Annotated in this window: 39 protein-coding genes; 5 read left to right on the top strand and 34 right to left on the bottom strand. The window is 60.7% G+C overall.

Going from position 1 to position 41,154, the window contains the following annotated elements; translation table 11 throughout:
- Positions 1-170: 170 nt before the first annotated feature.
- The 4 genes from ACUVTU_RS07590 to ACUVTU_RS07575 form a co-directional block, all read right to left on the bottom strand.
- Positions 171-1,142, bottom strand: a complete 972-nt coding sequence (locus tag ACUVTU_RS07590) for an AAA family ATPase (protein WP_445889358.1) — start codon at positions 1,140-1,142, stop codon at positions 171-173.
- A gap of 148 nt (positions 1,143-1,290) precedes the next feature.
- The gene (trmL, locus tag ACUVTU_RS07585) at positions 1,291-1,749 is read right to left on the bottom strand and encodes a tRNA (uridine(34)/cytosine(34)/5-carboxymethylaminomethyluridine(34)-2'-O)-methyltransferase TrmL (protein WP_445889357.1); all 459 of its coding nucleotides are present in this window, start codon (positions 1,747-1,749) and stop codon (positions 1,291-1,293) included.
- Between the two features lie 125 nt (positions 1,750-1,874).
- Entirely contained in the window at positions 1,875-2,561 is a 687-nt protein-coding gene (gene nth, locus ACUVTU_RS07580) for an endonuclease III (RefSeq protein ID WP_445889356.1), read from the bottom strand.
- A 97-nt stretch (positions 2,562-2,658) separates the two neighbouring features.
- A complete protein-coding gene (locus tag ACUVTU_RS07575; protein ID WP_445889355.1) occupies positions 2,659-3,063 on the bottom strand; it encodes a CoA-binding protein in 405 nt (134 codons plus the stop codon).
- Between the two features lie 263 nt (positions 3,064-3,326).
- Between ACUVTU_RS07575 and ACUVTU_RS07570 the strand changes: the two genes are divergently transcribed.
- Both ACUVTU_RS07570 and ACUVTU_RS07565 read left to right on the top strand, forming a co-directional pair.
- The gene (locus ACUVTU_RS07570) at positions 3,327-4,049 is read left to right on the top strand and encodes a DUF4912 domain-containing protein (protein ID WP_445889354.1); all 723 of its coding nucleotides are present in this window, start codon (positions 3,327-3,329) and stop codon (positions 4,047-4,049) included.
- 15 nt (positions 4,050-4,064) lie between these two features.
- Positions 4,065-5,651, top strand: a complete 1,587-nt coding sequence (locus ACUVTU_RS07565) for a glycoside hydrolase family 57 protein (protein WP_445889353.1) — start codon at positions 4,065-4,067, stop codon at positions 5,649-5,651.
- Positions 5,652-5,703: 52 nt separating this feature from the next.
- Here ACUVTU_RS07565 and ACUVTU_RS07560 read toward each other — a convergent pair whose 3' ends face one another.
- Complete coding sequence (locus tag ACUVTU_RS07560; RefSeq protein WP_445889352.1) at positions 5,704-5,898, bottom strand: hypothetical protein; 195 nt, start codon at positions 5,896-5,898, stop codon at positions 5,704-5,706.
- Positions 5,899-6,099: 201 nt separating this feature from the next.
- Between ACUVTU_RS07560 and ACUVTU_RS07555 the strand changes: the two genes are divergently transcribed.
- Positions 6,100-7,359: a hypothetical protein gene (locus ACUVTU_RS07555; RefSeq protein ID WP_445889351.1), complete on the top strand. Its 1,260-nt coding sequence runs from the start codon at positions 6,100-6,102 to the stop codon at positions 7,357-7,359.
- A 322-nt stretch (positions 7,360-7,681) separates the two neighbouring features.
- Here the strand turns inward: ACUVTU_RS07555 and ACUVTU_RS07550 are convergent, their stop codons facing one another.
- The 7 genes from ACUVTU_RS07550 to nifV all read right to left on the bottom strand — a co-directional run bounded on the left by ACUVTU_RS07550 (position 7,682) and on the right by nifV (position 16,091).
- The gene (locus ACUVTU_RS07550; protein ID WP_445889350.1) at positions 7,682-10,168 is read right to left on the bottom strand and encodes a sugar phosphate nucleotidyltransferase; all 2,487 of its coding nucleotides are present in this window, start codon (positions 10,166-10,168) and stop codon (positions 7,682-7,684) included.
- An 18-nt stretch (positions 10,169-10,186) separates the two neighbouring features.
- Positions 10,187-11,440: a glycosyltransferase family 4 protein gene (locus ACUVTU_RS07545; RefSeq protein WP_445889349.1), complete on the bottom strand. Its 1,254-nt coding sequence runs from the start codon at positions 11,438-11,440 to the stop codon at positions 10,187-10,189.
- A gap of 61 nt (positions 11,441-11,501) precedes the next feature.
- Complete coding sequence (locus tag ACUVTU_RS07540; protein ID WP_445889348.1) at positions 11,502-11,879, bottom strand: carbohydrate-binding protein; 378 nt, start codon at positions 11,877-11,879, stop codon at positions 11,502-11,504.
- Positions 11,880-12,062: 183 nt separating this feature from the next.
- A complete protein-coding gene (locus ACUVTU_RS07535) occupies positions 12,063-13,064 on the bottom strand; it encodes an isocitrate/isopropylmalate dehydrogenase family protein (protein ID WP_445889347.1) in 1,002 nt (333 codons plus the stop codon).
- 34 nt (positions 13,065-13,098) lie between these two features.
- On the bottom strand, positions 13,099-13,596 hold the full coding sequence (locus ACUVTU_RS07530; RefSeq protein WP_445889346.1) for a 3-isopropylmalate dehydratase small subunit: 498 nt from the start codon (positions 13,594-13,596) through the stop codon (positions 13,099-13,101).
- Entirely contained in the window at positions 13,593-14,861 is a 1,269-nt protein-coding gene (locus ACUVTU_RS07525; RefSeq protein WP_445889345.1) for a 3-isopropylmalate dehydratase large subunit, read from the bottom strand. Before ACUVTU_RS07525 ends, ACUVTU_RS07530 begins: the two co-directional genes overlap by 4 nt.
- An 81-nt stretch (positions 14,862-14,942) precedes the next feature.
- Positions 14,943-16,091 carry a homocitrate synthase gene (gene nifV, locus ACUVTU_RS07520; protein WP_445889344.1) on the bottom strand — a complete coding sequence of 383 codons (1,149 nt, stop codon included), beginning with the start codon at positions 16,089-16,091 and terminating at the stop codon, positions 14,943-14,945.
- Positions 16,092-16,442: 351 nt separating this feature from the next.
- Between nifV and ACUVTU_RS07515 the strand changes: the two genes are divergently transcribed.
- Positions 16,443-16,928, top strand: coding sequence for a ferritin family protein (locus tag ACUVTU_RS07515; protein ID WP_445889343.1), 486 nt, complete (start codon positions 16,443-16,445; stop codon positions 16,926-16,928).
- A gap of 102 nt (positions 16,929-17,030) precedes the next feature.
- On the opposite strand, the gene gatB is transcribed toward ACUVTU_RS07515, so the two are convergent.
- The 22 genes from gatB to purE all read right to left on the bottom strand — a co-directional run bounded on the left by gatB (position 17,031) and on the right by purE (position 40,478).
- Positions 17,031-18,467: an Asp-tRNA(Asn)/Glu-tRNA(Gln) amidotransferase subunit GatB gene (gene gatB / locus ACUVTU_RS07510; RefSeq protein ID WP_445889360.1), complete on the bottom strand. Its 1,437-nt coding sequence runs from the start codon at positions 18,465-18,467 to the stop codon at positions 17,031-17,033.
- A 25-nt stretch (positions 18,468-18,492) separates the two neighbouring features.
- Positions 18,493-19,950 carry an Asp-tRNA(Asn)/Glu-tRNA(Gln) amidotransferase subunit GatA gene (gatA, locus tag ACUVTU_RS07505; protein WP_445889342.1) on the bottom strand — a complete coding sequence of 486 codons (1,458 nt, stop codon included), beginning with the start codon at positions 19,948-19,950 and terminating at the stop codon, positions 18,493-18,495.
- 12 nt (positions 19,951-19,962) lie between these two features.
- Positions 19,963-20,244: an Asp-tRNA(Asn)/Glu-tRNA(Gln) amidotransferase subunit GatC gene (gene gatC, locus ACUVTU_RS07500; protein ID WP_445889341.1), complete on the bottom strand. Its 282-nt coding sequence runs from the start codon at positions 20,242-20,244 to the stop codon at positions 19,963-19,965.
- Positions 20,245-20,306: 62 nt separating this feature from the next.
- Positions 20,307-22,316 carry an NAD-dependent DNA ligase LigA gene (gene ligA, locus ACUVTU_RS07495; protein ID WP_445889340.1) on the bottom strand — a complete coding sequence of 670 codons (2,010 nt, stop codon included), beginning with the start codon at positions 22,314-22,316 and terminating at the stop codon, positions 20,307-20,309.
- Positions 22,317-22,370: 54 nt separating this feature from the next.
- On the bottom strand, positions 22,371-23,204 hold the full coding sequence (locus ACUVTU_RS07490; protein ID WP_445889339.1) for a lipid II flippase Amj family protein: 834 nt from the start codon (positions 23,202-23,204) through the stop codon (positions 22,371-22,373).
- Between the two features lie 114 nt (positions 23,205-23,318).
- Entirely contained in the window at positions 23,319-25,538 is a 2,220-nt protein-coding gene (gene pcrA, locus ACUVTU_RS07485; protein ID WP_445889359.1) for a DNA helicase PcrA, read from the bottom strand.
- A gap of 97 nt (positions 25,539-25,635) precedes the next feature.
- On the bottom strand, positions 25,636-26,025 hold the full coding sequence (gene hisI / locus ACUVTU_RS07480; protein ID WP_445889338.1) for a phosphoribosyl-AMP cyclohydrolase: 390 nt from the start codon (positions 26,023-26,025) through the stop codon (positions 25,636-25,638).
- A 37-nt stretch (positions 26,026-26,062) separates the two neighbouring features.
- On the bottom strand, positions 26,063-26,824 hold the full coding sequence (gene hisF, locus ACUVTU_RS07475) for an imidazole glycerol phosphate synthase subunit HisF (protein ID WP_445889337.1): 762 nt from the start codon (positions 26,822-26,824) through the stop codon (positions 26,063-26,065).
- A 4-nt stretch (positions 26,825-26,828) separates the two neighbouring features.
- On the bottom strand, positions 26,829-27,563 hold the full coding sequence (gene hisA / locus ACUVTU_RS07470) for a 1-(5-phosphoribosyl)-5-[(5-phosphoribosylamino)methylideneamino]imidazole-4-carboxamide isomerase (RefSeq protein ID WP_445889336.1): 735 nt from the start codon (positions 27,561-27,563) through the stop codon (positions 26,829-26,831).
- On the bottom strand, positions 27,557-28,168 hold the full coding sequence (gene hisH / locus ACUVTU_RS07465; RefSeq protein WP_445889335.1) for an imidazole glycerol phosphate synthase subunit HisH: 612 nt from the start codon (positions 28,166-28,168) through the stop codon (positions 27,557-27,559). The genes hisA and hisH overlap by 7 nt, the downstream gene beginning before the upstream one ends.
- A gap of 33 nt (positions 28,169-28,201) precedes the next feature.
- Positions 28,202-28,792, bottom strand: a complete 591-nt coding sequence (gene hisB, locus ACUVTU_RS07460) for an imidazoleglycerol-phosphate dehydratase HisB (RefSeq protein WP_445889334.1) — start codon at positions 28,790-28,792, stop codon at positions 28,202-28,204.
- Positions 28,792-29,871: a histidinol-phosphate transaminase gene (hisC, locus tag ACUVTU_RS07455; RefSeq protein WP_445889333.1), complete on the bottom strand. Its 1,080-nt coding sequence runs from the start codon at positions 29,869-29,871 to the stop codon at positions 28,792-28,794. The genes hisB and hisC overlap by 1 nt, the downstream gene beginning before the upstream one ends.
- Before the next feature lie 51 nt (positions 29,872-29,922).
- Positions 29,923-31,200 (bottom strand): histidinol dehydrogenase, encoded by a 1,278-nt coding sequence (gene hisD / locus ACUVTU_RS07450; protein WP_445889332.1) that lies wholly within the window; start codon positions 31,198-31,200, stop codon positions 29,923-29,925.
- Between the two features lie 87 nt (positions 31,201-31,287).
- Positions 31,288-31,578, bottom strand: a complete 291-nt coding sequence (locus ACUVTU_RS07445; protein WP_445889331.1) for a YerC/YecD family TrpR-related protein — start codon at positions 31,576-31,578, stop codon at positions 31,288-31,290.
- A gap of 138 nt (positions 31,579-31,716) precedes the next feature.
- The gene (gene purD / locus ACUVTU_RS07440) at positions 31,717-32,976 is read right to left on the bottom strand and encodes a phosphoribosylamine--glycine ligase (protein ID WP_445889330.1); all 1,260 of its coding nucleotides are present in this window, start codon (positions 32,974-32,976) and stop codon (positions 31,717-31,719) included.
- Positions 32,977-33,042: 66 nt separating this feature from the next.
- Complete coding sequence (gene purH, locus ACUVTU_RS07435; protein ID WP_445889329.1) at positions 33,043-34,581, bottom strand: bifunctional phosphoribosylaminoimidazolecarboxamide formyltransferase/IMP cyclohydrolase; 1,539 nt, start codon at positions 34,579-34,581, stop codon at positions 33,043-33,045.
- A gap of 98 nt (positions 34,582-34,679) precedes the next feature.
- Positions 34,680-35,291 (bottom strand): phosphoribosylglycinamide formyltransferase, encoded by a 612-nt coding sequence (gene purN, locus ACUVTU_RS07430; RefSeq protein WP_445889328.1) that lies wholly within the window; start codon positions 35,289-35,291, stop codon positions 34,680-34,682.
- A gap of 38 nt (positions 35,292-35,329) precedes the next feature.
- Positions 35,330-36,376: a phosphoribosylformylglycinamidine cyclo-ligase gene (purM, locus tag ACUVTU_RS07425; RefSeq protein WP_445889327.1), complete on the bottom strand. Its 1,047-nt coding sequence runs from the start codon at positions 36,374-36,376 to the stop codon at positions 35,330-35,332.
- Between the two features lie 12 nt (positions 36,377-36,388).
- A complete protein-coding gene (gene purF / locus ACUVTU_RS07420; RefSeq protein ID WP_445889326.1) occupies positions 36,389-37,852 on the bottom strand; it encodes an amidophosphoribosyltransferase in 1,464 nt (487 codons plus the stop codon).
- Positions 37,853-37,916: 64 nt separating this feature from the next.
- A complete protein-coding gene (gene purC / locus ACUVTU_RS07415) occupies positions 37,917-38,627 on the bottom strand; it encodes a phosphoribosylaminoimidazolesuccinocarboxamide synthase (RefSeq protein WP_445889325.1) in 711 nt (236 codons plus the stop codon).
- A 14-nt stretch (positions 38,628-38,641) separates the two neighbouring features.
- Complete coding sequence (gene purB, locus ACUVTU_RS07410; RefSeq protein WP_445889324.1) at positions 38,642-39,934, bottom strand: adenylosuccinate lyase; 1,293 nt, start codon at positions 39,932-39,934, stop codon at positions 38,642-38,644.
- 16 nt (positions 39,935-39,950) lie between these two features.
- Positions 39,951-40,478 (bottom strand): 5-(carboxyamino)imidazole ribonucleotide mutase, encoded by a 528-nt coding sequence (gene purE / locus ACUVTU_RS07405; protein ID WP_445889323.1) that lies wholly within the window; start codon positions 40,476-40,478, stop codon positions 39,951-39,953.
- Between the two features lie 478 nt (positions 40,479-40,956).
- Here purE and ACUVTU_RS07400 point away from each other — a divergent pair.
- The coding region (locus ACUVTU_RS07400; RefSeq protein ID WP_445889322.1) for a hypothetical protein at positions 40,957-41,154 on the top strand (198 nt) is incomplete at its 3' end.

Here is a 41,154-nt window from a genome sequence, read left to right as displayed (position 1 = left end):
GGGGGGCGCGGCCCGGACGGCCGCGCCCCCCCCTGTGGCGACAGGATGTCGAATCAGGGGCGGCCCGGCCCGCCCGCGACCGAGCCGCTGGTGCTGCCCGGCGCGCAGTTCGGGCGAGCACGGGATGCGCGCATGTCACCAGCCATGATCCAACTAGGTATCACATAGAGTTACAACTTCCCGTGCCCTCCGCAGCCGCAGCCGCAGCCCGGCTCGCCCGCACTGGTGCCGGTTGCCGCCGCGCCCTGGGGCGGGCGGCCGGTCACGGCATACTGCCACACCTGCTGCAGCTGCTCGGGCTGGCGCAGTTTGTCCTGGTCGGCCTTGTTCTTGAGGAGCACGGGCGCGGTCTGCTGGATCAGGTCCTGCTGCAGACCGTCGGCGTGCAGGGCCACCAGGGCGCGGGCCCAGTCAATGGTCTCGGCAATGGAGGGCTGTTTTTGCATGGCCAGGCTGGCCCGGATGTAATGCACGGCGCGGGCTATCTCCAGGCTCAGTTTGTGCCCGGCCTCGGGCACTTTCACCTGCAAAATGGCCACTTCTTTTTCAATGGTGGGAAAGTCGATGTAAAGGTAGACACAGCGGCGCTTTAATCCATCGGACAGTTCCCGCTCCCCGTTGCTGGTGAGCACCACCAGGGGGATGTGGCTGGCCCGCACGGTGCCCAGTTCGGGAATAGAAACCTGAAATTCGGACAAAAGTTCAAACAGAAAGGCCTCAAAGGGAGCGTCCACTTTGTCCACTTCGTCAATCAGCAGCACCACCCGGCGGGGGGCGGTGATGGCCTGCAGCAGCGGCCGGGGCAGCAGGTATTCCCGGGAGAAAAGGTCTTTTTCCACTTCCTCCTGCCGGCAGGCCTGATCTTTCAGAATCTGGATTTTCAAAAGCTGGCGCTGGTAGTTCCACTCATAAAGGGCCTTGTTTTCATCCAGCCCTTCGTAGCACTGCAGGCGGATCAGGTCGGTGTCGAAAACCGCGGCCAGGGCGCGGGCGATTTCGGTCTTGCCCACACCGGGGGCGCCTTCCACCAGCAGGGGCTTTTGCAGCACCACGGCCAGGTAGATGCTCACGGCCAGTTCGTCCTCGCTGATGTAGCCGGCCTGCTGCAGTCTTTTTTGCAGTTCGGAAACGCTAAAATTCATCGGCCCGTTCTCCTCGTATAAGTTTATCTAAAGTCAATTAATTCGCCCGCCGGCAAAGCCTCTCCTGCCCCGCCGCCAAGCATTTTTACCATTCAAGGCCGGCAGGGGCCGTGAACCGGCCGGAGCGCGGCAATTCCCGGTGCGCGGGTTAAACCATTCCGGCAAAGCCCTGCTGGCGCAGCGCTTCATAGAGCACAATGGCCACGGCGTTAGACAGATTGAGCGAGCGCACGCCAGGCCGCATGGGGATGCGGATGCACTGTTCCGGACGGGCGGCCAGCAGTTCCCGGGGCAGCCCCTGGGTCTCTTTGCCAAAAACCAGAAAGTCGTCCGGCCCGTAGGGCACATTGGTGTACCAGCGGCCGCCCCGGGTGGTGGCCAGGTGCAGGCGAGCGGTGGAGTGGCTTTCCAGAAACTGCTCCAGGCTGTCATAATAGGTGATGTCTAAAAGGTGCCAGTAATCCAGGCCGGCTCTTTTCAGGTATTTGTCCTCGGTGGAAAAGCCCAGTTTGCCCACCAGGTGCAGGCGGGCGCCGGTGACGGCACAGGTGCGGGCGATATTGCCGGTGTTGGCCGGTATTTCCGGCTCAACCAGCACGATGTGCAATGTGGGGTCACTCCTTCTTGCCGCTATAGTTCAAAACGGACAAATTGTCAGACGCGGTTGTGCTTCCTGCGCTCGTCCCAACTGCACACGGGAAGGGCACACCCGCTTAATTTACGCTGTGATTGTTAGACAACTGACATACCAGGAATATTAAGGCCCTTCTCCTGATAATACCGGCAGCAGCCCCGCAGGTCGCAGGCGGCGCAGCGGGGGCGGCGGGCCAGGCAAACCGCCCGGCCGTGCTTGATCAGAGCGTGGTGAAAAAAGCGGCGCTGCCCGGGCGGCACAATGGCCAGCAGTTGCTCTTCCACGACCCGGGGGGTGCGGCCCGCGGCCAGGCCCAGCCGGCGGGCCAGCCGGAAGACATGAGTGTCTACAGGCAGGGTGGCCTGTCCGAAGGCGGCCATCAGCACCACGCTGGCCGTCTTGCGCCCCACGCCGGGCAGTTTTTCCAGCTCCTCCCGGCTGCTGGGCACCTGTCCGCCGTGTTTTTCCACCAGGGTACGGCAGGTCTCTATGATATGTTTGCTTTTGTTGCGGTATAGTCCGCAGCCCTGGATCAGGGGGGCCAGTTCTTCCGGGGTCAGCCGGGCGATCTCTTCCGGTGTCCGGTACCGGGCAAAGAGGCGGGCGGTTACCTTGTTCACCTGTTTATCGGTGGACTGGGCTGAAAGCATAACGGCAATGAGCAGTTGAAAGGGGTTTTCATAGATCAGGTCGGTGGTGGCTCCCGGATACAGCCGCTGCAGGGTAGCGGTAATCTGGTCGATACCGGCAGTTGCCGCCAGGTTTACCGGTTGCTGTTTATTCATTTACGCAATCTCGCCTTCGCTGAATACTCCAGGGTTATTTCCATATTTTCACAGGCGGGCGCTCCTCTGCGCTCGCCCGGAATCCGCAGCGGGCAGCCTACCCCAAAAGCCGCCCGTGCTCCACCTTCAGGCAGCGGTCCATGACCAGGGGCACGCCGGCCGCCGCCGCCAGTTCGGCCGCCTGAGGGCTGACCACACCCCGCTGCAGCCAGATTAGCCGCGGCTTTTTCTCCAGGGCTTCGGCCACCACGGGCGGCACCTCCTCACTGCGGCGAAAGATGTCCACAATGTCCACCGGCCCGGGCACGGCGGCCAGCGAGGGATAGGAACGCTCCCCCAGTACGCATTCTATGGTCGGGTTGACCGGGATGATCCGGTAGCCCTGCCTTTGCAGGTACTCGGCCACCCGGTAGCTATCCCGCTGCGGTTTGTCGGACAGGCCTACCACGGCAATGGTGCGGGCTTCCTGCAGGATAGCTTTGATTTGCTGGTCTGCGAACATTTTTTCACTCACTTTCCGGTTGATTATGCAGATGCATAGGGGACCAAACTGCTGTCAGGTGACGGTTTTGGCCCGATTTTTTCACATTACTGTTATTATACCTCAAAAAAAGCCCCGGTTGATTCATGGAAATTGGCACAGATCGAAAATAAAAAGAATCCAGGATTATAAAGCAAAGGCCGGACGGTAATAATAAAAAAAGCCTTTGATAAGCAGGTTCTCCAGCAAGGCTTTTATTTTTTGCGCAAAGGAGGTAATTATACATGGCCAGCATGCTCCTGTGGCTGATCATCCTGCTGTTTGCCGTGGCGGCCGCGCTGCTCTGGCACACGGTAGCCCGCGCCGGCCGGCCGCGCCTTAAGCCCGCCACCCCGCTGCGCCGGGACTGGTCGGAAGAATACGCTGGCGAAATATCCATCCCTCATCTCAAACCACGCCCCGGTCTGGCCAATCCCGATTTGCCCGAGCAATACCAGCGCGACCGGCTGGTGCTCCTGGCCCGAGATCCATACTGGCTCTATGCCTACTGGGAGGTCACCGCTGCCCGCCAGGAAGAATTTGTTGCCACATACGGCAGCTCGACCTGGCAAAAATCACGCCCCGTACTGCGCGTTTACGATGTCACCGGCATTGGCCACTTCAATGGATCCAATGCCCGCAGCTTCACTGATATTGAAATTGCCGACTACACCAGCAACTGGTACATCAATGTGGGCCTGCCCGAACACGATTACTGTGTGGAACTGGGCCGCCTTTTGCCGGACGGCCGTTTTGTCATGCTGCTGCGCAGCAACATCGTAACCACACCGCGGGCCGCGGTTTCCAGTCTGACTGATGAAGAATGGCCGCCGCTGCTGGAAGTGTACAAACACATCCAGGTGCAAACCGGTCTGGGCTCCCCCCTGCTGGCGGAGGAAATGCTGGCCCGCCTGGTGGAAATGCAGGTTTCCTCGCCGCAGCTGCAGCAAAAGCCGGCCCCCCATTAGGAGGTATACCCGTTCATGCCCAAAGGATTCCTCTGTCTGGTCCTGCATGCCCACCTGCCCTACGTGCGGCACACCGAACACGAACATTTTCTGGAAGAGCGCTGGCTGTTTGAAGCCATCACCGAAACCTACATCCCCCTCCTGAGCACCCTGGAGTCGCTGCAGCGGGACGGTATACCCGCCCGGCTGACCCTGTCCATCTCCCCGCCCCTGGCGGCCATGCTGGCCGATCCGCTGCTGCAGCAGCGTTATATCAGCCACCTGGACCTGCTGCTGGAGCTGGCCGAAAAGGAAGTGGAAAGAACCCGGGATACCTGCTTCGCTCCCACCGCCCGCATGTACCTGGACCGGTTCCGCCAGGCCCGGATCCTGTTCAGCCACCACTACCAGCGCAATCTGCTGCAGGGATTCAAGGGTTTTCAGGAGGCCGGTTATCTGGAAATTATTACCTGCGCCGCCACCCACGGCTACCTGCCGCTGCTGGCCACCCAGCAAAGCGCCGTGCGGGCCCAGATTGGCACGGCCGTGCAGGCGCATACCCATCATTTTGGACAGCCGCCGGCCGGCATCTGGCTGCCCGAGTGCGCCTACAGCGAAGGGATCGACGAAGTGCTGGCCGAGTTCGGGATCAAGTTCTTTTTTGTGGATACCCACGGCCTGCTCTTCGCCTCCCGGCGGCCCCGTTACGGCATTTTCGCTCCCTTGCGCTGCCCTTCCGGCGTGCACGCCTTTGGCCGCGATGTGGAGTCCTCCAAACAGGTGTGGAGCGCCAGTGAAGGTTACCCGGGGGACTTCGACTACCGGGAGTATTACCGGGACATCGGTTTCGATCTGGATATAGAGTATATCAAGCCTTACATTCACCCGGACGGCATCCGGGTGAACACGGGAATAAAATACTACCGCATTACGGGCCGCACCAACCACAAGGAACCCTATGTGCCCGAAACGGCCCGGGAAAAGGCGGCCGTCCACGCCGGCAACTTCCTGTTCAACCGCCAGCTGCAGATTGACTACCTGGCCGGGATCATGGACCGCCGGCCCATTGTGGTGGCTCCCTACGATGCCGAGTTGTTTGGCCACTGGTGGTACGAGGGGCCGCTCTTCCTGGAATATCTTTGCCGCAAGGTGGCCTGCGACCAGGATACTTTCCGGCTGATCACCCCGTCCCAGTACCTGCAGCTTTACCCGGTAAACCAGACGGCCACGCCCTGCACCTCCAGCTGGGGCAACAAGGGCTATCACGAGGTCTGGCTCTGCCAGTCCAATGACTGGGTCTACCGCCACCTGCACATGGCCGCCACCTACATGCAAGAGCTGGCCGATAGCCGCCCGCAGGCCGCCGGCACCGAGCGGCGCGCCCTCACCCAGGCCGCCCGGGAACTACTGCTGGCCCAGAGCAGCGACTGGGCCTTCATCATGAGCACGGGCACCATGGTGGACTATGCCGTGCGCCGCACCCGCTGCCATCTGGACAACTTTCTGCGCCTTTGCCGCCAGATCCGGGAAGGGAATATTGATGAGCAGTGGCTGAACGTTCTGGAAGAAAAGCACAACATTTTCCCCCATCTGGATTACACCCTCTTCCGCACGGCCGGCTAGCCGCTGGCCCGGCCCCCCCCACCATTAATTTACATGTTGCTGCTGTTAACATTTAAAAGCAGGCCGGTTGGTTTGCCTGCTTTTTTTTATTTTTACCCACAGCATGATTACTATGGTTTACATTTAACACAGCACGCCCCAAAAAAGCAAGGCCTGTACCGCCTGCCGGCAGGCCCAAAAATGGATATTTGAGCAGCGAAAAAATATTTTTTATAAAATTTTCAGACTTTTGCCACGCTTTTTGCATTTTGTTACGCCAGCATTCATAAAATTCACAGTAATATCAGGAAGGGGAGGTGATACGTGGCTGCCACCGGCACCGCCGGGCAGGAGCGGCAGACAGGCCACCGCACCGGCCAGGCCTGCACGGACAGCCCAAAAACCGGTTAAATAATTGCTCGCCTCATGGGTCAACCAACCAATTTACTCATTTCAAAGGAGGTATTGTATGGCGGCGCACGGTATCCGCCCCCGCTGGGGTCAACCTTTAACCGGCATTATCGCATCGGTTGTGTTTACTCTGATTGCTCTCGTCCTGTGGTGGATCTTCGCCGATCCCCGGGGACCTTTCGCCAAGTATGAACAACCCTTCCTGGCCTTCCTGGCCTGGATGATTCTGGTGGGTGTATGGCAGCACATCCTTTTTGGCGACTGGCCATTTCAGAAGCTGCCGCCGCTGCAGCGTTTGATTGTGGAAACCGCGGTCAACATCTTTATGACCTGGTTTATCATTTATGTAATTTTGGATAAGTTCCTGGGCAAGATCATGATGCCCATCTGGAGCGTCACCCAGATGGAACACATCACCCACAAGCACGCCCACATCCTCTGGGAGTCGCCGGTGGGGGCGGCCATCACCCTGATCGTGCTGATCGGCTTTTTCACCTTCCCCTTCTGGACCATCCTGTTCAAGAAGTGGCCCTGGGGCGGCCAGCTCTCCCAGCCGGCCCTGGGTATGGCCGAGTGGGGCTGGACGGCCATTATCACGGCCCTGGCCTACGGCCTGCTCATCTTCCCCTTCTTCGCCCTGGCCCTCAAGCAGACCATGCTCACGGGCAGCATCTGGTGGGAGGGCATTGCCGGCACCAAGAGTGTCAACTTCATCATCGGCGTGTATGAGTGGATGATTGTCTACCTGTTCATGACCGCCAACGTGTGGGCGGGCAAGCCCTGGGATCTGGTGAAAAAACAGCCCTGGTCCGGCTTCTTCGGCCTGATCTCCATCATCATCCTGGCCTTTATTACGGTAAAAGTGCTCATGGCCGCCATGGCCGCCATTTACGGCCCGGCCGATCCCACTTTAAAGGACGGCATTATGAGCCTGGATTACCGCTATTATCACTGCGCCACCATTGCCGGCTTCACCCTGTTCCCCTTCCTGGCCTGGAATCACTGGTTTGACAACTGGCCGCAGCACATGGGCGTGGCCACGGGCTGGATTATCCGCACCATCGGCGTGTTTGTCTGCGCCGCCATCATCGGCAAGCTCTACTACCTGCTCTGCGAGCCGGTGCTGGGCCTGCCCTCCCAGTTTGTCAACAATCCGGTGGAGTTCAACGGACACCATCTGAACAACAAGCCGCTGGTGTGGCTGTTCTGGTGGATCATCCCCATGCTCTTCTTTGACTGGTTCGCCCACAAGTGGCCCTTCTATGTAGAGGACAAAGCCGACCACTCCGCCGGCCACGGCACCGGCCTCAAAGCATAGGGGACATTTCCCGGGCAAGATGCTGCAGCAAAGGCAGGCTCCGCCGGAGCCTGCCTTTATCTATTGTACTCAGCATGAGGTGGCGGGTGTGGTCTTCCTGAGCAAGCCCGTCTGGAGTACCGGTTGCAGCACCCGGCGAGGGCGCGGCAGCGGGCCGGGAGGCGCGGACAGGACGTCCGCGCCAGCCTCGGTTGAGACAGGATGTCGAATCAGAGGCGGCCCGGACCGCCCGCGACCGAGCCGCCGGTGCTGCCCGGTACGAAATTCGGGCGAGCGAAGGATGCACACCCGTAAATAGCAGTTTATAAATTACGCTGCAGTATTAGCCCGATTTGCGCATACCGGCGATCTGCCGGATTTTTTCTTCATAGAAGTCGGTCAGGGCCTCGGCCACCTCCATGGACACCCCTTCGCTAAAAATGCGGCAGACCGGCTCCTCGGGATCGGGCAGCACCAGGGCCCAGCCCTGGGGATGCAGCACTTTCACCCCGTCCAGCAGTTCCAGTTCCCCGCCCTCCGGTTCTTCAATCATGCGCCGCATCACTGTGCCCCTGGCCTCCCAGGGTACAAAGACGCTGCGCTTGTGCAGGTAAAAGGCGGGAATCTCCTCCACCAGCTGCCCCAGGGTCAAACCCCGGCTCAAGGCAAACTCCAGCACGGCCAGACAGGCCCCCAGCGCATCAAAATTGAGCAGCATCTGGTTGATGCGGCCGTCCTGGTTTTCCGTCTGGCGCAATATCTGCTCCAGCAGATCGGGCAGGGCGGTCTTGGTGCGAATGACCCGGGCGGCATACTGCCGGGCCAGGTCTTCCACCGTGCGCGGCGCGGTGACCGGCACCACCACCGGCCCGCCCCGCAGCTTGAAGATAACCAGAGCCATGAGCAGCACCAGCATTTCATCGCTGATCACCCGGCCGGTTTCATCCACCAGCACCAGCCGGTCCCCCGAAGGGGCCAGGATCGCCCCGGCCAGGGCCTTTTGCTGGCGCACATTTTCCGCCACCCGGCCCAGCATTTCCTGATAACCGGCCCAGCTGCGGGGCAGCTGTCCGGGCAGGCTGTGATCCAGGTTGTGGATACTCAGGTTGAACTGCCGGGCCAGGGCTTCCACCGCCCATTCCAGGTTCAGGCGGTCGAAGGCCATGACCAGGCGCGGCCGTTGCCGCTTGAGGTGACTGCCCCCGATGGTGGCCGCCAGATAGGAGAGGTAACTTTCCCGCAGGCCGGGCGGCACATCCCCGGGCAGCACCTGCCCGGCGGCCGCCCGGGGGAAGTCCTCCCGCCAGAGCAAATTTTCCACCTTGCGCTCACTGGACCGGCTGATGTTGCCCCCCTGCCGGTCCAGAAAAAGCAGACCCAGGCGCTCGGGCTGATCCGGATGGACCCGCACATGCACGCCGCCGGCCAGTTCCAGCGAGCGCACGGCAAAGCGAGCCAGCGGCACGGTGGCGGCACCCAGATCGCAGGCCCGTCCCCCCGCGCCCATGATGCCGGCCAGTACGGCATGGCGCAGGGCCTGGGCGGCCGGCCAGGCGTCAGCGGAAACGCCAACCGGACGCCCGGCGGCACCCTGGGCCGCCACAAAGGCCGCTGCCAGCTTGAGAGCAGTTTCAGGGGTGAGCTCCACATTGAACTGGCCGGTCACCCCTTCCAGGCCGAAAAGCCGGCGGGCCTGCCTGGTTCCCCAGATCAGGCTGCTGCTCACCTGGCAGCGGGCCTCCACCTGCTTGCCGGGCCAGAGCTTGACATCGGGCTTAATCACAGACTGCTCACCCAGCAAACAGCCGGTACCGATCACCGCTCCCTCATAGGCCGCCGCCCCTTTGAGCACCTGCACCCGGTCGCCCAGCACGGCTCCCCGCAGGGCGGCATCGCTGCCCAGCTGGACATGGCGCCAGAGCACGCTGCGCTTGACACTGGCCCCCGCTCCCACCTGGCAGCCATCCCCCAGCACGCTGCCGTCTTCCAGCCGGGCTCCCGCCTCCACTGTGCAGCGTTCTCCCAACAGCAGCGGTCCGCGCAGCAGGGCCCGCGGGCTGATCTGGCAGTCGGCGCCTGCCCAGATGTTTTCCGCCAGCTGCCGGCCCCGGATGCGCACCCGGGCCTGCCCGGCCAGCACCGCCCGGTGGGCCTGGACATACTGGGTCAGATTGCCGATATCGCACCAGTATCCCTCCAGCACCACACCCAGCACGGGCTGCCTTTTCTGCAGCAGCAGGGGAAAGAGATCCTTGCTGAAATCAAAGGGCCGGTCTTCCGGCACATAACGCAGCACTTCGGGCTCCAGAATGTAAATGCCCGTGTTTACGGTGTCGCTGAACACTTCGCTCCAGGCCGGTTTTTCCAGAAACTGCTGCACCCGGCCGTCATCCGAGGCGATCACCACGCCGTACTCCAGGGGGCAGTCCACCCGGGTCAGCACCAGCGTAGCCAGCGCTCCCCGCCGGCGGTGGAAGTCGATGGCCTGCGGCAGGGGAAAGTCGGTCAGGGCGTCGCCGCTAATCACCAGAAAGGTTTCATCCAGGAAAGAGGCGGCATTTTTCACACTGCCGGCCGTACCCAGCGGGCTATCCTCAATGAAATACTGCATATCCACCCCGAAAGATCGCCCGTTGCCGAAATACTCCTGGATGACCTGGGGCATGTACTGCAGAGTGACACCGATGCGGGTCAGGCCGCTCTGTTTGAGCAGTTCCACAATGTGTTCCATCATGGGCACATTGGCCACCGGAACCATGGGTTTGGGCCGGTCGCAGGTGAGAGGCCGCAGCCGCGACCCTTCCCCGCCGGCCATAATGATTGCTTTCAACTACATTCCTCCCTGTGATTAAATTGCCGGCCGGCTCCAGAAGCGGGTCACCTTTTCCAGGAAACCGCTGCTGCGCTCGGCAAAGGCGTACCAGGCCGAGCGGCGCCCCGCCTCCACCACCTGGCGGTAAACATCTGCCGTACGGGCGGCAATCTGTGACCAGCTGAAGTGTTCCACCACCCGCCGGTAGGCGGTCTGCCGGAGGCTTTCCGCCAGCTGCGGGTTGTGCAGGAGCTGCAAAATCATATCGGCCAGGGAAGACGGATTGCCGGTGTACGCTTTCAGCCCGTCCACCCCGTGGCGGACAATTTCCGCCAGACCACCGGTATCCGACACCACCACCGGCGTACCGGCGGCCATGGCCTCCAGAGCCACGATACCGAAAGGCTCGTACAGGCTGGGAAACACGGCCACACTGGCCCATTTGTACAGGCTGTTGCGCAGGGCGTCGTCAATGTAACCGGTGAAGTAAATGCGGTGGGCGATGCCCATTTGCTCGGCCTGATAACGCAGCGTGCCCTCGTACGGGCCCCGCCCGGCGATGACCAGCTTGGCCTGCGGATAGTGGCGCAGGATCTGAGGTGCCGCATCCAGCAGCACCTGCACGCCTTTTTCCCGCACCAGCCGGCCCACATAAAAAACTATTTTTTCATCGGGAGCGGCATAGTGCTCCCGCCGGGCCTGAGCGCTCACCGTGCTGAAACTGCTCACATCCACACCGTTGGGAATGACCATGACCTTGTCTTCGGGCAATTGAAAAACGTGCCGCACTTCGCCGCGCATGTAATGGCTGCAGCAGATCACCTTCCAGGCCTCGAAGCACAGCCACCATTCAATGTCGCTGATCTGGCGCTGCATATCGGTATGCAGGCCGTAGTTGCGCCCGTACTCGGTGGCGTGGATGGTGGCCAGCAGGGGGATGCGCAGGGCGTGTTTGACCGCCCGGGCGGCAAAGGCCACCAGCCAGTCGTGGGCGTGCACCAGGGCAAAACCGCCCATTTTTTGCTGCAAATATATTATTTTTTCCAGCAGGGCAATATTCATCTGGGTGGCCCAGTGGGCAAAATTGTGGGCCGACAGGTGATACGGCTCCACCCGGTAAACATGCACCCCGTGCACCACTTCCTCCGCCGGTGCCCCGGCGGCGGCCAGGGTCACCAGGTGCACTTCTACGCCCTGTTTGACCAGCGCCCGGGTCAGATCGTAGACATGCTGGGCCAGGCCGCCCACGCTCTTGGGCGGATATTCCCAGGAAAGCATCAAGACACGCAAAAGATTCCGCCTCCTTAAAGCTCAAAAAATCCCTACCGGCTACTCCGGTAGGGAAGGGAGACTAGTGGATCGGTCGATTCCCGTTGTGGATGACAAAGCTCCAGTTGTGGCCGTTGTTGTTGTCCCAGTTATTGGCGCTGTCCTTGAAGCAGAAATTAAAGCGTCTGGCATCGGGCATCTCCAGGGTCTTGACCCATCCCCAGCCGGTTTTGGACATCTTGTGGTCGTACACCGCCTGCCAGTTGTCGGCATCCCCGTAACCCACATGCAGGTAGACCTGGTCGGCCCCGTTTTTAGCCAGCAGGCCGTTGTACAACACCGTAACCTCGTCGCCCGCCGTAATCGGGGTGGGCTCTACCGCTACGCCGGAGGGATAATCCGCCTGGTACATTTTTTCCAGCTTGCTCCTGGGTTCCGTGGAGTACCCGGTGTAGTACAAAATTCCACCTCCCCTTCTTTTGGATATGAGAATTCACAGCGTTATTCTGGCCCGCCCGGTAATTTTTTATGCATAAAAAACAGCCGGCTGTAACATAACAGCCGACTGCTGTATTCTTGAACACCAAATTATCTGCAAAAAAACTAGTTGTCCGGGCTGGAAGCCCGCCAATGTTCCCCCGGGTCAATCCAGCCTGTCAATAATGGCCCGGGCCATTTCCAGCGTGGAGGCGCTGCCGCCCAGGTCGTAGGTGAGGTGTTTTTGCTCCCGCAGCACGGCTTCCACCGCCCGGGTGATGCGCTGCGCCGCCGCCGTCTCGCCCAGATGCTGCAACATGAGCACACCGGAGAGCAGCATGGCCAGCGGGTTGACCCGGTTTTGCCCGGCATGTTTGGGAGCACTGCCGTGCACCGGTTCAAAAACCGCGGCCTCCAGACCGATGTTGGCCCCGGGAGCCACCCCCAGGCCGCCCACCAGACCGGCGCACAAATCGCTGACAATATCGCCGTACAAATTGGGCATGACCAGCACATCGTAGTTTTCCGGCGCCTGCACCAGCTTCATGCACATGGCGTCCACAATCATATCCTCGAACTGGATGTCGGGATATTCTCCGGCCACCTGGCGGGCACACTCTAGAAACAGGCCGTCGGTCAGCTTCATGATGTTGGCCTTGTGCACCGCGGTCACCTTGCGCCGCCCCTGGCGGCGGGCCAGCTCGAAAGCATGGCGGACAATACGCAGGCTGGCCTCCCGGGTGATAATCTTGATGCTCTCGGCCGCATCCCGGCCTACCCGGTGCTCTATGCCGGCGTAGAGATCTTCGGTGTTTTCCCGCACCACAATCAAATCCACGTTTTCATAGCGGGTTTTGATGCCGGGCAGGGTGCGGGCCGGCCGCACATTGGCATAAAGGTCCAGCTCCTGGCGCAGGGTGACGTTGACACTGCGGAAGCCCTTGCCCACCGGCGTGGTCAAGGGACCCTTCCAGGCCACTTTGTTGCGCCGCACGCTCTCCAGCACGTAATCGGGCAGGGGGGTACCATAGCGGGGTATGACCGCCTCCCCGGCCTCCACCACTTCCCATGCGATGGGCACACCGGTTGCTTCCACCACCCGGCGGGAAGCCTCGGCAATTTCCGGGCCGATGCCGTCGCCGGGAATGAGGGTGACTTGATAAGCCATGAATTGCCTCTCCTGTTCTGTGGTTTCTGGTTACTTACAGATTAAAGCCGCCGTACTTGCGAAAATGCAGCGCCAGACCGCCGTCGGAAAGGATTTTCAACATCACGGGCGGCAGGGGTTTCACCGGAATGTCCAGGCCGCGGCTTAAATTGCGCAGCACGCCGCCGGCCAGATCCAGCTCCAGTTGATCGCCCGGCTGGATCTGGTCGGTGTCGCATTCCACCACGGGCAGGCCGGTGTTGATGGCATTGCGGTAGAAAATGCGGGCAAAGGATTTGGCCAGCACGGCGCTGATGCTGGCGTGCTTGATGGCCAGGGGCGCCTGCTCCCGGGAGGAACCGCAGCCGAAGTTGCTGCCGGCCACGATAAAGTCGCCAGGCGCGATCTTGCTGTAAAACTCCGGATCCAGATCCTCCATGACATGTTTGGCCAGTTCATTCATGTCCAGAGTCTTGAATTTGTATTTTCCCGAGATGATATAATCGGTATTCACGTCGTTGCCAAATTTGTGCGCTCTGCCTTTTAAAATCATGCCTTCACCTGCTTTACAAATTCTCTGGGGTCGGCAATGCAGCCGGCCAGGGCCGACGCGGCCACGGTGGCCGGCGAGGCCAGGTAAATGAAGGCGTTGCTGTTGCCCATGCGCCCCTTGAAGTTGCGGTTGGCCGTGGAAATTACATTCTCACCGTCCGAGGGCACGCCGTTGTGGGTGCCCACGCAGGGACCGCAGCCCGGTGTGACCACCGCCGCCCCGGCCTCCACCAGTGTGGCCAGGGTGCCGTCGCGCATGGCGGCCAGGTAGATGGCTTTGGAAGCCGGGGCCACAATCAGGCGCACATCGGGGTGCACCCGGCGCCCGGCCAGGATGGCCGCGGCGATGTGCAAATCTTCCAGGCGGCCGTTGGTGCAGGTGCCGATGACCGCCTGCTGGATGGGCGTACCGGCCACCTCGCTTACCGGACAGACATTGTCCACGCGATGGGGACGGGCCACCTGGGGCGGCAGCTCCGCAACGTCGTACTCCTTCACCCGGGCATACACGGCATCGGGGTCGGGATCCACGGCGCTGAAGCGGCGGTCGGTGTAGCGGGCCAGCCAGGCGAAGGTTTTCTCATCGGCCCGCATGATCCCGGCCTTGGCTCCCATCTCAATGGCCATGTTGCACACAGTGAAGCGACCGTCCATGGACAGGGCCTCCACCGCCTCGCCGGTATATTCGGCGCTCATATAAGTGGCCCCGTCGGCCGTGACATCACCGATCAGGTAGAGGATCAAATCCTTGGCGTATACGCCCGCCGGCAGGCGGCCGTGGCAGACAAACTTGCAGGTTTCGGGTACCTTGAACCACATTTTGCCAGAAATAATCGCTCCGGCCAGATCGGTGGAACCCACACCCGTGGAAAAGGCGTTCAGCGCCCCGTAGGTGCAGGTATGGGAGTCGGCGCCAATCACCAAACTGCCCGGCCCCACCCGGCCGCTTTCGGGCATCAGCTGGTGGCAGACCCCCTCGCCGATATCGTAGAGGCGCACTCCCTTGGCCCGGGCGAAATTGCGCATCAGCTGGTGCAGGGCGGAAACCCCTTCATTGGGGCTGGGAGCGCTGTGGTCGATAACCAGGGCCACTTTTTCCGGGTCAAAAACCTTCTCCCCGCCCATGTTTTCAAAAGCCTTGATGGCCAGGGGCGTGGTGCCGTCCTGCCCCATGATCAAATCCACATCGGCCACCACCAGATCACCGGCGTGCACGGTCTGGCCGCTGTGAGCGGAAAGGATTTTTTCAATAATGGTCTGTCCCAAAATTATCCCTGCTTTCTGACTGGAATTACCGGGCCGGCAGCCGGCTGCCGCCGCAGCCGGCCCGCCCTCCGGGGAGCAAAATCAGAATTTGGGTTTGCCGAAGTAGTCCTCGTACAGGTACATCAGCTCTTTGTCAAAGAGGGGCCGCTTGAGCTGCACGCAGTAGGAACGCACCTTGGGCAGCAGCTCGCTGGCCTTGTGGTCGCTCAGGTGAATGCCGTATTCGGCAAACTTGGCCTTGAGGGCCGCGGTGCCCGAGTGCTTGCCCACCAGGATCTGGCGCTCCAGGCCCACCTCTTCGGGCGCAAAGGCCTCGTAGGTTTTGGGGTTCTTCAGAGCGCCGTCGGCGTGAATGCCCGATTCGTGGGCAAACATGTTGGAGCCCACAATAGCTTTCCAGGCCGGCAGCTCGCGCCCGGAAGCGCGGGAGACATACTCGGCCACTTCCCGGAACAGCTCGGTTTTGTAGCCCAGGTCGATGCCCTGCAGGTGCTTTAAGGCCATCACTACTTCCTCCAGGGCGGCGTTACCGGCCCGCTCGCCCAGGCCGATTACAGTCACCCCCACCCAGCTGGCGCCCGCCCGCACGCCGGCCAGGGCGTTGGCCGTGGCCATGCCGAAGTCGTTGTGGGTGTGCATTTCAATGTCAATATCCACGTTCTCGCGGATGTATTTGATTTTTTCATAGGTAACAAAGGGCTCCAGAATGCCCACCGTGTCGCAGTAACGCAGGCGGTCGGCTCCGGCTTCTTTGGCCGCCCGGGCGAACTGGATCAGGAATTCCGGATCGCTGCGAGAAGCGTCTTCCGCGTTGACTGAGATGTACATGCCTTCTTTTTTGGCAAACTCCACCGCTTTGACCATGTTTTCCAGCACCCATTCCCGGCTGGTCTGCAGTTTATATTTGATGTGGATGTCGGAAGTGGAGATGGATATGGCCACCGCATCCACTCCGCAGGAGAGTGATTCTTCAATATCCTTGATCACCGGCCGGTTCCAGCCCATAATGCTGGCTTTCAGCCCGGACCGGCAGATGGCCGTGATGGCTTCCTTTTCGTCGCCTCCCATCACCGGGATGCCGGCCTCGATTTGATCCACACCCAGTTCGTCCAGAAATTTGGCAATGCGCACCTTTTCCCGGTTGGCAAAAACCACCCCGGCGGTCTGCTCGCCGTCGCGCAGTGTGGTGTCCACAATGTAAATCTGCTTGCCCGGTACCAGTTTGCTCACTTGCTCCACTCACCCCTTCGGTAAATTTATGCATCAATGCATCATGCACAATTGCGGATCAAGGCTTCCCGCCAAACTTTTTCATATGATAACATAAAAGGACCAAAGCGGGAACTTGTCCGGAAAACTTATACTGTATACAGTTGTTTTAACAATTTTGCCAAAATTGTCTGGCGCCTGCCCCGGGCCGACATGTGAATATTTATTCATGACCATAAATAATTATTCACCTTGCGGTACCGGCACCCGCCCCAGGCAAAATATTACCCCGGGTATTTCCTGGCGACACCATCAACTGCGTTTCCACATATTATAGAAACACAGGTTTATTTTAGTAAGGAGAGGGTTAGCATGAGCTGCACCCACCACAATCTGGCAGAAATGCTGCTGGAAGCCTATCAGGATGAGCGCAAGGCCGATGCCTTTTACAGCAATCTGCTGGCCATGGCCGGCAACGACTTTGAAGCGGTGGACGCCCTGGCGGAAGCCCGGCGGGACGAGCGGCGCCATGCCGGCCAGATTGCCCATCTGTACAAGGAAATGACCGGTCAATTGCCGCCACCGGCCAGCCCCTACCCACCCCAGGTAGACAGCCTTGTAGAAGGTATTCGCCTGGCCATTGCCGATGAGGAACACGCTATCGAGTTTTACAAGAAAATCGCCGACTGCAGTTCCAACCCGTCGGTAGTGACCACCATGCTGGGCATCCGGGAGGACGAAACGGTTCACGCCCTCAAATTCCGCGCCCTGCTGGCTGAACTGGAAGAAGAGACGAGCGGAGCGACCGAACCCGCCGTCAACAATCCCGATCCCGGCGATCCGCCGGTGATCATTTGACGCCCGGCCAGGTCAGCATGGGAAAGACTGCCGGCACTGCCTTTGCCCAACCCGCCGCCAGAAAAAACGCCCGGCATGGAGCCTTGCCGGGCGCTGCTTTTTCTACTGTATTTTTTCTTTGAGCAGTTTGTTCACCAGTTCCGGGTTGGCCTTGCCCCGCGTTTGTTTCATCACCTGACCCACCAGAAAGCCCAGGGCCTTTTCCTTGCCGCCCCGGTAGTCCTCCACCACTTTGGGGTTGGCGGCAATGACCTGATCCACCACCGCGGCAATGGCCCCGGTGTCCGAGATCTGCACCAGGCCCTTTTCCTGCACAATCCGCTCCGGGTCCTGGCCGGTGCGATACATTTCCTCAAAAACCGTCTTGGCGATCTTGCCGCTGATGGTACCTTCGTCCAGCAGCCGGAGCATGCGGGCCAGTTGGACGGGCTTAATCAAACATTGTTCAATCTCCTTGTTTTCAGCATTGAGCAGACGGGTGAGATCACCCATCAGCCAGTTGGCCACGGCCTTGGCCCCGGGATAGTGCTGCAGGCACTCCTCGAAGAAATCGGCCATTTGCTTGCTGGCGGTGATGATACCGGCATCATAGGCGGACAGGCCCAGCTGCTCGATGTACCGGCTGCGGCGCTGGTCGGGCAGCTCGGGCAGGCTGCGGCGAATTTGTTCCACCCATTCCGGATCGATTTCCAGCGGCACCAGATCGGGGTCGGGGAAATAGCGGTAGTCGTGGGCTTCTTCCTTGCTGCGCATGGACAGGGTGATGCCCCGGTTTTCATCCCAGGTGCGGGTTTCCTGAACAATGCGCCCCCCATCTTCCAGCACCTGGATCTGGCGCTCGATTTCATACTCCAGGGCCCGCTGCAGGGCCTTAAAGGAGTTCAGGTTCTTGATCTCGGTTTTGGTACCCAGTGCGCTGCTGCCCGCCGGCCGCACCGAAACGTTGGCGTCACAGCGCAGCGAGCCCTCCTCCATCTTGCAGTCCGAAACGCCGGTGTACTGGATGATGGCCCGCAGCTTCTCCATATAACGGCGGGCCTCTTCGGGCGTGCGCAAATCGGGTTGGGAGACAATTTCAATCAGCGGCACGCCAGTGCGGTTGTAGTCCACCAGCGAATAGGGACTGGTGGATATGGTGCCCTGGTGCACCAGCTTGCCGGCATCTTCCTCCATGTGCACACGGATGATGCCAATGCGCTTCACGCCCTGCACTGTTTCTATATCCAGATAGCCATCCCGGGCGATGGGCAGATCATACTGGGAGATCTGATAATTTTTGGGCAGGTCGGGATAGTAGTAATTTTTCCGGTCAAACTTGGAAAAGGAGGCTATCTGGCAGTTCAGCGCCAGGGAGGCCCGCACAGCATACTCCACCACTTTCTGGTTGAGCACGGGCAGCACGCCGGGCAAACCCAGACAAACCGGACAGACATGGGTATTGGGCTCGCCGCCGAACTGCGTGCTGCAGCTGCAGAAGATCTTGCTGCCGGTTTTCAGTTCCACATGCACTTCCAGTCCAATTACTGCTTCGTAGGCCAATGTTTCCTCTCCCCTTTCGCCCCGGCTAGAGCTGCGGGCGCAGCTTGTGGTGGGATGTGCTCTGCTCAAAGGCGTAGGCCACCCCCAATAGCAGATCCTCGCCAAAGGGGCGACCCACCAGCTGGATGCCCACCGGCAGTCCGCCGGCCTGCCCAGCCGGCAGGGCCACCCCCGGCAAACCGGCCAGATTGACCGGTATGGTGGTGATATCGGCCAGATACATCTGCAAAGGATCGGCCACCTTTTCACCCTGTCTGAAAGCAGGGGCAACCGTGGCCGGGCAGAGCAGACAGTCGAACTGTTCCAGGGCACGCAGCAGGTCCTGCCGGATCAGGGTGCGCACCTTCATGGCCCGCAGGTAATAGGCATCGTAATAGCCGGCTGAAAGCGCGTAAGTGCCCAGCATAATCCGCCGCTTCACCTCGGCCCCAAACCCCTGGCTGCGGGTGTGCATGAACATGTCCACCACATCGGCCGGCTGCGGGCTGCGCAGCCCGTAGCGCACCCCGTCGTAACGGGCCAGGTTGGAACTGGCCTCGGCCGTGGCGATTAAATAATAGGCCGGTACGGCATACTCAATGTGGGGCAGGGTGGTTTCCTCCAGCATGGCGCCCAGATCGGCCAGCTGGCGGGCGGCCTGCTCCACCACCTGCCGCACCGCCGGATCGATGCCCTGCCCCATGTACTCCCGGGGCAGACCGATTTTTATACCCTTCAACTCGCGCCGCAGGGCGGCCTGGTAGTCGGGCACCGGCCCGGGAGCCGAGGTGGAGTCCTGGGGATCGTGTCCGGCTATGGCCTGCAGCAGCAGGGCACAGTCGGTGACATCGCGGGCCAGGGGACCAATCTGATCCAGGGAGGAAGCAAAGGCCACCAGGCCGAAGCGCGACACCGCCCCGTAGGTGGGCTTGAGCCCCACCACGCCGCAGAAGGCGGCTGGCTGGCGAATCGAGCCCCCGGTATCCGAGCCCAGGGCCAGCACCGCCTCCCCGCTGGCCACAGCGGCCGCCGAGCCACCGCTGGAACCGCCCGGCACGCGGGAAGTGTCCCAGGGGTTGGCGGTGGGGTAAAAGCCCGAGTTTTCGGTGGAAGAGCCCATGGCAAACTCGTCCATATTGGTTTTGCCAATGATTACCACATCATGGGCCAGCAGTTTTTCCACCACGGTGGCATTGTAAGGCGGGATGTAATTGTACAGCATCTTTGAGGCGCAGGTGGTGCGCAAACCCCGGGTGCAGATATTGTCCTTAATGGCTACCGGAATGCCGGCCAGCGGCGGTAGCTCCTCGCCCCGGGCCAGCTTCTCATCCACCTCCCGGGCTTTGGCCAGCGCCTGTTCCTTGTTCAAGGTGATGTAGGCGTGCAACCGGTCTTCCAGTTCTTCAATGCGGCTGAACACGGCCACGGTCATTTCACTGGCGCTCAGCTCTCGCCGCCGGTACAGCCGGGCGATTTCGTGGGCCGTTAAATAATGAAAGTCCAAACCCCTCACCCCCTAGACAATGCGCGGTACCTTGAAATAGTTGTCTTCCCGCTCGGGCGCGTTGGCCAGGGCGGCAGCCGGCGGCAGGTGTTCCCCCACCCGGTCCTGGCGCAGGACGTTGCGCAGGGGCAAAACGTGGGCCGTGGGCGGCACGTCGCTCACGTCCAGTTCTTCCAGCTTGCGGGCGTATTCCAGAATGGCCGACAGCTGGCGGCTGTACAGCTCGGTTTCCTCCGGCTTCAGAGCCAGCCGGGCCAGCAGGGCCACATGCTCCACTTGCTCTTTGGTCAGCACGGACAGCACCTTCCTTGCGTTTTTTCAGCACAAACTGACAACATTATAACAAACGGTAAAATTTACCGCAATAAAGCCAGAAACTCCTGCTCGCCAATCACCGGCACGCCCAGCTGGCGGGCTTTGTCCAGCTTGCTGCCGGGATCGGTGCCGGCCACCACCAGGTCGGTCTTTTTGCTCACGCTGTTGCTGACCTCGCCGCCCAGCTTTTCCACGGCTTCTTTGGCCTGCTGGCGGGTCATGCTGCTGAGCGTTCCCGTCAGCACCACCTTCTTGCCCGCCAGGGGGCTGCCGGGAACTGCAGCGGCGGGTGGTTCCTCCTGCATGTTCAAACCGGCCTTTTGCAAGCGCTGGATCAGCTGCCGGTTGGCCGGATTGGCCAGGTATTCCACAATGCTGCCCGCTATTTTGGGACCAATTTCGGGCAGGGCGGTCAGCTCCTCCGCCCCGGCCTTAAGCAGACGCTCCATACTGCCGAAGTGCCGGGCCAGGGTGCGGGCCGCCTTTTCCCCCACGTGGCGGATGCCCAGGGCGAAAATCAGGCGGTGCAGAGGATTTTGCTTGCTGTCCTGGATGGCCTGCAGCAGGTTGGCCGTGGATTTGTCGCCCATGCGCTCCAGCCGGCGCACCTGCTCAAAGGTGAGGCTGAACAAATCGGCGGCATCGCGTACCAAACCGGCCTCAATCAGCTGGCGCAGCACGGCCGGCCCCAAACCAGCGATGTCGTAGGCCGGGCGGGAGACAAAATGCACCAGCGCCTCGTAAAGACGGGCCGGACAGCTCTGATTGGTGCAGCGCCAGGCCGCTTCACCGGCCGGGCGCACCGCTGGCTGGCCGCATTCGGGACAGCGCTCGGGCATGACAAAGGGCCGCTCCTCCCCCCGCCGGGCTTCCTTGACCACTTCCAGCACCTCGGGAATGATCTCCCCCGCCTTGTGCACCAGCACGGTATCCCCGATGCGAATATCTTTTTCTTTGATGTAGTCCTCATTGTGCAGGCTGGCCCGCGTCACCGTGGTGCCGGCCAGGCGCACCGGTTCCAGCACGGCTGTGGGCGTGATTACCCCGGTCCGCCCCACCCGCACGATGATCTCGCGCAGCACGGTACGGGCCTGTTCGGGCGGATACTTGAAGGCCGTGGCCCAGCGGGGGCTTTTAGCCGTGGCCCCCAGGGCAGCCTGCTGGGCCAGGCTGTTCACCTTGATCACAATGCCGTCGGTGACATAGGGCAGGTCAAAGCGGGCCTGCTGCCACTCCTGGATATACTCCCAGACCTGGTCGATGTCCGCACAGAGCCGCCAGTGGGGATTGACCTTGAAACCCAGCCGGCCGAGATATTCCAGCACTCCGGCCTGGGTTTCCCCTGCTACCGGCTGACTGCTCCGGGCCAGGGTGTAGACGAATATATTCAGCTGGCGCCCCGCAGTAACCGCCGGATCCAGCTGGCGCAGCGACCCGGCCGCCGCATTGCGGGGATTGGCAAAGAGGGGCTCGCCGGCCTCCTCCCGCTCACTGTTCAGCCGGGCAAAGGCCGGTTTGCTCATGTACACCTCGCCCCGCACCTCCAGCAGGGTCGGAGCTGCCGACAGCAGCAGGGGAACCGCGCGGATGGTTTTGATATTGGGGGTGATGTCCTCTCCGGTCTCCCCGTCGCCGCGCGTTGCCCCCACGGCCAGCAACCCCTCCCGGTAGGTGAGGGATACGGCCAGGCCGTCGATTTTCAGCTCGGCCACATATTCCACCTTTTGTCCAGGCAGGGCCTGACGCACCCGGCGGTCGAAGTCCTGCAGTTCCCCGTAACTGAACACGTTGCCCAGGCTGAGCATGGGCACCTCGTGCCGCACCGTGACAAAGCCCTCCCGCGGCTGGCCGCCCACCCGCTGGCTGGGCGAGTGGGGGCTGGCCAGTCCGGGATAATCTTTTTCCAGCTGAATCAGCCGGCGCATCAGCCGGTCATATTCGGCATCGCTCACCAGCGGGCTGTCCAGCACATAATAGTGGTAGTCGTATCTGTGCAGCAGGCGGCGCAGCTCTTCCACCTGCTGCCGCACTTCTTCCGGCACCTGATTCATGGCAGATCCACCCCGGTATTGGAATGTGATATTGATTTCCGGGCCGGGCCATGCTCAAGTAATCAGCAGAGCCACCGCCCGGATGAGGTAGGCCGCGGGCAGAAAAACCGCCTGGGCCAGCACGGTGCCGGCCAGCCGGGTGGCCGCCAGGTACAGGGCCAGGCGCTGCACATCGGCAAAGGGACGCTGGCCCTGCAGGGCCTGGTCAGTCAGGCGGGCGGCCGTGGGATCCACCACCGTGGCAAAGAGCACCTGGGCCACGCCGTTGACCAGCGAAGCCAGCATGGTGGCCGAAGCCCGGTAGTCGGGATAGAGCGCACCAGCGTAAAGAGCGGACAGCACCCCGGTGGTAAAAATCCCCGTCACCAGCACATTGAGCACCAGAAAACCCCGCGGCAGCCGTCCGGCCGGCTCGCGGAAGCGTACAGCCGGCGGAAAGGGCAGGGCATGGCGGCGGGCCAGCCCGGCTGCCTGCCGGGGCCAGCAGAGCAGCAGTCCCAGCAGGCGGGGCACCGAGCCGCCCACATACTCAAAAAGGGCCACTCCGGCGGCAAAAATCCGGGCAAAAGAGCGCTGGCCCAGAAAACCCAGCAGGGTGCCCAGGGTGGCCGCCGCCAGCACCAGGCGGATCTGCCCCGCCAGGGAAGCCAGGGCCTGCTCCCGCACCGCCAGCGTGGCGGCGTTCAAGATAGCCCCCTCCACAATGGTGGCCATGAGCGGACCCTGGATCATATTGGCCGTGCTGGACAATAAAAAGACCACATTGAAAATGGACATGGCTGTGGCCGGCCGGCCGGTGCGCACCCCGGCCACCCGCACGGCGTAAATCACTGTATTGATTAAATGGATCAGCGCGGTCAGCCCGGCTACCAGCAGCAAGCGTTCCATATTCATTCCCCCACCCGCTCCGTGCAGTTCGCTCCTCTGGCCTGTTCACCAGCGCCCGGCCTGCCGCTGCCGGGAGACGGCTCCCTCCAGGCCCGGGATGCGGCCAATTAAACCTCACAGCTTTTCCAGGGGGGCATACATGGCCAGCAGGTTTTTTACACCCAATCCGGGAAACTCCACCTGGTATTCCAGTTTTTCGCCCCGCCCCTTAACCAGTATAACCTTTCCCACGCCCCATTTTTTATGCCGTACCGCATCACCGGCCTTAAGGGCCAGCGCTGCTCCGCCGGCCTCTCCACCGGACAGTGGGGGCCGGGAAACGGCGATGTTATTCACCAGTGTCCCCCCTGGTCGGGCTGATTGACCGGCTGTCCGGCTTACAGGGGCCCTGGCCGGTGCATCCAGCGGATCCACTTCCACCAGCAGAGCGGGCGGTATTTCCTGTAAAAAGCGGGACGGCTTATTGATTTTGGTCAGTCCGTAGAGCGTGCGCTGCCAGCAGCGGGTCATATAGAGCTTTTGCCGGGCCCGGGTAATGCCTACATAGGCCAGGCGGCGTTCCTCCTGCATCGCCACGCCGCTCTCCAGGGCCTTGAAGTGCGGGAATACCCCCTCTTCCATCCCCACCAGGAAAACCACGGGAAATTCCAGACCCTTGGCGCTGTGCAGGGTCATCAGCACCACACTGTCCTGGTCCTGATCGTACCTGTCCACATCGGCGACCAGCGAAAGGCCGGAAAGAAAGTCGGCCAGGTTGCCCTGCGGATTTTCCACATCGTACTGCCGGGTGACAGTTAAGAATTCTTGCAGGTTCTCCAGCCGGGTACGCGCTTCCACGGTGTTCTCCAGCTCCAGTTCCTGCCGGTATCCGGTATCCTCCAGCACCTGCCGGGTAATCCGGGTTACCGTGCCCGGCTGCGCTGCCTGTTCTGCCAGGGCGGCCAGAGTTTCCCCCAGCGCCAGACAGGCGTTTTTGATTTTGGCGCCCAGCCCGGCGATCTGCCCGGCCCGCAGCAGCACCTGCAGAGCGTCCAGCCGGTTTTCCTGCCCGTACTGGATGATTTTCTGCAGCGAAGCCTCACCGATGCCCCGCCGGGGTACATTGATGATGCGGGCCAGAGCCAGCCAGTCGGCCGGGTTGATCAGCAGGCGCAGATAGGCCAGTAGATCTTTAATTTCCTTGCGCTCGTAAAACTTGAGCCCCCCCACCATGGTGTAGGGGATGCCCCGGCGCACCAGCGCTTCCTCCAGCACGCGGGACATAGCGTGGGTGCGATACAGTACGGCCATGTGCCGGTAAGGTAATCCTTTCAGATACCTGAGCCGCTCAATGCGGTTGACCACATATTCGGCCTCGTCCCGTTCATTGTCCCCCACAAAAACCACTACGGGATCACCCCGGTCGGCCGTGGTCCAGAGGTTTTTCTCCTTGCGGTCGATGTTGTGGGTGATGACCTGGTTGGCCGCCTCCAAAATGGTTTGCGTGGAGCGGTAGTTTTGCTCCAGCTTGATCACCCTGGCTTCGGGATAGTCCTGCTCAAAGCTGAGGATGTTTTGAATGTCGGCACCGCGGAAATGATAAATGCTCTGGTCGGGGTCGCCCACCACACACAGGTTGCGGTGCTCCCGGGCCAGCAGGTTCACCAGCACATACTGGGCATGGTTGGTATCCTGATACTCGTCCACCAGAATATAGCGAAAACGCTGGCGGTAGTAGTCCAGTACTTCGGGCTGCTGTTCAAACAGGCGCACCGTAACCATGAGCAGATCGTCAAAGTCCAGGGCATTGTTGCGCCGCAGCCTTTCCTGATACCGCTCATAAACCGTGCCCACCACCCGGGTAAAATAGTCTTTGGCCTGCCCGGCAAAGGCAGCGGCATCCTGCAAGCGGTTTTTGGCCTGGGAGATCAGGGCGGCCACTGTGCGGGGCGGATAACGCTTTTCATCCAGATTGAGTTCTTTCAAACAATCCTTGAGCACGGTCTGCTGGTCGGCCTGATCGTAGATGACAAAGCCTTCCCGGTAACCGGCAAACACGGCCTGGCGGCGCAATATGCGCAAACAGGCGGCGTGAAAGGTCATCACCCACAGATCCTGGACATTTTCCGGCACTATGGCCGCCACCCTCTCCTTCATTTCCCGGGCCGCCTTGTTGGTAAAGGTGATGGCCAGAATCTGCCAGGGTTTGACTCCATATTCTTTAATTAAATAGGCAATCCGCGTGGTCAACACTCTGGTCTTGCCACTGCCCGCCCCGGCCAGCACCAGCAGCGGGCCATCCTTGTGGCACACCGCCTCGGCCTGGACGGGGTTGAGATTGGCCAGCAGGTCCATATCGACATCATTCCTCTGTTGAATGGAGTTGGCAAACAAAAAGCCGGTGCGTACACGCCGGCTCATGCATTGGCTCAGGACAGATTATACCATAAAATTACTTTTTATACACCTGATCCGGATCAAACATTTTCTCGCCCTCTACTGCAACGCTTCCATCGGGCTGCAGCACATAGTGAAAACAGCTGAAATAGCCCTCGTGGCAGGCCGCCCCCACCTGCTGAACCCGCACCAGCAGCGTGTCCCGGTCGCAGTCGTAGGCCATCCGGGTGACCTTCTGCACATGACCCGAGGTTTCGCCCTTGTGCCAGAACTGCTGGCGGCTGCGGCTCCAGAACCAGGTCTCCCCACTCTCCAGCGTCCGCTTGACCGCCTCGGCGTTCATATAGGCCAGCATGAGCACCTCCCGGCTCTCCTCGTCCTGAACAATTACGGGAATCAGGCCGTCACTGTTGTAGCGTAGAGTTTGCACATCGAAAGCTGCCATTGTTTTCCTCCTTGTTAGATAATCCCAAATAGGAGTTTTAAACCGGGCGCACCGGTATGCCGCGCCGGGCCAGATACTGCTTCACTTCAGCTATGGTATACTCCCCAAAGTGGAAAATGGAGGCCGCCAGAGCGGCATCGGCCTCGCCCTCGGTTAGCCCCTGGGCGATGTGTTCTACCTGGCCTACGCCCCCCGAGGCGATGACGGGAATGCGCACGGCCCGGGCCACGGCCCGGGTCAATTCCAGGTCGTAGCCGTCTTTGGTGCCGTCCCGGTCCATACTGGTGAGCAAAATTTCCCCCGCTCCCAGCTCCTCCACCTGTTTGGCCCACTCAACGGCATCAATGCCCGTGGGGCGGCGCCCGCCGTGGGTATACAATTCCCACCGATCCGGCCCCACCCGGCGGGCGTCGATGGCCACCACAATACACTGGCTGCCAAACTTCTCCGCCCCGGCGGCCACCAGCGCCGGATTCTTGATGGCGGCAGTGTTGATGGAAACCTTGTCCGCTCCGGCGGTGAGCATGAGCCGGATGTCCTCCAGACTGCTGATACCGCCCCCCACGGTAAAGGGAATGAACACCTCGCCGGCCGTGCGGTAAACCACTTCCACCATAGTCTTGCGCCCGTCCGATGAAGCGGTGATATCCAGAAAGACCAGTTCGTCGGCTCCGGACCGGTCGTACAGCGCAGCCAGCTCCACCGGGTCGCCGGCGTCGCGCAAATTAACAAAATTGGTTCCCTTGACCACCCGCCCGCCGGTCACATCCAGGCAGGGGATGATGCGCCTGGTCAGCACTTTGCTACGCCTCCTGTCCGGCCGCCGCGGCCAGGGCCTGGGCCAGGGTTACGGTACCGGCATACAGGGCCTTGCCCACAATGACGGCCTCCACGCCCAGAGGGGCCAGACCCTTTACCGCTACTATGTCTTCCAGGGTGGAAACCCCGCCCGAGGCGATTATTTTCAAACCGCTGGCGCGGGCCAGGTCGGCAATGGCCTGCAGGTTGGGCCCGACCAGTTTGCCATCCCGCCAGATATCGGTGAAGACAATGCGGCTGACGCCAATCTTCTTCATTTCCAGGGCCAGTTCCAGCGCGTCCTTCTGGGCCGTGACCCCCCAGCCTTCAATGGCCACCTTGCCGTCGCGGGCGTCAATACCCACCAGCACCCTTTCACCGAAGCGCCGGCAGGCCTCCTGCACCAGCTCCGGACGGTAGATGGCCACTGTACCCAGAATCACCCGTCCGGCTCCCAGGGCCAGCAGTTCTTCAATGGCGCCCATTTCCCGGATTCCGCCGCCCACCTGCACCGGAATCTGCACCGAACAGATAATCTCGCGGATTACCTCCAGGTTCTTGGGCTTTCCAGCAAAAGCGCCGTCCAGATCCACCACATGCAGCCAGCGCGCGCCCTGGGCCTGCCAGGCAGCGGCCATAGCCACCGGGTCGTCCGAGTACACTGTTTCCGCATCCAGTCTGCCTTCTACCAGGCGGACACAGCGGCCTTCCCGCAAATCGATGGCCGGAATGACTAACATTTTTCCACCAGCCTCCCAAAGTTTTCTAATACCCGCAGCCCCAGGCGACTGCTCTTTTCCGGGTGAAACTGAATGGCCATGATATTGTCGCGCCAGACTGCCGAAGCAAATTCCACGCCGTATGTTGTGCGGCCGGCCACCAGGGCGGCATCGGCCGGAGCACAGTAATAGGAGTGGACAAAGTAAAAGTGGCTGCCGGCCGGTATGCCGGCAAAAAGAGGACATTCCCCGGAGAAATCCACCTGGTTCCAGCCCATGTGGGGTACCTTGACCAGATCGGGCAGTCTTTTCACCCGGCCCGGCAAAATACCCAGGCCGGGGCTGCCGCCCCATTCCTCGCTGTGTTCAAAAAGCAGCTGCAGCCCCAGACAGATGCCCAGATAGGGCTTCCCCGCAGCAATGGCCCGGCAAACCGCCTGATCCAGACCGGTTTTCTGCAGGTTGTGCATGGCATCGGCAAAGGCCCCCACCCCGGGCAGCACCACACCGGAGGCATCGGCCACCCGGGCCGGCGAGCTTACCACCTGAACGGGCAACCCCACTTTTTCCAGGCTCTTTTGTACACTGCGCAGGTTACCCATCCCGTAATCAATAATGGCCAGCAAAATTAAACCTCTCCCTCTTCCCGCAAATCATGACTAGAGCACGCCCTTGGTGGAAGGTATGCCCTCCCCCGACCGGGCTACCGCCTGGCGCAGCGCCCGCCCCAGTCCCTTGAACACCGCCTCAATGACATGGTGGGTGTTGGTGCCGGCAAGGCGCCGCACGTGCAGCGTGATGCCCGCATTGTGCGCCAGGGCCCGCAAGAATTCGGGCACCAGCTCGGCAGCGAAGTTGCCCAGCATCACCGGGGGCAGCTGCAGATCTTCCACCAGCAGGCCCCGCCCGCTGATGTCCAGCGCTACCAGCACCAGCGCTTCGTCCATGGGCAAAAAGCACTGCCCGTAGCGGGCAATCCCTTTTTTGTCGCCCAGGGCGGCCGCCAGCGCCCGGCCCAGGGTGATGCCCACATCTTCCACCGTGTGGTGACCGTCCACGTGCAGGTCGCCCGCGGCCGCCAGCTCCAGATCAAAAGCGGCATGGTAGGTTAGAAGCTGCAGCATGTGATCCAGAAAACCGATACCTGTGCTGATGCGGCTACGGCCGCAGCCATCCAGGCAAAGTGTCAGCTCCACCCTGGTTTCCTGCGTACATCTGCTCTGCACACTTGTTCTCCCGCTGTTCTCCATTATTCCGCCATCTCCATCACCATTTTTAATTTCGCCAGGAAGATGGCATTTTCCTCCGGCGTGCCCACGGTAACCCGCAAACATCTTTCCAGACCCGGACCGGAGACATTGCGGATCAGGATACCCTGATCCACCAGCCGGCGGTAAACTGTATCCGCCGGCAGCGGGGTGCGGAAAAGCAGGAAGTTGGTCACACCGGGAAAAACCTCCACCCCGGGAATTTCGTTCATTCCCTCCAGCAGCACCATTTTATTTTGCAAGATTCTTTCCACCAGACTGAAGAAGGATTCCCGGCACTTGAGTACGGCCAGGGCCGCCATCTGGGAAAAATCGTTCAGGTTGTACGGCTGTTTTACTTTCAGCAGTTCCCGGATCACCGGCTGGCCGGCCAGCAGGTAGCCCACTCTCAATCCGGCCAGACCAAAAGCCTTGGACAGGGTGCGCAGAATGACCAGATTGGGATAGCGTTTTAACAGCGGTACACAGCTGACGCCGCCGAACTCGATGTAGGCCTCGTCCACCACCACCAGGGCCCGGGTACCCGCCAGCAGGGCTTCGATGTCGCCCGGCAGGGCGGCGTTGCCGGTGGGATTGTTGGGTGAGCAAATCACCAGCAGGCTCACTGCGGGGTGGGCCGCCTCCTCCAGCAGCCGGTCCACATCCAGAGCGAAATTGGGCAGACGGGGCACCTCTACCGGCCGGGCCCCGGCTATGCGGGCGTGGATCCCGTACATGCTGAAAGTCGGGGTGGCGATGAGCACCCGGCGACCGGTGCCAAAGGCCAGCATCAGATAGAGAATCAGTTCATCCGAACCGTTGCCGGCAATGATGTTCTCCGGCACCACGCCGGTATAGGCGGCCAGCTCGCGGCGCAAATCCCCGGCGGCCGGATCCGGGTAGCGGGTGAAGCTCTCGCTGTGGAAGCACTTCCATAAGTACGAGCGCACTTCTTCGGGAAAATCAAAGGGGTTTTCATTGGCATCCAGCTTGATCATACCCGGCATGGGATGCGGGTCGTAAGGCTGGAGATCGCGCAGGTCGGGCCTGGTGAGGGCGGACAGGTCGAAGGAAAGGGACAATTTGAATCATCTCCTAAAATAACATGAATAACATGATCTTACGCTGTAGTACTACAGGCGTATTTTGATGGAAGCGGCGTGGGCATCCAGCCCCTCCACTGCCGCCAGCGTAATGGCCGCACCGGCCACCTGCCGCAAAGCCTCCGGCGTATAACCGATCACACTGGTGCGCTTCAAGAAGCTTTCCACTCCCAGGGGAGAATAAAAGCGCGCCGTGCCCCCGGTGGGCAGAACATGGTTGGGACCGGCCAGATAGTCACCCAGCGGTTCCGGACTGTACGGTCCCAGAAAGACCGCCCCGGCACAGCGCACCCGGCCCAGCCAGGCCAGCGGCTGTTCCACCATCAATTCCAGGTGTTCGGGAGCCAGTTCATTGGCCAGAGCCAGGGCGGTGTCCAGACTGTCCACCAGCACTATAGCTCCCTGGTTGGCCAGCGCCTGCTCCACAATTTCCCGCCGCGCCAGCAGCGGCAGCTGCCTGGCCAGCTCCTGCTGCACCGCCGCAGCCAGACGGCGGCTGGTGGTGACCAGCACGGCGCTGGCCAGCTGATCGTGCTCGGCCTGGGCCAGCAGGTCGGCCGCCACATAGGCGGCGGGAGCGCTGTCATCGGCTACCACCAGCACCTCGCTGGGACCGGCCAGCATGTCTATATCCACAACTCCATAAACCTGCTGTTTGGCCAGGGTGACATAAATGTTGCCCGGCCCGGTAATTTTGTCCACCCGGCGGATGGTCGGGGTACCGTAGGCCAGAGCGGCAATAGCCTGGGCACCGCCCACCCGGTATATTTCGGTTACTCCCGCCTGCCGGGCGGCATAAAGGACATGGGGGCTGAGCGACCCGTCCGGACGGGGCGGGGTAACCATAACTATTTCCGCCACTCCGGCCACCCGCGCCGGCAGGGCATTCATCAGCACCGAAGAAGGGTAGCTGGCCTTGCCGCCGGGCACATAAATGCCCACCCGGGCCAGCGGGGTGACCAGCTGCCCCAGAAACTCGCCCTGGGGGCCGGTGCAAAACCAGGAGTTGCTCAGCTGTTGGCGATGGTACTCAGTGATGTTCCGGCAGGCCAGGGCGACGGCTTCTTTAAATTCCGGCTCGACCTGCTGCTCGGCAGCGGCAATCTCCGCCTCGCTCACTCGCAGGTGTTCCGGTGTTGTCTTAACCTCATCGTAAGTTTCCAGCAGCCGGATTAGGGCTTCATCCCCCTCCTGCCGTACTTCTTGCAAAATGCGCGCCACATCCCGGGCGGCCTGGCGGGCCACCTCCTGCCGCCGTGCCAGGAGAACCTGCCGGGCCTGTTCTATATCTTCATACAGGTGTAACAAAAATGTTCCTCCTTTATACTTTAACTAATTAAATTGGTGTCATGATAATATCATAAACCAGGAAATATGTTTCGTCAACCATCCGGGTCATTTCAGACGGGCCAGAACCAGTTTGTAACCATCGGCGCCGTAATTCAGACAGCGTTTCACCCGGCTGATGGTAGCCGTACTGGCCCCGGTGCGCTCGGCTATTTCGCCGTAGGTTTTGTTTTCCTGCAGCATTCTGGCCACTTCCAGGCGCTGGGCCAGTGCTTTTAATTCAGCTACCGTGCACAGGTCCTCAAAGAACCGGTAACATTCGTCAACCGTGCGCAGTTGCAAGATCGCGTTAAACAATTGATCCATCAGCTCATCTTTCAGTTTCTCCGTGTAGGCCATAACCATCCCGCTTTCCTGGTTTTCTTCTTCAATAATATTTTCGCCATGATCGAATACAATCCTTTCATGTTTTAATGTATTAAAACAAAATAGCCGCCCGCAACAGAAAAACCCGCCCGGAAAGGCGGGTCCTGTAAGTTATAGTGCTTTTCGTCCGATATCCCGCCGGTAATGCATACCGGCAAAGCTGATTTGCTCCACTCCCCGATAGGCCAGCTCGATGGCGGCGGGGATATTTTTCCCCCGGGCGGTCACTCCCAGCACCCGGCCGCCGGCCGTGACCAGCTGTCCGTCCTGCAGCGCCGTACCGGCGTGAAAGACCAATACTTCGGGCGGCACTGCATCCAGGCCGCTGATGGGTATTCCTTTAGCATAACTTCCCGGATAGCCCCTGGAAGCCAGCACCACACACACGGCGGCCCCATCGTGCCACTCTACGGTTTGCCCGGCCAGGCGCCCCTGGACCACGGCCAGCATGATTTCCACCAGATCGCTTTGGAGCAGGGCCAGTACGGGCTGGGCCTCGGGATCTCCAAAGCGGGCGTTGAACTCCAGCACTTTGGGCCCTTCCGGGGTGAGCATCAGCCCGGCATAGAGCACTCCCCGGTAGGGCCGGCCTTCGGCGGCCAGCGCCCGCACCATGGGCTCCAGAATGGTTTGCTGCACTTGCTGCAGCAGGGCCCGGTCCACCAGCGGCGCGGGGGCGTATGCTCCCATGCCTCCGGTGTTGGGTCCCTGGTCCCCGTCAAAGACCTGCTTGTGGTCCTGGGCGGGCAGCATGGGGATCACGGTCCGACCGTCGGTGAAGGCCAGCACGCTGGCCTCCTGCCCCACCAGCAGTTCTTCCACCACCACCACATCGCCGGCCCGGCCAAAAGCCCTGTCCCGCATGATCAGATCCAGCGCTTCCAGGGCCTGCTCCACGGTGTGGGCCACAATCACGCCTTTGCCGGCCGCCAGGCCGTCAGCTTTGACCACACAGGGACGGTTCTGCTCCACAATATACCGGCGGGCTGCCGCGTAATCGGTAAATGTAACATAGCGGGCGGTGGGAATGCCGTATTGCTGCATCAGGTCCTTGGCCAGCTTTTTGCTGCCCTCGATGGCCGCCGCCGCCGCCGAGGGACCAAACACAGCCAGGCCCGCCCGGGCAAAGGCGTCGGCCAGCCCCAGGGTGAGGGGCATTTCCGGCCCCACCACGGTGAGGTCGATTTGTTCCCGGCGGGCCAGGGCCAGCAGGCCGTCAATATCCTCCGCGGCCACGGGCACGCACCGGGCCAGCCCGGCAATGCCCGGATTGCCCGGGGCGCAGTATATTTGCTGTACCAGAGGACTCTGGGCTATTTTCCACACCAGGGCATGCTCCCGGCCGCCGCCGCCTACCACCAGTATTTTCAAGGGTAATCCCTCCCCCGGATGAATATATATTGGGGAAAAACACACCTGCTCGGACAATGTTAAAAGCTAGTGCTTGAAATGTCTGATACCGGTGAAGACCATGGCCAGGCCGTGCTGGTTGGCGGCCTGGATGGACTCGGCATCGCGCAGGGAGCCACCCGGCTGGATAATGGCGGCGATGCCCGCAGCCGCCGCCACGTCCACCGTGTCCCGGAAGGGGAAGAAGGCATCGGAAGCCAGCACGGCCCCCCGGGCTTTTTCTCCGGCCTGTTCCAGGGCAATGCGGGCCGCCCCCACGCGGTTCATCTGCCCGGCCCCCACGCCCAGCAGCTGCCGGCCCCTGGTCACCACAATAGCGTTGGACTTGACATGCTTGACAATGGTCATGGCAAAGATCAGCTCCTGCAACTGCTCGGCAGTGGGAGCCTGGCTGGTCACCACCTGCAACTCCTGGGGATTGAGCACAACCCGGTCGTAGTGCTGCACCAGCAATCCCCCGTTAACTTTGCGCAGTTCCAGACGGTCGCTGCTCTGCTCCTGCAGGTCGCCGACCTTCAGCAGGCGCAGGCCGCTTTTACTGCGCAGGATTTCCAGCGCTCCGGCGGTAAAATCGGGAGCCACCACCGCTTCCAGGAATATTTCGGTCATGGCCCGGGCCGCCGCCTCGTCCACCGGCCGGTTGCAGGCCACTATCCCCCCGAAAGCCGAGACCGGATCCGACTCGTAGGCCAACCGGTAAGCGCTGGCCACGTCGGAAGCACAGGCCGCGCCGCAGGGATTGTTGTGCTTGATAATCACGACGGCCGGATCAGCAAACTCGCGCACCAGTTCCAGGGCGGCATGGGCATCCAGAATATTGTTGTAGGACAGCTCTTTGCCGGCCAGCTGTTCGGCCCGGCCGATGCAGGGTCCGGTGACCGCCGGGTCGCGGTAAAAGGCCGCGGCCTGGTGCGGGTTCTCCCCGTAGCGCAGAGGCTGTACCAGTTCGAAGGATACAGTTAGCGTAGCCGGCATTTCCTGACCGATTACTTTGGCCAGATAGGCGGCTATGGCTGCATCATAGGCCGCCGTATGGCTGAAAGCCTCCAGGGCCAGGCGGCGGCGCAGTTCCGGGGAAACCGTACCGTTTCTCAGTGCCGCCAGCACTTCATCATAACGGGCCGGGTTCACCACCACCAGCACGGCCTCGTGGTTTTTGGCCGCCGCCCGCACCATGGCCGGACCGCCAATGTCAATGTTTTCAATGGCCTCGTCCAGGGTGACATCCGGTCGGGCTACCGTCTGACGGAAAGGATACAGGTTTACCGCCACCAGATCGATGGGGGCGATACCGTTGGCCGCCAGCTGTTCCAGGTGGGGCGGGGTGCGGCGGGCCAGAATACCGCCGTGCACGCGCGGATGCAGGGTTTTCACCCGGCCGTCCAGAATTTCGGGAAAGCCGGTAACATCGGATACATATGTAACTTCTACTCCGGCCTCGCGCAGCGCTCTGGCCGTACCACCGGTAGAAACAATTTCAAACCCCAGTTCCACCAGACCGCGGGCAAAATCGCTCAGGCCGGTTTTGTCGGAAACGCTCAACAGCGCCCGGGGACGCATGGTCATCTATACTCACCTGCCAGATACAATTTTTTTTGGGCCAACTGCGAACATGATCAACAGCAGCCCGGGAGGGGCAGACGGTATCCCGCCCGCCGGTTGCCCTATTCCAAAATGCACACCCGCCGCCCCTTAAGAAGCAGTCTACCCCGGGCAAACAAATCCACCGCCCGGGGATAAATCTGATGTTCCTGCTCCAGTATACGGGCAGCCAGGCTGGCTTCATCATCTCCATCCAGCACAGGCACCACTGCCTGCAGAATGATGGGGCCGCTGTCCATGCCCTCATCCACAAAGTGCACGGTACATCCGGTAAAGCGCACCCCGTAATCCAGTGCCTGCTTCTGGGCGTGCAAACCGGGAAAGGCGGGCAGCAGAGAAGGATGGATGTTCATAATCCGGCCGGGGAAGGCCTGCAACATCACCCGGCCCACCAGCCGCATATAACCGGCCAGACAAACCAGTTCGACTCCGTGTGCCTGCAAGAGGCGCACCAGTTCCTGCTCGTACTGCTCCCTGCCGGGCCAGGCGGCCGGATCAACATGGAGGGCCGGCACCTGGCTTTGCCGTGCTCTCTGCAGGGCGTAGGCGTCGGAAATGTCGCTGAGCACTACGGCCACCTCGGCCGGAATGTTACCCCCGGCACAGGCGTCCAGCAGGGCCTGCAGATTGGAACCGCGGCCGGAAGCCAGCACGCCGATTTTCAGCCGTGACATGAAGTTCACCTCAATTTACCTGCGTTCACACCGGTTTCTCAATCAAAAATCACAGTACCATCGCCCGGGACAATCTGGCCGATCCATGCGGCCCGCACACCGCTCTGGATCAGGCGGGAGAGCACGTCGTCCGCCTGCCCGGCATCTACCACCAGCACCATGCCGATGCCCATGTTGAATGTGCGCCGCATTTCTGTTTGCTCTACCCGGCCAATGCGGGCAATGAGATCAAACACCGGCGGCACCGGCCAGCTGGCGGATTGCAGCCGGACGGCCGTGCCGGGCGGCAGAATGCGGGGGACGTTTTCCACCAACCCCCCGCCGGTGATATGAGCCAGTCCTTTGATGGGTACACCATCCTCCAGCAGCGGCAGAAGGGCCGGCACATAGATCACCGTGGGTTTCAGCAGCTCCTCACCCACGGTACAGCCCAGCTCGGGCAGGTAGCTGTCCACGCCGTAACCGGCCACCTCCAGCAACGCCCGCCGGGCCAGGGAATAGCCGTTGCTGTGCAGGCCGCTGGAGGCCAGTCCAATCACGACATCACCCGGCTGAATGTCTCGGCCGTCAATGATCCGCTCTTTATCCACCACCCCAACAGCAAATCCGGCCAGATCATATTCTTCCGGACCGTAAAAACCGGGCATTTCGGCGGTTTCCCCTCCAATCAGGGCGCAGCCGGCCTGGCGGCAACCGGCGGCAATACCGGCCACAATGGTGGCCACTTTTTCGGGCACCAGTTGGCCCACCGCCAGATAGTCCAAAAAGAACAGCGGCCGGGCACCCTGTACCAGGATGTCGTTGACACACATGGCCACCAGGTCAATGCCCACCGTGTCGTGCCGGTCCATGAGCATGGCCACTTTCAGTTTGGTGCCCACCCCATCGGTACCGGCCACCAGCACCGGCTGCCGGTACTGACCCAGCTCCAGGGCGAAAAGGCCGCCAAAACCTCCGATGTCGGCCAGCACCCCGGGGGTGAAAGTGCTGCGCACCGCCTGCTTCATCAATTCCACTGCCCGGTTGCCGGCCGCTATATCCACCCCGGCCGCCGCGTAGGTGAGCGGTTGTCTATTATCCTGCACTGCCCTTCCCCCTCACTCCAGACTGTACTTGGCTTTTTTGCCACTGCCGGCCGGAATCTCCACCGGATAGCTGCCGTCGAAGCAGGCCGTACACAAGTTGTGCCGGTATTCCCCAAAAACCTCCAGCATACCTTCCTGGCTGAGGTAATACAGCCCGTCCGCCCCGATGATGCGGCGGATTTCCTCCACCGGCTGGCTGGCTGCCAGCAGTTCGCTCTCGTCCGAGGTGTCGATGCCGTAGTAACAGGACTTGACCACCGGGGGTGAACTGAGCAGGAAATGCACCTCGCGCACACCGCAATCGCGCAGCATACCCACAATTTTGCGGCTGGTGGTACCCCGGACCAGGGAATCGTCAATCATGATTACCGACTTGCCCTGCAGAACCTCGCGCACCGGGTTGAGTTTCAGGCGCACGGCCAGGTCACGCAAATCCTGGGTGGGCTGAATGAAGGTGCGGCCGATGTAACGGTTTTTCATCAGCCCTTCTTCAAAGGGTATCCCCGACTCCTCGGCAAACCCCCGCGCCGCCGCCGTACCCGAATCGGGCACGGGGATGACCAGATCGGCCTGTACCCGGTATTCCCGGGCCAGTTGCCTGCCCAGGGCCCGGCGCACCTGGTTGACGTTGAAACCGTCAATTTCACTGTCGGGCCGGGCAAAGTAGATATATTCAAATATGCAGTGGGCCCGCCGGCGGGGCGACAGCACGGTCTGACAGGAAAGGCCGTTCTGATCGATGGAGATGATCTCGCCCGGCTGCACATCGCGCAGCTTGCGCGCCCCCACCGTGTCCAGAGCACAGGATTCCGAAGCCAACACATACCCCCCCTGGGGTAATTCCCCCAGGCACAGGGGGCGGAAACCGTAAGGGTCGCGCACGGCCAGCAGCCTGTCCGCAGTGATCAAGAGCAGCGAATAGGCCCCTTTGATGTCAATCATGCACTTGACCACCGCTTCCTCCAGGCTGCTGGAACCATAGCGGGCGATCAGGTTGACAATCACTTCGCTGTCGGTGGTGGACTGAAAGACCGAACCGGTAGCCGTAAGCCGCTCGCGCAGCTCGGCCACATTGGTGATATTACCGTTATGGGCCAGACCCAGCATGCCCCGGGCGTAACGAAACACCAGAGGCTGGGCGTTGAGAGGCTGGCTGGCGCCTGTAGTGGAATAGCGCACATGGCCGATGGCCAGGTGGCCGGTCAGTTGCTGCAGGCGCTCCCGGCTGAACACCTCGGCTACCAGCCCCATGCCCTTGTACAGGTTGACCTGCCGGCCGTCGGCCACGGCAATGCCAGCGCTCTCCTGCCCGCGATGCTGTAGAGCGTAAAGCCCGTAGTAGGTCATGGCGGCCACTTCTCGACCGGGCGCATAAACGCCGAAAATACCGCATTCCTCCCGCGGTTTGTCCGGAAGCTCCCCCCCGGTCCGGCCGGAGCGTCCGGCTGCAGGGGTGATACTGGCGGTTACAGGCATATCCTTTCCCCCTGTCTGATCAGATCTGGCACCGCCATCCGCAGTAACCGGTATGCCAGCTGCTTTAGTTGACCCCGGTCAAACGTCGGTAAACCTCCTGGTAGGCCTCCTCCACACTGCCCAGGTCGCGCCGGAAGCGGTCTTTATCCAGTTTCTCCCGGGTATCGGCATCCCAGAAACGGCAGGTATCGGGAGAGATCTCATCTCCCAGCAGAATTTCCCCGTTATGCAGCCCAAACTCCAGCTTGTAGTCCACCAGAATAATCTTCCGGTCAGCCAAAAACTGCTGGAGAATCTGGTTCACCCGCAGGGCCACCTGGCTGATCTGCTGCATTTGCTGCGGGGTGGCCAGATGCAAGGCGGCAATATGGTAGTCATTGATCAGCGGATCGCCCAGCTCATCGCTCTTGTAGTAATATTCCAGCACAGTAACGGGCAGCACCGTGCCTTCGGCCAGCCCCAAACGTTTGGCCAAACTGCCGGCGGCAATGTTGCGCACTACCACTTCCACCGGAATGATCTGCAGTTTCTTGACCAGCATTTCCCGGTCGCTAACCTGTTCTACAAAGTGGCTGGGCACCCCCTGTTGAGCCAGCAGCTGGAAGAAAAAGGCGGAAATTTTGTTGTTAAGCACTCCCTTGTCGGCAATGGTACCTCTTTTCTGCCCGTTAAAAGCAGTAGCGTCATCTTTGAAGTAAACCACATACAGGTCGGGCTGGTCGGTGCGAAAAACCTGTTTGGCCTTGCCTTCGTAAATCATTTCCAGCTTTTGCACAGTAATCATCTCCTTTACAGTCCAAAACGAGCAAAAATGGTGTCAATGTGGCGCAGGTGATAATCGTAGCGGAACAGCTCATCCAGCTCGCCAGCGGTCAAATACTGCATCACTTCCTGGTCGGCCGCCAGCAGCTGCTGGAAATCCTGCCGGGTGCTCCAGGACTGCATGGCATTGCGCTGCACCAGTTCGTAGGCCCGCTCCCGGGACAGCCCTTTTTCCACCAGAGCCAGCAGCACGCGCTGGGAAAAGAACAAACCGTGGGACAGGCCCATATTGCGCTGCATATTCTCGGGATAAACCAGCAGATTGGTCATGATCTGATTGAACTTGTAGAGCATATAGTCCAGGGTGATGGTGCTGTCGGGGATGATCACCCGCTCCACGGAAGAATGGGAGATGTCGCGCTCGTGCCACAGGGCCACATTTTCCATGGCCACCAGAGCGTTGCCGCGCAGCAGGCGGGCCAGGCCGGTGATTCTCTCCAGGGTGATGGGGTTGCGTTTGTGGGGCATGGCCGAGCTGCCCTTTTGCCCCCGGGCAAAATACTCCTCGGCCTCGAGCACTTCGGTGCGCTGCAGGCAGCGCAGCTCCACGGCGAATTTCTCCAGCGAACTGCCAATGACAGCCAGGGTGGTCAGGTACTCGGCATGACGGTCACGCTGCAGGATTTGGGTGGAGACCAGGGCTGGCTTAAGGCCCAGGCGGGCGCAGACCAGTTCCTCCACCCGCGGGTCGATATTGGCATAGGTACCCACGGCGCCGGAAATCTTGCCCACGCTGACGGTTTCGATAGCCCGGGCCAGCCGTTCCATGTGCCGGTCCACCTCGGCCACCCAGAGCAGCATTTTCAAGCCGAAGGTGATAGGTTCGGCGTGCACGCCATGGGTACGCCCCATCATGACGGTATAGCGATGCTCGCCAGCCCTGTCCAGCAGAGTGCGGCGCAGGGTCACGAGCCGCTCCATAATATGCCCGGCAGCTTCTTTCATCAGCAGGGCCAGGGCGGTATCCACCACATCGGAGGAGGTCAGCCCCAGGTGGATATAGCGGGCATCCTCGCCCACATACTCGCCCACACAGGTGAGAAAAGCAATCACATCGTGATTGGTGACAGCCTCGATTTCCTCAATCCGCTGCACATCAAAGTTGGCCTTTTCTTTAATATTGCGTAACGCGGTTTCCGGGATCTCCCCCAGCTCGGCCAGTGCTTCGCAGGCGGCCAACTCCACATCCAGCCACTTGCGGAACTTGTTATCCAATGACCAGATATTTTTCATTTCGGGCAGGGTATAGCGGTCAATCATGCAATTCTCCCCTTTGTTATTTGCGATTCAGTTCAGACAAATAGGCATCGATCCCGATTTCGGCCAGCCGCTGGGACTTGGCCTGCACTTGGCGGGCCAGTTTTTCTTTATAGGCCAGGACTTTATCCCTGATTTCCGCGCACTTGATACCCAGCATCTGAGCCGCCAGGATGCCGGCATTGCGCGCGCCATTGACAGCTACTGTGGCCACGGGAATACCGGATGGCATCTGGACTATTGCATACAGGGCATCCACCCCGCCCAGCGCTCCCGACTTGATGGGCACCCCGATAACCGGCAGCGGTGTCAGGGCGGCAATCACCCCCGGCAGATGAGCGGCAGCCCCGGCCCCGGCGATAATCACTTCCAGCCCGCGCTGTGCCGCCGTCCGGGCGTATTCGGCGGTCTTCTCGGGCACGCGGTGCGCCGAGGAGATGATCACCTCGTGGGGAATGGCAAACTCCCGCAGTGCGTCCACCGCCTCCTTCATGATGGGCAGGTCGGAATCACTGCCCATGACCACTCCCACCAAAGGGGTATTCATTTTTACTCCTCCTCCTGCAGATACTAGAAAATATCATGAACAAAGTTTATTTTTTCCTCACCAAAGAATGTTATAGTCCAAAAGATAAAGCCCAAGCAGGCAGGTTTCTCCTCAGAGAAACCTACCGCCTGGGCTTTTATCCCTACCGGTGTGACGCCCCCTGCCGGGCTGTCTTGCGCCGCTCGGTCCAGCCGCACCAGCCGGTGCGCGGAACCCTAGGCGCACTTTCTCCCTACAGCAGTATCATACCAGAGGCAAAATTTATCTGTCAACAGGATTTACTCCCACTCTATCACTCGAATTTGTCTTGAGGTTTTTCCTCTTGATTTCAGTTGTAGACTCTCGGAAATCCGAAAGTATATATGGTTCAAGGCTTAAGCCTTGGGCCATTTTTGTTTTTTCCTCCAACAACTTCAAATAGAACATATGTTGGCTTGACAAATTTGAGTTGCCCCCAAAATCGCGATAGAGGCATATTTTGCCAAATAACGATTCTGGCGGTGGTTATTTTGTTAAAATCTTCGCGTTCACATCAGGAATTTCAAGAGTTCCTAACCGAACAAATCAAGCTTCATTACCTGGAAAAGGGCTACGTTGGTACGGTATTACTTTATCATCGAGAGTTAACAAGGGTTTGGTTCACCGATTTAACCGAAATATCAAACATTGTCCGGTT

The organism is Desulfurispora sp. (assembly GCF_052744395.1).
This window is presented reverse-complemented; position numbering and strand designations above follow the sequence as displayed.

Coding starts and splice junctions, on each gene's coding strand:
- ACUVTU_RS07490 (WP_445889339.1), bottom strand. CDS start 23,204: ATGGAACGCTTGCTGCTGGTAGCCGGGCTGACCGCGCTGATCCATTTA.
- purH (WP_445889329.1), bottom strand. CDS start 34,581: ATGACCATGCGTCCCCGGGCGCTGTTGAGCGTTTCCGACAAAACCGGC.
- hisI (WP_445889338.1), bottom strand. CDS start 26,025: ATGGCAGCTTTCGATGTGCAAACTCTACGCTACAACAGTGACGGCCTG.
- ACUVTU_RS07530 (WP_445889346.1), bottom strand. CDS start 13,596: ATGATTTTAAAAGGCAGAGCGCACAAATTTGGCAACGACGTGAATACC.
- ACUVTU_RS07560 (WP_445889352.1), bottom strand. CDS start 5,898: ATGCAAAAAGCGTGGCAAAAGTCTGAAAATTTTATAAAAAATATTTTT.
- ACUVTU_RS07555 (WP_445889351.1), top strand. CDS start 6,100: ATGGCGGCGCACGGTATCCGCCCCCGCTGGGGTCAACCTTTAACCGGC.
- pcrA (WP_445889359.1), bottom strand. CDS start 25,538: ATGGACCTGCTGGCCAATCTCAACCCCGTCCAGGCCGAGGCGGTGTGC.
- purF (WP_445889326.1), bottom strand. CDS start 37,852: ATGCCTGTAACCGCCAGTATCACCCCTGCAGCCGGACGCTCCGGCCGG.
- ACUVTU_RS07570 (WP_445889354.1), top strand. CDS start 3,327: ATGGCCAGCATGCTCCTGTGGCTGATCATCCTGCTGTTTGCCGTGGCG.
- purE (WP_445889323.1), bottom strand. CDS start 40,478: ATGAATACCCCTTTGGTGGGAGTGGTCATGGGCAGTGATTCCGACCTG.
- nth (WP_445889356.1), bottom strand. CDS start 2,561: ATGAATAAACAGCAACCGGTAAACCTGGCGGCAACTGCCGGTATCGAC.
- purB (WP_445889324.1), bottom strand. CDS start 39,934: ATGATTGACCGCTATACCCTGCCCGAAATGAAAAATATCTGGTCATTG.
- hisA (WP_445889336.1), bottom strand. CDS start 27,563: ATGTTAGTCATTCCGGCCATCGATTTGCGGGAAGGCCGCTGTGTCCGC.
- ACUVTU_RS07535 (WP_445889347.1), bottom strand. CDS start 13,064: ATGGCTTATCAAGTCACCCTCATTCCCGGCGACGGCATCGGCCCGGAA.
- ACUVTU_RS07565 (WP_445889353.1), top strand. CDS start 4,065: ATGCCCAAAGGATTCCTCTGTCTGGTCCTGCATGCCCACCTGCCCTAC.
- ACUVTU_RS07575 (WP_445889355.1), bottom strand. CDS start 3,063: ATGTTCGCAGACCAGCAAATCAAAGCTATCCTGCAGGAAGCCCGCACC.
- ligA (WP_445889340.1), bottom strand. CDS start 22,316: ATGAATCAGGTGCCGGAAGAAGTGCGGCAGCAGGTGGAAGAGCTGCGC.
- ACUVTU_RS07515 (WP_445889343.1), top strand. CDS start 16,443: ATGAGCTGCACCCACCACAATCTGGCAGAAATGCTGCTGGAAGCCTAT.
- ACUVTU_RS07590 (WP_445889358.1), bottom strand. CDS start 1,142: ATGAATTTTAGCGTTTCCGAACTGCAAAAAAGACTGCAGCAGGCCGGC.
- purN (WP_445889328.1), bottom strand. CDS start 35,291: ATGTCACGGCTGAAAATCGGCGTGCTGGCTTCCGGCCGCGGTTCCAAT.
- hisB (WP_445889334.1), bottom strand. CDS start 28,792: ATGGAGAACAGCGGGAGAACAAGTGTGCAGAGCAGATGTACGCAGGAA.
- ACUVTU_RS07445 (WP_445889331.1), bottom strand. CDS start 31,578: ATGGCCTACACGGAGAAACTGAAAGATGAGCTGATGGATCAATTGTTT.